We start from the raw sequence: 57671 nt of genomic DNA on the forward strand, positions 1-57671 counted from the left end.
TTACGACTTACGAAGCCGAACGCACCGCACCTTGCGACACATTGGTCGGTTGCAGCTTGAACATGTAGAACAACACCGTCAGCAGTACCAGGAAAGCAGGCCCGACATACAGCGCCACGCGAGTGTCCGGGAAGTACGCCATCAGGCCGACCACCAGCACCAGAAATGCCAGCGCCAGGTAAGAACTGACCGGGTACAGCCACATGCGGTATTTCAGGCCGGCACGTTCGCTGGCGCTCAGGCCTTGGCGGAACTTGAGCTGGGCCAGCAGGATCATCACCCAGGTCCAGATCGCGCCGAAGGTGGCAATCGCGGTGACCCAGACGAAGACTTTCTCTGGCACCAGATAGTTAAGTAACACGCCCAGCAGCAAGGCACCGATCGACAGCAGCAGCGCGCGACGCGGCACGCCGTTGTTCGAGGTCTTGGCGAAACCGGCCGGGGCCTGGCCGTTCTGCGCCAGGCTGTAGAGCATGCGCCCGGTGCTGAAGATGCCGCCGTTGCAGGACGACAGCGCTGCGGTGATCACCACAAAGTTGATGATGCCGGCGGCGGTCTTGATACCCAGGCGCTCGAAGGTCATCACAAACGGACTGCCCTGGGTGCCGATTTCGTTCCACGGGTAGATCGACAGGATCACGAACAAGGCGCCGACGTAGAACAGCAGAATCCGCCAGAATACCGAGCCGATCGCATTGGGAATGGTCTTCTGCGGGTTCTTGGCTTCACCGGCGGTCAGGCCGATCATCTCGACGCCGAGGTAGGCGAACATCACCATTTGCAGAGACATCAACACGCCTTGCACGCCGTTGGGCATGAAGCCGCCGTGAGCCCAGAGATTGGAAATCCCTAGCGCCACACCGTCGTTGCCGAAACCGAATGCGATCACGCCGATGCCGCCGACCACCATCGCAATGATGGTGACGATCTTGATCAGGGCGAACCAGAACTCGAACTCACCGAAGGCTTTCACCGCGATCAGGTTGATCGAGCCCATGCTGATCAACGCCGCCAGTGCCCAGATCCAGCGCGGCACGTCGGGAAACCAGACGCCCATGTACACCGCCACCGCGGTGATTTCCGCGACACAGGTTACCAGCCACAGGAACCAGTAGTTCCAGCCGGTCAGAAAACCTGCCAGCGGGCCGAGATAGTCTTGAGCGTAACGGCTGAACGAACCGGCGACCGGGTTGTGCACTGCCATCTCGCCGAGGGCACGCATAATGACCAGGATCGCCAGACCGCCGATGATGTAAGAGAGCATGATGGCCGGGCCGGCCATTTCGATGGCCTTGGCCGAACCCAGGAACAGGCCGACGCCGATACAGGCACCGAGCGCCATCAAGCGAATATGCCGTTCGCCGAGTTCGCGTTTAAGCGGACCGCCCTGAGCGGTCTCGCCGTGAGGCAGATGATTGCCAACTGGCATAGGGGTACCTCGTCTTGTTATTGGATATGACCACCGAGTGTCGAAGCACCGACCGATAAGCCAGTGCCTGTTGAAACCGGGCCTGCTTCATGGGCAGACACGTCTTGCAGGACCAAAACCTGCAAGATCAGCGGGCATGCAGTATAAAAAGCTTCCAGCAGGGTTTTTCACTCTATAAACCACAACATTCAGCCATAACTCTCGGCAAAAGCGGGGTTTTCGGAGGGGCATTACCTGGCTTATGTAGGATTATTCGCCACTGAAACGGCGCCGAGTATTGCACAGCAATGGTGCATCGTCATGCCCCTATCCAGGCAGCATTTAGCTCTTTGATGCGTCTAGCTCGGCTATTACAGACGACACAGCCCCTGTGGCAAGGGGCTGTTGTGGCGAGGGGGCTTGCCCCCGTTGGACTGCGCAGCAGTCCCAAAAACAAGCAGCACTAATTTGTATCAGACATACCGCGTGCAAAGGGTTTGCGACTGCTGCGCAGTCCAACGGGGGCAAGCCCCCTCGCCACAACAGCCCCTCGCCACAGCAAACCGCCTCGCCACAACAGCTCTCTGGGAATAGCTGCGCCCGCACCGCAGTTAATCCTTCGCAAAAATCGGAATATTCACTCAATAACTACGGCCCCGATCCAGGAAATCGGGAACTAGCCTGAGAACGTCAAGTTGACTACTTATGCAAGGAAGCAATGGATTGCCTAATCAACCAAACTCTCATCGCCTGCGCTTTGGCAGAGCCTCCGAAAATGGCCGCGCTTACCTCATCACCGCAGTTATTCACGAACGCCAACCTATATTCTCTGACTGGCAATTGGGACGTCTGCTGGTCGCAGAACTGCGCCGAGTTCACGACGCGGGGTTAGTGGATTCAATCGCTTGGGTAGTGATGCCCGATCATTTCCATTGGCTAATGCAGCTGCGGGACAACAATCTGGGCAGTGTTGTCGGCTCTACCAAGTCACGCTGCACCCAGGCGGTGAACAAAATGACCGGTCGGAGTGGTCCGCTGTGGCAAACCGGCTATCACGATCGAGCAATCCGCGATGGCGAAGAACTCCTGCCGTTCGCTCGTTACATTGTTGCCAATCCGTTGCGCGCTGGGTTGGTGGAAAAAATTGGCGATTACCCGCTCTGGGATGCCTGCTGGCTATAACGCTGAACAGCACATCTGTGAGGGAATTCTGTGGCAAGGGGGCTGTTGTGGCGAGGGGGCTTGCTGTGGCGAGGGGGCTTGCCCCCGTTGGACTGCGCAGCAGTCCCAAAAACAAGCAGCACTAATTTGTGTCAGACATACCGCGTGTAATGGATTCACGACTGCTGCGCAGCCGAACGGGGGCAAGCCCCCTCGCCACAACAGCCCCCTTGCCACAGCAAGCTCTCTCGCCACAAGGAATGGTGCGTACCCGATATTTGGTTATTCACAATTTTTTCACCAACGCCAACCACCGTCTAAGCTTCAAGCAAGTCCGATCAATCTGCGTGAATGGATCAGTCGACTATGGGCGCTTTGTGGCAAACCGATTCGAGTAAAACCGTGGTTCCGACTGAACGAGTGGATGAAGCGCCTTTACCTGAGAAACCCCGTCGCTCCCGGCACGGCTGGGGGGCTTTCTGGTTGCTGTTGCTGATTATCCTGATTGTCCTGGGCCTCGCCGCGACCAAGGAAATGCGCACCTCCAAGTTTCAGGCCCGGGAAATCAGCAAATACGCCGCCTCGCTGAAGTACGAGCTGCAACCCGGACACAGCGATGCGATTCGCTACCCTGGCGCAGGCCCGTTCGATCAGCGTTTGGGTTACAGCGCCATGGATGAGTTTCTACCGCGACTGCTCAAACGCGATTACGTAATAGCGGCACAAACCCGCTTTTCCCCAGCGCTGATGAATTACACCGACAAGGGTTTTTTTGTGCCCTATGCAGAAAAAATCCAGGCCGGGCTGTCGATCACCGATTGCCGCGCGGCCCCGCTGTACCAGTTCAAGTACCCCCAGCAACTCTATTCAAGCTTTGCCGCGATCCCGCCGCTCGTGGTCAGCAGCTTGCTGTTTATTGAAAACCGTTTTTTGCTCGATCCCCGTCAGCCTCTGGCCAACCCCGCCGTGGACTGGCCGCGGTTCGGCAGGGCAGCGTGGTCCCAAGTGGCCAAACTGTTGGGCCTGCCCGGTCAGTCGGCGGGCGGCAGTACGCTGGCCACGCAACTTGAGAAATATCGCCATTCGCCTGATGGCTTGACGGTGTCGGGCGCGGAAAAAATCCGGCAGATGATTTCCGCCAGCGTGCGCGCCTATCAGGCGGGGCCGGAAACCCTCCAGGCGCGACAAAACGTGATTCGCGACTACCTCAACAGTGTTCCGCTGTCGGCGGTACCGGGCCACGGTGAAGTGCATGGCATGGCCGAAGGTCTGCGCGTCTGGTACGGCGCCGACTTCAACCAGGCCAACGAACGGCTGGCCAGCACTGATACCGATCCGAAAAGCCTGTCGGAAAAAGGCCTGGCCCTGCGCGAAATGCTGTCACTGATGATTGCTCAGCGCCGCCCTTCCCATTACTTGACCAAGGGCCGTGATGAGTTGGCCAGCCTCACCGACAGCCATATTCGCCTGCTGTCTCAAAACGGCGTGATCGATGCGCCACTCGCCACGGCGGCATTGGCCAGTAAAGTGACTTACCGCGACTGGGCCACCCAGCCCACCATTCAGCCCATCGAAACCAATAAAGGCATCAGTGTGGCGCGCAGCCGCCTGGCCGGTTTGCTCAATCGTCCGCTGTATGACCTCGACCGCCTCGACCTGTCCGCCACCAGCACCTTGCAAGGCGAGCTGCAAACCCAGGCCACCGCATACCTCAAGCATCTGGCCGATCCAACTTATGCAGCGGAAATCGGCCTGATCGGCGAACGCCTGCTCACCCCCACCAACACTGCGCAGGTGCGCTATAGCTTCACCCTGTTCGAATTGACCCCGGACGGTTCGCGCGTGCGGGTGCAAACCGACAGCACCGACCAGCCATTCGACATCAATGAAGGCAGCAAGCTGGAATTGGGCTCCACCGCAAAAATGCGCGTGCTCACCACCTACCTGCAGATCATGGCCGAACTGCACGATCGCTACGCCAGCATGAGCGTCGCCGAACTGAAGAAAATCGAAGTCGCCGACCCGGATCGCCTGACCCGCTGGGCCGTCGATTACATGATTCAGAACACCGACCGCAGCCTGCCAAAAATGCTCGGCGCCGCGCTGGATCGCAAATATTCCGCCAGCCCTGGCGAGGCCTTTTTCACCGGCGGTGGACTGCACACATTCGTCAACTTCCGCAAGGAAGACAACGGTCGCCTGCCGACCCTGCGCGATGCTCTGCGCGAATCGATCAACCTGCCGTTCATTCGGCTGATGCGTGACCTGGTACGCTACAGCACCTACGCGGGCCCCAACAGCAGCGCCGAATTGCTCAAGGATGACCGCGACCCGCGGCGTCAGGAATACCTGGCCTCATTCGCCGACAGAGAAGGCACCTCATTCCTGCTGAAGTTCTGGAAGAAGTACCGCAACAAGAACACCCAGGCGCGGCTCGAGACCTTTCTCGACGGCATGCGCCCGACGCCGATTCGCATGTCCGCCGTGCATCGTTATCTATTCCCCCAGGCCGACCAGGAAGACTTCAATACCTTCGTACGCTCGCACCTCAAAGGCGCCAAGCTTCAAGAAAAACTGACCGATGAACGCCTCGAACGCCTCTACCTGAGTTACGGCCCTGGCAGCTACGACCTGCCGGATCAAGGCTTCATCGCCAAAGTCCACCCGCTGGATCTGTGGCTGATCGGCTACTTGCTGAATAACCCCGATGCCAAGTTCAGCCAGATCGTCAAAGCCAGCCAGTTCGAACGCCAGGAAGTCTACAGCTGGCTGTTCAAAAGCCGTCACAAGGGCGCCCGTGACAGCCGCATCCGCACCATGCTGGAGATCGAAGCGTTCCTCGACATTCACCAGCGCTGGCAGAAAGTCGGCTATCCGTTCGATCACCTGGTGCCATCGCTGGCCACCGCTATCGGCAGCTCGGGCGATCGCCCCGCTGCGTTGGCAGAGTTGATCGGCACCATTCTCAACGATGGTGTGCGGATGCCGACATTGCGTATCGACAGTCTGCACTTCGCGGCAGATACGCCCTATGAAACCCGCCTGATCAACAATCCGGTGGTCGGCAAACGAGTGATGCCTTCGGAAGTGGCCGCCGCGATGCGCGAAGCCCTCTCACAAGTGGTGGACGCCGGCACTGCCAAACGCCTGGCCGGCAGCTTTAAACTGGCCGATGGCAGCCCGTTGGCCATGGGGGGCAAGACCGGCACTGGCGACAACCGCATTGAAGCCATCGGTTCCGGCGGGCGGATTCTCAGCTCCAAATCGATCAACCGCACGGCAACTTTCGTGTTCTTTATCGGCGACAAGCATTTCGGCACCCTCACCGCCTATGTCCCCGGTCGCACGGCGGAGAATTTCAAATTCACCTCGGCGTTGCCCGCGCAAGTGCTCAAGGGCATGGCGCCGATCCTGTCGCCTTATCTGCAACCGGGTACCCACACGTTGTGCCATGCCGGGACGGGATTGCCGGTCGTCACCCAAGCTACGGCGGCACTGGGCACATCCGCACATTAAAGGGTGGTATTCCTGTATTTTTTGCTCTTTGTTTATCGTTGGATTGAGGCGTCTTTCGGGGCAATCCAACCCTGTATTTGAGCTTTTTTCGACCGCAGCACCTGCCTAACCTGAAGAGCCTGATTACAGCTTTTGACGGTTAGCACATGACGAATTTATCAAGGATTGATCAAAGACGCCGCAACACCAAAAACCAGGACGGCATTAATGACGCCTGGATCGCTCAGGCGCTGCCCGCCTGGATCACCGACATTTCCCCTGTCAACGCTCGCGCATTAAAGGCTGCCCAGCGCGACTTCGCTCCGTTCAAAACCCATGCCCGCTCAGCTCATCATCAGCTCAAAGAGGCGATATCCGAGCACTGGTCTACCCAGAACGCCGTGGACGCCCTGCTTGATAACCTGACCGATGTCTATGCGTTTGCCGAACCCCTGTTGAAAAAAACGCTCAGCGAGCACTACGGCGACATTGATGTCAGGAACACCTACCTGCGGCTTTATGCCGCCGTCGGCCTCCCATGGTGGGTGCACGATTTCAAGGGTGGCACGAAGGTCCGGACGGTCTCGTTACTGAACGCGGCCCTGCACAATTTCTCGGATGACGAAACATTCTCGGACTTTGCTTTTCTTGACGCGCCGGACCCGCGCGGACAGATGAAAACGCTGCACATCAACCACAGGATCACGGGAGCCCCGCTTACCGCCCAGGCGTTCAAGGCCATCTGCCGTGATCTGGACATCGGCGCCCGCTACCAGCAGGCACTGCGTCAGGCCCTCGGATTCGGCAGCCCCCAGGTCGCCAACAACGTGCGCACGGCGGTCATTGCCAGCCAAAAAGCCGCGTTGAAAGCAGCGGCACATTTGGCACTGCTGAACAAACACATTGATGCGCACGCCCATCGACTCATCCTCGATCTGGTCCATGGCCGACAAGATTTGAGGCTGGACGGCAAGCCCGTGAGCTACTACAACCTGGCCATGATGGAAACGGTGCTGGCGGGCATTCTGTTGATCACAACCGACCCGGGACCGGGTGGCTCTCCCGGCCGCCTGATCGCCTATGTGCCACACGACAACCAACACCCACTCAAGGAATACCCCTCGCCCGCCGAGTTAATGGCCGAACTGACTCGCCAGTTGCAGGAAGAAAAACCCGCCGACGGACAGTCATCGGGTGGGTTCGTTTATCAACAGTTCTTCAGCCAGTTCGTGCCCCACAAGGAGCGAGGGCATTTCTTCGCCAGTCTCAATCAACGCCTGAGCACAGTGAAATGGCATCAACGAGATCGGCAGGCCGGCGGCCCCGTCTGGAGGGATACGCCGGTGGACAATCCCAACCTGAGTTTCAGCGTCCAGGCGATCACCGATGACTATCAAAATCGCTCGCCCGACCCGGCCCACGACGACCTTTGGCAATACCTGCTCCGGGTCAGGCTCAACAAGATCGTCAACGATGCCCGCGACCTCGCGATCTCCACCCAGGATGCCGACCGCATGGCGCGTTGGGCCTGGTGGGATAACCTGGAGAAAATGCTCTCGGACATCTTCAATGTTGCCCTGTTCGTGGTCACGCCGTTCGTGCCGGTGCTCGGTGAGCTGATGCTGGCGTACACCGCTTACCAACTGACGGATGAGGTGTTCGAAGGCGTTGTGGACTGGGCTGAAGGACAGACCACCGAAGCGGCCGGGCATGTATTGGGCATTGTCGAAAATCTGGTTCAGTTCGGTATCTTCGGCAGCGCCGCCAAGCTGGGAAAATCCCTCTCCTCACCGTTCATCGACGCGATGAAACCGGTGCAATTGCCTGACGGCAGCCAACGCCTTTGGCATCCCGATCTCACCCCCTATCAACAGCACAACCTGTCATTGCCCGCCGATTCGACACCTGACGCCTGGGGGTTGCACCGGCATCAAGGCAAATCCATTCTGCCCCACGAGGGCAAACTGCTTGAGGTCGAGCGAGAACCCTCCGGCCGGATGCGGGTGATTCATCCCCGGCGGCCGGACGCTTATCGGCCGCAGGTGACACACAATGGTCTGGGTGCCTTCGTGCATGAAGGCGAACAGCCCAGAGCCTGGAGTGAACGCCAACTGATGCGCCGGCTCGGGCATTCGGTCGAGCGTTTTAGCGGCGGCGAACTGGAGCAGATCCGCACCATCAGCGGCACCGACCACGATGCGTTGCGACGGATGTATGTCGAATCTGAAGCGCCACCGCCGCTGCTGGCCGATGCGCTGAAACGCTTCGAGGCGTATGAAGATGTCGCCCGGCTGGAAGAACAGATTCGCGGTGGTCTGCCGCTGACGCCTGATCCGGCTTCGGCCTGGTTCGAACAAACCGTGACTGAGCTGCCCGGCTGGCCTGAGGACAAGGCCCTGCGCGTGCTTCATCAAACCAGTGCTTCGGCGCAAGACCGCTTCTATGGCAATCCCGAGGCCTTGCCATCGGACATCCTCAGCATCAGCCTGGCGGACGTCATGGCCGGGCAGTTGCCCGAACGCGTGGCGGCGTTTCTGGATGAGCCCGAACTCGCCGTCATGCTCGGCCCCGACGTGCCACCGGTGCATCGGGCACAAGCCTTGCGCGATCAACTGGCCGACTTTGTCGAAGGCGACATGGACAGGTTGGCCAAACGGACGTATCGCGCCCGGGAAAAAAATCGCGATCCGCAAGTGAGGCTGCTCAGAGACGCGTTTCCCGAACTGCCCTCAAGCATCAGCCAAACACTGCTGGCCAACGCCACGGGCGCGGAACGTTTCAAGATGCTCAGCGAAAAACGCCTTCCGTTGCGTATAAAAAATCAGGCCCGTGAACTGAATTTCGAAGTGCGCGCGGTCCGGGCAACCGAGAGCCTTTATGGGCATTCGGGATTAACAGCGGACACCGAGCGTCTGGTCCTGAATACGCTGAGACTGCACAGCGACGTATTCACCGACCTGCGTGTCGACATCCGCGACGGCTCCCCGCACGGAAGATTGCGCTGCAGCGTTGGCGCGCAATCTGCCAGCCGGGTCAGGACGCTCGTCAGCAGCGGCGGACGCAACAAATACGAAGTGTTCGACGAGGACAATCGCCTTTACGGAGCCAGCAGCCTCTATGAGTCGTTGCTGCGTGCAATGCCGCAGGATCAGCGCAACGCCTTGGGTTTCCAGCTCGGCCAGGGCAAAGCGCTCAAACACTGGTTCAAGCAAATCCTCGTCACCCCTGACGTCCGCAGAACCGCGCTCGCCGAACTACCGATTCGCTCGCAGCGTGACCGGATCACCACCCTGCTGTTACAGGGTGGGGGCCTGAGCAAGGACGGTTCAGCCTCACTGGATCGGCGGGTTCGCGACCTTTACCCGACCTTCAGCGCTGAGGAGGCGACGCGATTTGTCGAGGCCTTGACCGCGCAAGGTGACCCCCTGACCGCCCTTTCGGCGCTTGAGGATGAACTCGACGATTTGCGCGTCACCCTCAATCAGTGGCGCTATCAGCAACCCGACATCTGGGGGCCTGACCCCCAGGGTTTCCGCGACGGCGGCGGGCGCCACATCGCCGAACGGCTGATCGAGTGTTTTGAACGTCGAAGCCTGGTGTTCGACGAACGCAGCCTGCATCCCCACGGCGGTTATCGTCTCGATTTATCGGTGGAGCTGAGCAGTGTCAATCTTGAGACCTGGTGGAAACAGAAGCCCGATCTCAAGCGGTTTCTCGACAAGGTCTCGATCCTGAATCTGGACAACACGCGTTTCTCCAGCGAACCGGGCGGTCTGTTGAAGGACTTTGCGCACCTGGACGAATTAAGCGCCAGAGGCTGTCAACTGACTGAAATACCCCAGGGCATCACCGCGATGCACGTTTTGTCGACCCTGCGCCTGAACGACAACCACATCCGCCTGACACCGCAAAGCGTCGAACAACTCAGTCGCCTGACCTACCTGAAAACCCTCAGGCTGGATCACAACCCCTTGGGCGCCCTCCCGGACATCGGACGCATGCCCGGCCTGATGATCGTCAGCCTGCGTGGCACCGGCATCGACACCTGGCCCCGAGGCACCTTCGCCAAACCTCGACCGCGCGGTTTTTTCCTCGACTTGCAGGACAACCCGCTGGCGCGTATTCCCGACGTGCTCCCGGGCTCGAACGATGCCTTTGTGGTCGCGCGCACCCGGCTTGACGCGCAAGCGCTCAGCGACGTGAACCGGTTGGCCTACGAAGACCTCAGGAGGTCCGTTGGGCTCAGCCCTCGACATGCCTATCCACCTGCCACCGACAACGATCTGGTCTTCTGGCCTGTAACGGACGACAGCGAATGGTGGACGCCTTCGCCCGGGCTTGGCCGATACCGTGGCGAGGCCTGGGGTGATCTGGCCGATGAACCGGACTCGGCGGGATTCTTCACGGTGATTCGCGGCCTTACCCAGTCTGCTGATTATCGAGCGGGAGGCGAGTTTCGAACCGATCTGGCCAAGCGTGTATGGCGGATGATCGATGCCGCCGACATGGATGCCGAGCTCAGGAACAGGCTCTTCACCATGGCCAGCTCACCCGTTAACTGCGCCGATGCCGGCGCTCAATTGTTCAACAACATGGGGTTGGAAGTGCTGGCCTCGGAAGCCAGGTCATTGAGCACCTCGCCGCAGATGCTCGAACGTCAACTGGTGACCCTGGCCCGGAGTGCGGCGCGTCTGGATCATGTGAACGAGATTGCCCGGGCGGACATGCAGGAACGGATGGCCAGCGGCCTCACACCGGATGAAGTCGAGGTCTATCTCGCCTACCAGACCGGTCTGGCCCGACGGCTGGACCTACCCTGGCAATCGCGAAGCATGCTTCACCGGCCGGTTGCCGGCGTGAGTGAGAGCATGATCGATCACGCCTACGGCGCGGTGCTGTCACTGGAGTACGGTGACGGGCTGGTGAACCAGATGCTGGAGCAACGCTTCTGGGTTGAATACCTGCAAGCGACGCACCCGCGAGCATTTGAGGAAAACACCGAGCTGTACACGGTGGTCAAGGCCGGGTTACTGGCGGATTTGCGGCAGACGCAAAACGAACGGGCTCACACCCGGCACCGCACGGATGAATACAAAAACCAGCTCGAGGAAAAACTCAAAGAACTGGCCCGGCAGCTTCCTGTCCCCGAATCGGTTGTGCTCACTGGCAAGGAAATGACCGATGAGGTGTACAACCGATTGATCAACGACCTTTTCGAAGACGAAAAAGAGCTGGCGCGACGCCTGACCCGAATGGCATTGAGAATGGCAGGTCATTGATAACGCCCTGAACGTTTCGACCATTGCCAAATGCTGTACCTGGAGGCAAACAGTCAGCCGGTAAGTCAAGACGCAGAACCTGTGGGAGCGTGGCTTGCCCGCGAAGAACGATGACGCGTAGCACCTGAAAAACCGCGGTGCATTCTTCGCGGGCAAGCCACGCTCCCACAGGATTTTCGCCGCTCAAATGTCTTGACTTACCGGCATTAGCCCAAGGCCTTTCATATTTCCGAATCCCAGATCACGACGATGTTCCCGGTATAGCGGGCGGCGACGCCAGGTTGCAGCATGTAATCCATGTATTCGCTCGCGACTTCAAAGTGCAGGATGCCCGGCCGATTGTTCACATAATTCAGGGCCTGGTATTTTTGCTCCTCCTCCTGACCCACACGTACCAGACGACGGCGCTTGACCGGTACGCCAGCGAGATCGGTCAAGCCATCGGGCAGGGTGACGCTGAGTTCCACCAGGACGGCACGCTGCGAAACGGGGTCGCGAATCATGCAGTCGTACAGTCCGGGGATTTCGCAGTCGATTTGCATCTTGAACCGTGATGACGCCGAGATATTGAAGACCTGGTCGCGGAACAGGCGTACCGGTTTTCGTCCGTGTTGCAGCCAGTGTTGCCACCCGCCGGCCGGCTCCAGCACGACTTTGTTACCGCCCGGTGGGATATCGACCTTGAGCGTATGTTCAACGTTGAGGGTAAAACTCAATGTCAGGGTAGAGTCGCTGGGGTGCATGATATCGCCCATGTCGAAGTCCATGCCGGGGCCGACGCTGTAGGTCAAATCGCCGATAAAAATTCCGGAAGACATATGCAGCGGATCGGGTGTTCTCAATTCATAACCGATTTGCATCTGGTCATACCTGAACGTCTCGATTCGATATCCCGCAATTGCAGCACACTCGCCCGATGTGGGCGTCAGCCAGAAAAAAGTGCGCCAGGTTGGCTGCACGTACATGCCGCCACCAGAGCCCATGCAGGGCGCAGGTGGTGCCCATGTCCAGTCAGTCCCTCCCCATAAACGGCGGTGCCAGACCGAATTATCATTGGATGGTGAGCCTTCACCGACCAGGTTTTGCGCCGTATCGGGAAGAATGTAACGGCCACCGATAGAAACAATACGAACTTCGACCTCCGATGTCTCTGGCTGACCGTCGGCCTTTCTGATCGTGAGCCGTCGCCAATCGGCCGGCACTTTGAACATCGCCCCTTTGCGGCGATCGGCATGCCCGGCCAGGATGGGAGCGATGGACTGAAACTCGATGGGGACAAGCAATGAGAACAACCCCTGCTCCTTGCAGAATTCAGGTTGATGTGCGCAATGTCCGCTCACCGGGGTGTCATTGGTGAACTTGTTTTCATGGGGTTTGGACGGATCCGGCCTGAACGAAGCGCTGATGTCCATGGTCGCGCCGATCACCGATTCAACGGTTAATGCACACAACATCACCCACCCCGCGCTGCCCTGGAGGAGGGTTTTACAAACCTTCACTGATTTCATCTTCGCTCATGACTCCCTGTCATGGGATGGAGGACGTTTTTTTAACGGGCTCAGGGCGCCACGGCACTGAACACCAACAGCACGTTGCCGTAGTAACTGCCCGGTTTATAACCTCCAGTGGGGATTGTCGGCTCGATGTCCAACCGCACCCGACTGCCTGCCATGGCCTCCTGTGCCGAGACCACTTGCCGGGGCTGAGCGTCGTGACTCAGCGCCTGACCGTTGAAGCTGACGCGCAGGTATATATTCTCGGCATCGTTGCCGTTGGAGATATAAGGTTCGGTCTCCAGCCGCGCTTCAATCGCGCTGGTGTCGTGCTTGACGTCGAAATACTTGCGCAAACCGCCCAAGGTTGACGTATGAGGATTCCACGGCAATCTCTGCTCGCGATGAATCCAGTCCGTTTCCGCCGGTATCACGTAAAACGCCAAGGTGGGGATGTTCACCGAAATTTCGAACTCATGTTCTTCCCGCGCCGCGAACACCTGGGAGCTCATCAGCGTCGCGGCACTCAACGATGCCGCGAAGGCCCATTGCTTGATCATGTCTGGTACCTGTTCATCAAAGAAAACCGCAGCAACACGGGTCGGTGCTACCGGCTGGCAATGCGCATGGTCTTTTTGGCCTGGCCTTCAATCAGCTGGAAACGGTACTCACGACCGGGTTTTTTCTCGAACTGAAAACTCTTTCCCGCGAGGATGTGGTGCTTGGTGGTCGGCTCGCATTCGGTCTCGACCTTCAGCGAGCAGTTCTTGAACTCATCGACCACCACCACGGTGTTGCCGTTGTTGCGAATGCTGTAAGTGCCCGGACCATCATCGATCACGCTGTCATAACGGGTGTTTTTCGGCCGCACGAAGAACACCGTGCCAAAACCGGCCATCACGTTGACCCCCGCCGACAGGTTCTTTTTGTAGGTGTCGCGTTCTTCCTCGGAAACGGCGAATTCGTCTTCCTTTTCCGGCACCACGGGCACGAAGCGCACGCGGAAATAGCGTTCGGTGTCACGTTCGCCCATGTACAACAGACGCGAACCTTGCATGCCATTGGCCGGTACGATCAGCCGCGCGGGGCTGGCCATCAATCCGTCGCGGGCGCTGGCGTCGGCCTTGCTCTTGACCGGCACTTCACGGGGCGTGCCATCGGCGTCGTAGATGATTTCCAGAATGTTGACCTTGACGAAAGCCGTGCTGTCGCCGCCATTGAACACCCGTTTCAGGTAGGTACTTTTATCGCCATCCAGATAGTCGTAAACCGTCCCGACATTGATATTGGGTCCCGCCTGAACGGCCAGGGAAAACCCGCCCAGACTTACCAGTGCAAACAGACGCTTCATAACCTTGAACCTCATGACATTGAATACAACGCTGGCTCGATAACTCGATAAACAGCCCATCAGACTTCCGAATCCCAGATCACCGTGACCGTCCCGGAATAGGTGGCCGCACGGCCGCTTTGCAGCATTGAGTTCACGTAAAAGGAATCGATTTCGAAGTGCAAAACGCCGGGAGCCCGATCGACATAGAAGGCAGGTTGAAACTGTTGGGCCCTATGCGAGCCAGGATAAAAACGCCTGCGCTTGACCGGTTCCCCCACAAGGTCCGTCAGACCATTGGGCAAGCTGATTGATATCTGCACCTCCGCGGTACGCCCTGAAACCAGGTCGACAATCATGCAATTGTTAGTTCCGGTGATGAAGCAACTCAGCTCCATCTTGAACCGCGACGACGCGGAGATATTGAAGGTCTGGTCCCGGAACAGCCGCACCGGTTTGCGCCCGTTTTGCAGCCAGTTTTGCCAGCCGCCTTCCGGTACCAGTTCGACCTTGTTGCCGCCGGGAGGAATGTCGACTTTGAGGGTGTGCTGTACGTCGAGATTGAAGTTCAAGGTCAATGTCGAGTCGTCGGGCTGCATGACATCGCCCATGTCGAAATCCTGACCTGGCCCGACGCTGAAGGTGATCGAACCGGTGTATTGACCGCTCTGCATGCTTAACGGATTAGGGGTTATCAGCTGGTAACCGAACACGAAGTACAGGTAGCGAAAGGACAAAGGGATTTCGAGTAGGGCCTGTTTGGCGCAGACGCCCGCGCCCCGGGGGACTTTCCAGAAGCTGTTGTAACCACGAGTCCCGGCGGTGGCCCAACCGACACCCTGACAAGGGGACGGCGCATAAATCCATCCGCCTCCCTGCCACAGACTGTCCCAACCGCGCAACCCATCCTGCCCCGTCAACTCAGAGATCGGCACCGGTATTGCCGATTCGTGACCGATGCCAGCAATCCGGATCTTGACAATATGGGTCTCACCGGACGAATGGGTGACCTGCACGTCCCGCCACTCCGACGGTACTTTGGCCATTCCTCCCTGACGTGGATCCGCATGGTTGGCGCGGATCGGTGCATTGGCCGTAAAGGTAATCGGCGCGATCAGACTGAACAGACCTTCCGGCTCACATGCCTGAGGGACTTGGGTGCAGAAACCTTGAGACGGGGTTTGATTCTTGAATTCATTCCTATGGGGGGCAGCCGAATCCGGGGCGAACGACGCATTGATGTTCAACACCGCCGCACCCGCCGGTAACGAACACAACCCATACAGCACCGTCAGCAATGCCCCGCTACGCAGTTTTTTTTCAAGCCTGTTGAAGACACTCATGTCGATCATCCCGCCTTCTCAGTCATGTGGGTGGCGTCCGCCAAGGTGTCCGGGCTGCAGCGCAGGTCACCGATCATCAGCACGTCGTTTTCACTGCGGTACTTGCCGGTATCGAGTCGGAACTGGCACAGCAACTGATCGGCGTAACGCACTTGCAGGGTCGGCGAGCCGGCGTTCATTTCCATGGAGAAGAACCCGTCCACTTCACTCACCCCGCGGCTGGCGTGGTTGATCACGTGATGGCCCTTGAGGGGACGGCCTTGTGGGTCGAGCAAACGACCGAGCACGGTCAGGGTTTTCATCACGCGCACCTTGCGGTACTCCACCCCGCCCTTGTTCAGGTGATAACGGGTGCGCGCCGGCTCGATGGTCGCCGCCGGTACGTGATTGCCTTCGAAATCGAAACTCACCGAACTGTTTTTGTAGGCGGTGATGGGGATGAAATTGCGCCCCGGTCGCAAGGCGGCGCTGCCGCCGCTGAGGTCGTCGGCGCGTAAGGCGATGCCGTCGATATCGGACTCGACATCGACAATCATCCCGGCGCCCCGCCCCTGAGGCTGGCTGGTCATCACCATCTGCTGGGCGCCGATGGCAACCGTGCTGTCCAGGTTCAGGCCACCGGTAAAGTTGCCGTTGTAGGACGAGCGCTGCACAAACCCGTCGCCCCGGATCGTGTCGGTACTGAAGTTCGCCAGGCTCGACACGCCGACGCCATAGGTGTCGGTGAGTGCCGTCACCGAAACGCTCTGCAATATGTGGTCCTGCAGGTCTTTGCGGTAACCCAGGGAGGCGTTGTTGTCACGGCTGCCGTCGCGCGCGGTGCGCGAACCGATGCTGCCGGATATTTGTTGCCCCGGTGCCCCCAGCGCGACGTTGACGCTCAGGTCGACGCCGCGATTACGATCATTGCCGCTGCTGTAGCTACCCGGACGATCGAACAGCGACAGGCGCCAACTGGCATCGCTGCCAAACAGCTCGCCGCGCTGCGTCCATCCCAGGTCTACGCCAACGCCTTCGACATTGCCTTCGCTGTGGGACACCCGCGCGTTGACCGAGCTTTTACGGCTGATGCGGTGGTTCAGCGCCAGGGAGGAATTGCTGGTCTCGCCGGTGAACACGTTGCGTTGGCGCACTCGGGTGCCGTCGGGCAACGTTTCGTAAATGTTGGTGGTATCGAGCCAGCTGCGATTGTGACTGACCACCACGCTGCCGGAGCCATAGTTGTACAGGCCTTGCAGGTCGAGCCCGGTGCCATGGTCTTCAGTCTGATAAATATTGGCGTATACGCTGGTGCTGTTAGCCAGCGTCCAATCGATGGAACTGCCGTATTGCAGCTTCTCGCGTACCTGGCGCAACGACAGCCCGAGAATGGCCCTGGGGTGCAGCAGGTAGTTGATCGACGCGCCCGCCGTCGCGTCCCCACTGGCCTGTTGATCCCAGTTGCTGAACAGTTTGCGTTCCTGCCCGGCAAACAGGTTGTAGCGCCAACGCTCATCGACGTTGCGCCAGTTGTTCGGCTTGTACACCAGCTCCTGGGTCGTCGAGGTGATTTGACCGTCTTCGATCAGGCGTACTTCCACTTCGTAAATGCCACCGGGCAGCGGCCGGGTGTCGAGGGTTTGCAAGCCGGCCGGCACCGATTGGGTATTGATCAGCAAACCGTCGCGGAAAATTTCCACCGAGGCCTGCCGGTTGGCAGTGACATAGATCGGATAGACGCTCGGTTTCGGGGTGTCGATCGCCAGGCTGTCGGAACTGCCGAACATCATGCCCATCGCAGTATCGGGACTGGTGCCGAAAGTGCGCGGCTGGCGGGTCAGGCCTTCGGAATTGGGGGTAAAGAAGCCCAGGCGAAAAAAGCTGCCTTGCAATTCACGCTGGGTATGGAGTTCATGTATGGCGTGATAAAGCTTGTCATCGGGCCCACCGAGACGGGCCAGCTGCATGTTGAATGTCTGGCTCCAATTGCCCAGGCTGCCACTGGCCTCCAGGCCAAAACGGCCGCCCAGATCCTGTTCCTGCCCACCATTGAGGTTGAGCTGATTGCGCACGATCAAGCCACTGCTGCCGCCCTCGGGCTGGTCGTAGTAGCGCTTGGCTTCGGTGTCGCGTTCGGCGTTTTCAGTACCGATCGACACCAATGAATTTTGCAGGTTGTAGTGGATCGCCTGCAGTTGTTCCGGACACGCACCCGTGCAGGCGCCAAGGGCCACGCCCGACTTCAGGTAAGTTGCCCAGGCATCACGTTCGACGGCACCAATGTTACTGTCACTGGTGTCGGTGAATTCAAGCAAGGTAATACGATCATCGCGAGACAATATAATCATCGCCTCGCCCAATGGCTGTTGATCAAGTTCAACCCGAACCGCTAACGGAACATCAAAGAAGTGTTCTTCGAAGTCCGCCGGCAAACCTTTGGCCTGAGACAACAAACTTCTCGGCGTATTAGAAACAGTGGCGGGCGCTGCAAATGCACTACTACAAAGCAGCAACGCAAGCGCAGCCGCGATGGGCGTCATCGGGAACATGAACACGTACTCTAATTACCAATAGATTAAAGCCCGGCCGGTAAAAAAATATTTACCGACCGGTTGCGTTACTTGGACAAGTAAGCGTTTGCTGTCACGTCAGACACTCATGGAGTGATGATCGGAAGAACGGCATCGAAACTCATGGCAACAGTGCCGGTGTAGTCCGCAGCAGGATGGTTGGTACCCACCGCGCTGATGTTGAGCGCCGCGCGATAGTTCGCATCGGACTCTTGTTCACCGACGACCAACTGCGGCGTAGTGGTGAGCGTAACGCCATTGAACGCAACGGTAAGAGGAATCGTGTTGGCGCCGCCGTAGAGCATTGGCGTACTTTCCACGCTGGCGTGAACCGAACCATTATTGTTGCGTACATCGAAGTAACCGACCAAAGGCGTCAGGGTATTGGAGCCTGTGCGCGGGCTCATGTCCTGATCCTTGTTGACCAGATCCGGATCGACAGGCGTCACGTAGAAACCGTTTTCCGGCACGGTGGCGATCAGACTGATGGAGTGTCGCGCTTCCCCGGCGGCAAAAGCCATGGAGGAACTCAGCGCCAGAATGGCCAGTGGAGCAGTCATCGCAATTTTCTTGAACATCATCTAATACCTGTCTTTTTATCTAAGGATTGGCTCATTGAAGTCCGAAAGCCTGTGATCGGTCATATAACCGTCAGAGGTTTTGTTGAACTTTCAATGCCGGAAGATCATCAAGCAATCTCTCTTGAAAGTAAGCAGGCAACTTCTGATGAGCGTGTAGCCAAATGGACATGGCGGCAGCGTGAAAAAACCCGACATATTGAAATAATCAAACAGTGACTGTAAGAGACGGACTACAAATCATGCAAAACACGACTTGCTTTACTTGTCCAACACCGTGCAACTTCCGTAAGACAAGTACCACACGCCCTGAAATTAAAGGTTAATATCCACGTATTAGAGAGTTAACACTAATTCTCTGTAATTAACAGGCGCGAGAATATGAATTCCTTTGTGTTTTTTCCTCGTCGGATTGTTTTTTTCGTCCCGAGCACAGAGGCACCGTTGGTCTGAAGCGCTTGCTTCGGCCTTAAGATATATCTTACGTTGTATCTAAACACGACGAGAGCAAGCAAAAATGAGAGACCATCATTCCCCCCACCGTGAACACGGCGAAGGCCGCGACGGCTTCGAGAAACGCCCCGGCCCCGGCCGCGAACGTGGTGGGCGCGGCCCACGGGTATTCGCCCCCGGCGACCTGAAACTGCTGCTGCTGGCCCTGATCGCCGAGCAGCCGTGCCATGGCTATGACCTTATCCGCCAGATCGAAAGCATGTTCGACGGCGCTTACAGCCCCAGCCCCGGTGTGATCTACCCGACCCTGACCTTCCTTGAAGAAAGCGAAATGATCCTGGGCGATGCCGAAGGCGGAAAAAAGCGCTACAGCATCACCGACGCCGGACGTCTGTCTTTAAGTGAACAAGCGATTGCCCTGGACGGCGTGCGCATGCGCATCGAAGTCAGCAAGCGTTCGTTGCGCGGCCATGACCGCCCCGCCGAAATTCACGAAGCGGTGCACAACCTGCGCCATGCCTTGCAAATGCACCATGGTCGCTGGAGCCCGGAAGAAATCCTGCGGGTGCGCGACCTGCTCAACAACACCGCCAAGGCCATCGTCGATGGCCCCGCTGTTCAACCTGTTCAGGAGAAAGCCGAATGACTGACGTGATCCTGCAATCCCCATCCCAATCCATTCACCGCGTCATGCATGAGCTCAAACGCCGTCGCCTGAAAGTGTTGCGAGTGGTCGACCTGACGCCGCGCATGCGCAGGATTACGCTGGGTGGCCCTGAGCTGGCAGGCTTCATCAGCCTCGGTACGGATGACCACGTCAAATTGCTGTTCCCGCAGAATGCCGAGCAAGAGGCAGCGCTGGAAAACCTGGTGCTGGGCGCCGGCAAAGACAACGGCCCGTTGCCCGAAATGCGCGACTACACCCCGCGCCGCTACGACCTCGACACCCTGGAGCTGGACATCGACTTCGTGCTGCACGGCGACGGCCCTGCCTCGACCTGGGCCGAGCAGGCCAAACCTGGCCAGTTCCTGCAAATCGGCGGGCCACGGGGTTCGATGATCGTGCCGGACATCTTCGACAGCTACCTGCTGATCGGCGACGAAACCGCCCTGCCCGCCATCGCCCGTCGCCTCGAAGGCCTGGCGGCCAACCGGCGTGCGCAGGTGATCGTGGAAGTGGAGAACGGCGCCGAACAACAACGCCTGGAAAGCGCCGCCCAGGTCGATGTGATCTGGGTGCTGCGTGAGGGAGGCAAAAACAACCTGCTGACCACCGTGCAACAGATCAAGGTGCCCGATGGCAATCTGTATGCGTGGGTGGCGACCGAGTCCAAAGTGTCGCGGCAGATCCGTCGGGTATTGCTCGATGAGCACGGGCTGGATGAGCAATTCGTCAAAGCCGTCGGATACTGGCGGCTGGATGACAGCGAAGAGGAATAACAGCAAATCCAAATGTGGCGAGGGGGCTTGCCCCCGTTCGGCTGCGTAGCAGTCGCAAAATCAGAAAACGCGGTACGCCAGAAAAAATCGGTTGCAGGTTTTTAGCACTGCTTCGCAGTGCAACGGGGGCAAGCCCCCTCGCCACAAAACTCCCTCGCCACAGTCAGTGTTCACTGCCGATCCGTGCGCCACCGATCCAGCCCAATCACCAGCAGCGCAATCACCACAAACCCCGCCAACAATCCCCCTGCATTCACAAACACCTGTGGATAACCCAGTTTGTCCACATCAATGAACGGATACGGATAAACCGCCAGCAGATGCCCGCGCCATAACGCATAGCCGAAGTACACCAGCGGATAGATCACCCACAGCGCAATGTGCCGCAGCCGCAACGTACCTTTGGGCACACAGAACCACCAATAAACCAGAAACAGCAGCGGCATGACGTCATGCATCAGCTCATCGGCCAGCCATTGCCAGCCTTCTGGATGCCATAAATGGCGCAACAACAGGCTGTACGCCACACCCACCACGGCGATGCTCACCGCAATCCCACTGCTCACCCATGGCTGCAAAAACCAGCGCCGCGCCGCCGATTCTCGGGACGTCAGTTCACAGGTCAGCACCACCGCCACCAGCGTGTTTGTCAGCACGGTGAAGAAACTGAAAAAACTCACCAGCCCACCCAGCAGACTGGCCGCAACACTCCAGCGTAAGTAAAAAATCAGGTACAGCTGAATGCTCAAACCCGCCCAGCCCAGAATCGCCGCCACGGCAACACAACGACGCCTCGCGGTCGAGGGTATGACCATGCTCAGACCGGGCGCTTGGTGCGCATCAGCTTCACGTACAGGCGTTCGACCTTCTCCCGCGCCCACGGGGTTTTGCGCAGGAATGTCAGGCTCGACTTGATGCTCGGGTCGCTCTTGAAGCAGCGGATATCGATACGCTCGGCCAGCCCTGACCATTCGTAGTGTTCAACCAGGGCGTTGAGGATCTGTTCCAGCGTCACGCCGTGCAGGGGGTTGGTGTTCTGTTCGGTCATGCCGGGCCTTCGAGCGAAGTGGGAATTGGAAGCCGCGCACCTTAGCCGAGGGCTTCGTTGGGGGGAAGCTATCTGTTTGCTCTCTGTTAAATGTAGGTGACCTTGGAAAGATCGCAGCCTTCGGCAGCGCCCACAGGCGCGTAGGAGCTGCCGAAGGCTGCGATCTTTTGATTTTGCTTTGTTCAATGGACTATTACCAAATCCGAAATGATCCATGTCAGTAAAAGCCCTTTCTCAATGTGTTTCAGAACATTATCCTTACGCCCGTCCAGCTGAAACGCTTCTCCCCCTGCTGCATTCCCGCTGCGTTCAGTTCACCCCTTTAGAAAAAAACCAAGAATTTCTTCTCTATGCCTGATTTTAAAACTCCGCGAGACAGCGCTGTCTTACTCCCTATGGCCAGTCGAAAAACCCTGAGCCTGCTCGGTGGATTCACCGCATTGAGCCTCGCCACTTGCACCCAGGCCGCGCCAGCCTTCGATAGCGACTCGCCGTGGATGCTCGGTGACTGGAACGGCACGCGCACCGAACTTTCGGAAAAGGGCTACGACTTCAAAGTCGATTACACCGGTGAAATGGGCAGCAACCTGCACGGCGGCTACGACCACGATCGCACCGCTCGCTACAGCGACCAGTTCGGCTTTGGCAGTCATCTGGACTTGCAGAAAATTTTGGGCTGGGACGACGCTGAATTTCAGCTGACCATCACCGAGCGCAACGGCAACAACATCAGCAACGACCGGATCAACGATCCGCGGGTTGGCGGTTTCACTTCGGCTCAGGAAGTCTGGGGTCGCGGCCAGACCTGGCGCCTGACGCAGATGTGGTATCAGCAGAAATTCTTCGATCAGAAGCTCGACATCAAAGTCGGCCGCTTCGGCGAGGGCGAAGACTTCAACAGCTTCCCCTGCGACTTCCAGAACCTGGCGTTCTGCGGTTCCCAGGTCGGCAACTGGGTGGGCGACATCTGGTACAACTGGCCGGTCAGCCAGTGGGCGATGCGCGTCAAATATCACCTGACGCCGCAGTTGTACGCGCAGGTCGGGGCTTACGAGCAAAACCCGTCCAACCTGGATCGCGACAACGGCTTCAAACTCAGCGGCAGCGGTACTCAGGGCGCGATCCTGCCGGTGGAACTGGTCTGGACCCCGAAATTCAATGGCCTGCCGGGTGAATACCGTGCCGGTTATTACTACAGCAATGCCAAGGCCACCGATGTCTACAAGGACAGCAACGGCCAGCCAGCAGCCCTCAGCGGCGAGGCTTATCGCAGCGCATCGAGCAAGCATGGCGTGTGGCTGGGCGTGCAGCAGCAGCTGACCAGCCGCGCCAGTGACCACTCTCGGGGCCTGAGCGTGTTTGCCAACGGCACGATGCACGACAAGAAAACCAACGCCATCGATAACTACGTCCAGGCCGGCGTCGTCTACAAAGGCTTGTTCGATGCCCGCGCCAGGGACGACATCGGTTTTGCCCTGGCCCGTGTCCACGTCAACCCGGCTTATCGCAAGAACGCCGAGGCCACCAATCAGGCCCGCGCCGTCTTCGACTTCGACGACCCGTCGTTCCTGCCGCCGCAAGACACCGAATACAGCAGCGAGCTCTATTACGGCGTGCACGTCACGAACTGGCTGACCGTGCGCCCGAACCTGCAATACATCCGCCACCCCGGTGGCGTGGACAAGGTCGATGACGCGCTGATTGGCGGGATCAAGATCCAGTCATCGTTCTAATTAAAACCACAAGACCTGTGGGAGCTGGCTTGCCTGCGATAGCGGTGGGTCAGCCGACACTTTTGCCAACTGACACACCGCTATCGCAGGCAAGCCAGCTCCCACAGGGATTGAATCAACCGCACACCTTTCTTAACTGAACCCTGCCCGCGCCAGATCGTCATCTACAGTGAACTTGCGCGGGCTTACTTAAAACGTCACGGAGAACCACACTATGAGCGCTGATGGTGCTTTCAGTCGAAGCCGTCTGCTGCCGAGCCTGCTCGGTATCGTGCTTCTACTAATGGGCCTGGCCTTGCTGGCCGGGGGGATCAAGCTGAGCATGCTCGGCGGCTCGCTGTACTACCTGCTGGCCGGTATCGGCCTGATGCTGACCGGGGGGCTGCTGCTTGCCGACCGTTATGCAGCGCTGAGCCTGTACGCGGTGGTGCTGTTCGCCAGTACGGTCTGGGCACTGTGGGAAGTCGGCCTGGACTGGTGGCAACTGGTGCCACGTCTGGCGCTGCTCTTTGCCCTCGGTATCGTCATGCTGCTGCCATGGTTCCGTCGTCCGTTGCGTACCGGCGAGTTCAACCCGGTCGGCACCGGCGTGCTGAGCGCTGCCGTGGTCATCGCCGGTATCGCCGCGCTGGCCAGCCTGTTCACCAACCCCGGTGAAATCAAAGGCGAACTGGATCGTGACGCCGTGCCTGGCATGAGCAACACCGCCCCGGCCATGCCCGATGGCGACTGGAACTCCTACGGCCGCAGCGCCCATGGCGATCGCTACTCGCCACTGGCGCAGATCACGCCGCAGAACGTCAACAAACTGGTTCCCGCCTGGACCTACCGCACCGGCGACCTGCCTGGCCCCAACGACCCGGGCGAAACCACCGCCGAGAACACCCCGCTCAAAGCCAACGGCATGCTCTATGTCTGCACGCCGCACAGCCAGGTGATCGCGCTGGACCCGGACACCGGCAAGGAACTCTGGCGTTTCGATCCGAAGCTCTCCACGCAGAACGCGGCGAACTTCAAGGGTTGGGCGCACATGACCTGCCGTGGCGTGACTTATCACGATGACGCCGCCTACGCGTCCGAGCAGAGCCCTACCGGCACTGCCAACGCGCCTGTCGCCAGCGTCTGCCCGCGCCGGATCTTCCTGCCGACCGCCGACACCCGCCTGATCGCCCTGAACGCCGACACCGGCAAAATGTGCGAAGACTTCGGCAACGGTGGCCAGGTTGACCTGACGACCAACATCGGTGAATTCACCGCCGGCGGTTATTACTCCACATCTCCACCGGCGGTCACCAAAGACCTGGTGGTGATTGGCGGCCACGTGACCGATAACGTTTCCATCGACGAGCCAAGCGGCGTGATCCGCGCGTTCGACGTGCACACCGGCAAACTGGTATGGAACTGGGACAGCGGCAACCCGGACGACACCACGCCGATTGCCGAAGGCAAGGTCTACACCCGCAACTCGCCGAACATGTGGTCCATCTTCAGCGTCGACGAAAAACTCGGCATGATCTACCTGCCGATGGGCAACCAGACCCCGGATCAGTTCGGTGGCGCACGCACCCCTGAATCGGAACTGCACGCCGCCGGCCTGACCGCGCTGGACATCGCCACCGGCAAGGTGCGCTGGCACTTCCAGTTCACCCACCATGACCTGTGGGACATGGACGTCGGCGGCCAGCCAACCCTGATGGACCTGAAAACCGCAGACGGTGTGAAACCGGCGGTGCTCGCGTCCACCAAGCAAGGCAGCATCTACGTGCTGGACCGCAGCAATGGTCAGCCGATCGTGCCGATCAAGGAAATCCCGGTGCCGCAAGGCGCAGTGGAAGGTGACCATACTTCACCGACCCAACCGATGTCCGACCTGAACTTCGTGCCGCCGACCCTCAAGGAACGCGACATGTGGGGCGTGACCCCGTTCGATCAGATGCTGTGCCGGATCGACTTCAAATCCCTGCGCTACGACGGCATGTTCACTCCGCCGTCGCTGCAAGGCTCGATCGTTTATCCCGGTAACTTCGGCGTGTTCGACTGGGGCGGCATCTCGGTTGACCCGGTGCGTCAGATTGCTTTCGTGAACCCGAGCTACATGGCGTTCAAATCGAAACTGATCCCGGCCGCCGAAATCGCCAAACAAGGCCCTCGCGTCAGCGAAACCGAAGGCGTGCAGCCCAACAAAGGCGCGCCTTACGGCGTGATCCTCGAAGCCCTGCTGTCGCCAATGGGCCTGCCGTGCCAGGCACCGGCATGGGGTTACGTGGCGGCGGTCGATTTGACCACCAACAAAACCATCTGGATGCACAAGAACGGCACCGTGCGCGACAGCTCGCCGGTTCCAATTCCTCTGAGCATGGGCGTACCGAGCCTGGGCGGGGCCTTCACCACTGCCAGTGGCGTGGCCTTCCTGAGCGGCACCCTCGACCAGTACCTGCGCGCCTACGACGTGAAAAACGGCAAGCAACTGTGGGAAGGCCGCCTGCCAGCAGGCGCGCAAACCACACCGATGACCTACACCGGCAAAGACGGCAAGCAATACGTGCTCGTTGTTGCGGGCGGTCACGGATCGCTGGGCACCAAACAGGGTGACTATGTGATTGCGTACAAACTGTCGGAATAAGCGGTAGCGGCAGTTAAAGCAAAGGCGACTCCTGAGAGGGGGTCGCCTTTTTTGTGCTCGATTGTTTCAGGTCACCCATCCCCCTGTAGGAGCTGCCGAAGGCTGCGATCTTTTGATCTTGATTTTCAGCAGTCAGGAAAGACGCGCCTGAGGGCGCTGTCAAAACCCTGAACACACACGCTGAAATATCCAGACCCATTGAAACCACCCCCCACCTGCCCCATCTAAGACCCATACCCTATTGCGCAGGTGCCCCATGACCGACCAGCAAGAATTCCCCGAAGACACGAGCGAATACGCCGAAACAGACAACGTCGAACACCACTCCACCGGCAAAGGCCTCGCCCTGCCTGGCCAGAACCTGCCGGACAAGGTCTACATCATCCCGATCCACAACCGGCCTTTCTTCCCGGCGCAAGTATTGCCGGTGATCGTCAACGAAGAGCCGTGGGCCGAAACCCTCGAACTGGTCAGCCAATCCGACCACCACTCCCTGGCCCTGTTCTTCATGGACACTCCCCAGGAAGACCCGCGCCACTTCGACACCAAAGCCCTGCCGGAATACGGCACTCTGGTCAAAGTCCACCACGCCAGTCGCGAAAACGGCAAACTGCAATTCGTCGCCCAGGGTCTGAGCCGCGTACGCATCAAAACCTGGCTCAAACACCATCGCCCGCCGTACCTGGTGGAAGTCGAATACCCGCATCAGCCCACCGAGCCGACCGATGAGGTCAAGGCCTACGGCATGGCACTGATCAACGCGATCAAGGAACTGCTGCCGCTCAACCCGCTGTACAGCGAAGAGCTGAAAAACTACCTCAACCGCTTCAGCCCCAACGACCCGTCACCGCTGACCGACTTCGCCGCCGCCCTGACCTCGGCCACTGGCAGCGAGCTGCAAGAAGTGCTCGACTGCGTGCCGATGCTCAAGCGCATGGAAAAAGTCCTGCCGATGCTGCGCAAGGAAGTCGAAGTCGCGCGCCTGCAGAAAGAAATCTCTGCCGAAGTGAACCGCAAGATCGGCGAGCACCAGCGCGAGTTCTTCCTCAAGGAACAACTCAAGGTCATCCAGCAAGAGCTGGGGCTGACCAAGGATGATCGCAGCGCCGACATCGAGCAGTTCGAGCAACGTCTGACGGGCAAGGTGTTGCCGCCTCAGGCGCAGAAACGCATCGAAGAGGAAATGAACAAGCTGGCGGTCCTCGAGACCGGTTCGCCGGAATACGCGGTGACCCGCAACTACCTCGACTGGGCAACCTCAGTGCCCTGGGGCGTGTACGGAGAAGACAATCTCAATCTCAAACACGCGCGCAAGGTGCTGGACAAACACCACGCAGGCCTCGACGACATCAAGGACCGCATTCTCGAATTCCTCGCGGTCGGTGCCTATAAGGGCGAGATCAGCGGCTCCATCGTGTTGCTGGTGGGCCCGCCGGGCGTGGGCAAGACCAGCGTCGGCAAATCCATCGCCGAATCCCTCGGCCGGCCGTTCTACCGCTTCAGCGTCGGCGGCATGCGTGACGAAGCCGAGATCAAGGGCCACCGCCGCACCTACATCGGCGCGCAGCCGGGCAAACTCGTCCACGCGCTGAAAGACGTCGAAGTGATGAACCCGGTGATCATGCTCGACGAGATCGACAAAATGGGCCAGAGCTACCAGGGCGATCCGGCCTCGGCGCTGCTGGAAACCCTCGATCCGGAGCAGAACGTCGAATTCCTCGACCACTACCTGGATTTGCGCCTGGACCTGTCGAAAGTGCTGTTCGTCTGCACCGCCAACACCCTGGATTCGATTCCCGGCCCGTTGCTGGACCGGATGGAAGTGATTCGCCTGTCGGGCTATATCACCGAAGAGAAAGTCGCGATCGCCAAGCGTCACCTGTGGCCGAAACAACTTGAAAAAGCCGGCGTGTCCAAGGGTAGCCTGAGCATCAGCGACAACGCATTGAAAGCCTTGATCGACGGCTACGCCCGTGAAGCCGGGGTGCGGCAGCTGGAAAAAAACCTCGGCAAACTGGTGCGCAAGGCTGTGATGAAGTTGCTCGACGAACCGAAAGCGGTGATCAAGCTCGGGCCGAAAGACCTGGAAGCCTCACTCGGCCGACCGGTGTTCCGCAACGAACAAGTGCTGTCCGGCATCGGCGTGATCACCGGGCTGGCCTGGACCAGCATGGGCGGCGCGACCCTGCCGATCGAAGCCACGCGCATTCACACCCTCAACCGTGGCTTCAAACTCACCGGGCAACTGGGGGAAGTGATGAAAGAGTCGGCAGAAATTGCCTACAGCTACGTCAGCTCCCATCTGAAGCAATTTGGCGGTGATCCGACGTTCTTCGACGAAGCCTTCGTTCACCTCCACGTACCGGAAGGCGCCACGCCGAAAGACGGCCCGAGCGCCGGCGTGACCATGGCCAGCGCCCTGCTGTCCCTGGCCCGCAACCAGCCACCGAAAAAAGGCGTGGCCATGACCGGCGAACTGACGCTGACCGGGCATGTCCTGCCGATTGGCGGTGTGCGCGAGAAGGTGATTGCAGCGCGGCGGCAGAAGATTTTCGAGTTGATCCTGCCCGAGCCTAATCGTGGAAGCTTTGAAGAACTGCCGGATTATCTGAAGGAAGGGATTACCGTGCACTTTGCCAAACGCTTTGCGGATGTGGCGAAAATTCTGTTCTAACCCCCGTAACTGATCGTTCCCACGCTCTGCGTGGGAATGCCGCCCGGGACGCTCCGCGTCCCTTCACCAGCGTGACGCAGAGCTTCACAGGATGCATTCCCACGCAGAGCGTGGGAACGATCATCTCCCGCAACGCTGTCACACTTTGTCTCATCTTCAGTTATGCTCGCCGTTCGTCGTGAATGCCGGAGCCGCTGACTAATGTCCCCCACCCGCCTGTTTATCCCCCTCGCCCTCGCCCTGCTGAGCGCTTGCGCCACGCAACCGAAACACAACGTGACCGTGGAAAAACAAAGCGAATGCCCGGTGCAACTGAACAACGGGCAAAACCTGATCCTGACCCTGCCCAGCAACCCGACCACGGGTTACCGCTGGGCGATCCAGGATTCGGCCGGTGGCGTGTTGCGCGCGCTCAGCCCCGAGGTTTACAGCAACCCGGAAGATGCCGGGATCGTCGGCAGCGCGGGCATTTCCACCTGGCGCTTTCAGGCCTTTGCCACCGGCACTGGTCGGTTGCGGCTGACGTATTCACAGCCGTGGGCACCCGAAGTACCGGCGGTGAAAACCTTCGACTGCGCCATCGCGGTTAACTAATCGTGGGCTGGCTGATTCTGGCGCTGATGGGCGCGGTGACGTTTCTCTATGGGGTGAGCACCCATGCGGCGCTGCTGTGCCTGTTGGTCAAACCGTCGCCGGTGCTGGCGCTGCTCGGCTGGTTGCATGATGCGCCGCCCAGCGACTATCGACGCTGGATCAGCCTGGGGCTGATTTTCTCCTTGCTCGGTGACGTGTTGCTGGCATGGCCGGGGGATTTGTTCGTGTTTGGCCTTGGGGCGTTTTTGGTCGCGCATCTGGCGTATCTGAAGGCTTATTTGAGCGATTGCCGGCGTCTGGCGCTGTTGCCGTTGATCCTCGCGTTGAGCGTGGGCGCTGTGCTGCTGGGGATTCTGATTTCCAATGGCTTGGGTCCGTTACTGGTCCCGGTAATCGTTTATGGCCTGGCCATCAGCGCGATGCTCTGGCGCGCCCTGGCCCGACTCGGCACTGACGTGCCCAAACGCTCGGCGCTGCTGGCGGCGGCGGGCGCGGTGGCGTTTGTGTTTTCTGACAGCGTGATTGGCATTAACCGGTTTGTATCACCGTTCAACGCAGCACCTTATGTGATCATCCTCAGCTACTGGCTGGGGCAATGGGGGATTGCGGCGTCGGCGTTCACCCAGAAACCGCACTGAACTCTGTGGCGAGGGGGCTTGCCCCCGTTGGGTTGCGAAGCAGCCCCAAATCCCGACCAACGCATTCTTTCAGGTCGATTGCATCTAACGTTCTACGACGGCTACGCCGCCGAACGGGGGCAAGCCCCCTCGCCACAACAGCCCTCTCACCATTCAAAGCGCATCAGTCCAGCCGCTTTATCCGACAACCCGCGCATCCCCCCGTCAATTTGGCTAAAATGCCAGCCTTTTCCACCTACGCCGCTGGAACCGCCGTGAGCAAAGAATCCGATCGCCTTTTCGCCCAGCCTTTGACCCAGGTGCCTGACTTCGCCTTTAACGAGGACGTGGTGCGGGTGTTCCCGGACATGATCAAGCGCTCGGTGCCGGGTTATCCGACCATCGTGGAAAACCTCGGCGTGCTTGCCGCGCAGTTCGCCCAGCCCAACAGCGTGCTCTACGACCTGGGCTCGTCGTTGGGCGCCGTAACCCAGGCCCTGCGCCGTCACGTGCGCACCGACGGCTGCCGCGTCATCGCTGTGGATAACTCCGCAGCCATGGTCGAGCGTTGCCGTGAGTACCTCAACGGCCAGGACTCGATGTTCCAGGAGTTGCTGCCGGTGGAAGTGATCGAGGGCGATATCCTTGCCCTGGAATTCCAGCCAGCCTCGGTAGTGGCGCTGAACTTCACCCTGCAATTCATTGCCCCGGACCAGCGCACCGCGTTGCTCGCGCGCATCCGCCAGTCGTTGTTGCCCGGTGGCGCGCTGATCCTCTCGGAGAAGCTGCGCTTCAACGACCCCGAAGAACACGCGCTGCTCACCGACCTGCATGTAGCCTTCAAACGCGCCAACGGCTACAGCGAACTGGAAATTGCCCAGAAGCGCAGTGCCATCGAAAACGTCATGAAGCCCGACAGCCTCGAAGAACACCGCGAACGCCTGCTGGCCGCCGGGTTCTCGAAAGTCGTGCCGTGGTTCCAGTGTCTTAACTTTGCCTCGTTGATTGCCTTGCCATGATTGATCTGTCCCCCCTCGCCCGCCGCCTGGCCGGTACTCCGCTGGCCGAATGGGCCAACACCCTGCAAGCGCAACTCGACAAGAAAATGGAAAAAGGTCACGGCGACCTGGAACGCTGGCAGAGCGCGCTGGATGCGTTGCCGAAGATTCAGCCAAGCGAAGTCGACTTGTTGAATGGCTTGAAACTGGACACCGATTGCGACGTTGAGACCCGCGCACAAATGCGCACCGCACTGATGGGTTTATCGCCCTGGCGCAAAGGCCCGTTCGACCTGTTCGGTGTCCATGTCGACACCGAATGGCGCTCGGACTGGAAATGGTCGCGAGTCGCGCCACATCTGGATTTGAAAGGCAAACGCATCCTCGATGTCGGCTGTGGCAACGGCTACTACATGTGGCGCATGCTCGGCGCCGGGGCCGACAGCGTGATCGGCGTAGACCCCAACTGGCTGTTCTTCTGCCAGTTCCAGGCCGTGCAGCGTTACCTGTCCGAGCCCAATGCCTGGCACCTGCCGTTTCCCTTTGAGGATCTTCCTCCCAATCTGGAAGGCTTCGACACCGTGTTTTCCATGGGCGTGTTCTATCATCGCCGCTCGCCGATCGAGCATTTGCTGGCGCTGAAGGATTGCCTGGTCAAGGGCGGTGAACTGGTGCTGGAGACGCTGGTGATTGAAGGCGATCAGCAGCAGGTGTTGGTGCCCGAAGACCGTTATGCGCAGATGCGTAACGTGTGGTTCCTGCCATCGGTGCCGGCGCTGGAACTGTGGCTGCGCCGCGCCGGCTTCAGCGATGTGCGTTGCGTGGATGTGAGCGTGACCACGGTCGAGGAACAACGCGGGACGGAGTGGATGAAGTATCAGTCGTTGAGCGACTTCCTTGATCCGCAGGATCACAGCAAGACAATTGAAGGGCTGCCGGCGCCGATGCGCGCCGTCATCGTCGCCCGCAAGTAAAACCCCGATCTCCCAAACAATGGAGATCACTTGTGGGAGCGAGCCTGCTCGCGATGAGGACCTTTCAGCCAACGAAAATGTTGGATGTTAGTCCGCTATCGCGAGCAGGCTCGCTCCCACAATGGTTCGGTGTTTACTCTGAAGGTTTGGCTCTACGGGCCTTGAAAAACTCGCTCAACACCGCGCCACACTCCTCCGCCAACACCCCGCCCTCGTACAACACCCGATGATTCAAAAAGCCCTGGGTAAAGAACTGCCCCTGGCTCTGCACAATCCCGGCCTTGGGTTCCAGCGCGCCATACACCACCCGCGCAATCCGCGAATGCACGATCAGCCCGGCGCACATGCTGCACGGCTCCAGCGTCACGTAGAGCGTGCTGCCCGGCAGGCGATAGTTGCTGGCGGCTTGGGCCGCGGCGCGGATCGCGACCATCTCGGCGTGGGCGCTGGGGTCGTTGCCGCTGATCGGGCAATTGAAACCCCGCCCGATGATTTCACCGTCCTGCACCAGCACCGCGCCCACCGGCACTTCACCCAGCGCCGCACCTTCGGCGGCCAGGGCCAGGGCTTCGCGCATGAAATCACGATCACGGCTGCGGTCGATAATCGCTGCGGGGCGAATCTGACGCATCACGCCACCTCGATGGCGGCCATCAGGCCGGTTTCCATGTGGTCGACCACATGGCAGTGGAACATCCAGACCCCGGGGTTATCCGCCACCAGCGCCACTTGCGCACGCTCGTTCTTGCCCAACAGGTAGGTGTCGGTGAAGTACGGGATGACCTTGTGCCGGTTCGAGGCAATGACCTTGAAGCTCATGCCATGCAGGTGGATCGGATGTTGATACTGAGTCATGTTCTTCAATTCGAAAATATAGCTTTTGCCCTTTTCGAGCTTGGCAATCGGCCGATCGGCGCAGGTCTTGTCGGTGATGTCCCAAGCCTTGCCGTTGATCTGCCACAGGCTTGGCGGCTTGCCGTTTTCGACATTGACCGACACCGAACCCACCCATTCAAAATTGAAGTTGAGTTTCTCGGCATTGGCCAGGTCCGGCTCGGCCACCGGGTTGGCGGGCAGCGCCGGCGGCCACGCGGTCGGCGCGTCGGTATTGGCCACTGAGCGAAAGGTGCCCAGGCGTACCGGGCCGTTGCGCAGGGACAATTCTTCACCGGCCGGCGGTGCCTTGATCGCCAGGCAAATGCGCATGCCAGGACCCAGCCAGTATTCCTTGCCCAGTGGGCGCGGTTCAATCGGATTGCCGTCCAGCGCGTAGATCTGCGCTTCGACGCCGGGGATGTTGAGGCGGTACGTCAGCGTATTGTCGAGGTTGAGCAACCGTACGCGAGTGATCTGCCCGGCAGGCAAGTCGATCACCGCTTGTGAGACGCCGTTGATGGTCGACAAGCCCCCCGCCGTGCCGCCACGGGCCGCTTCACGAGGAATGCTGAACGCGACGAAAGCCCCCTCTTCATCGACGTGCCAGCTCTTGAGGCTCAAGGTTTTTTCGTACTTGAAACCGGTGGGCTCGCGCTCTTCGATAATCAGCGGGCCGACCAATCCGCGACCGAGCTCTTCGCTGCTGTTCACGTGCGGGTGATACCAGTAGCTGCCAGCGTCGGGTACGCGGAATTTGTAGTCGAAGTACTCCCCCGGCAACACCGGCAATTGCGAGACATACGGCACGCCATCCATCTCCAGCGGCAGGCGGATGCCGTGCCAGTGAATGGTGGTCGCCACCGGCAGGTGATTGATGAAGCGCACCCGCAGCCATTCGCCCTGACGCACGCGCAACTCGGTGCCCGGCGCCGATGGGCCGAACGCCCAGGCCGGGGTCTTGTGCCCGGCCACCAGCTCGACGTCCAGCGGTGCGGCGATCAGCTCATAGTCGTGGCCGGCGTCAGCATCGGCCATCTTGCCCAGCCAGTAACGCGACGCGCCACCGGCCCCCACGCCAACCACCACAAGACCGGCCAGACCACCGAGTATTTGTCGACGGGTAAAGGACATGAACTCAACTACCTCACGTATCAGCCACAGGCGCGGGGCCTGCAAAAGGCGAATACGATACACCTGCGGTTGAGAAACAGTAAGGGCAGCGCGGCGGATGGTCACAGTCAAAGCATGGCTGGCAATGCGCCTGGTGTGTTCAACCTCAGCTAATTGAATGAAATGAAACCCTGTGGCGAGGGGGCTTGCCCCCGTTGGGCTGCGAAGCAGTCGTAAAACCATCCAGCACGATGTATCAGATGCAATGCGATTGCAGGGTTTAGGGCCGCTTCGCTGAACATGACTTGGTCGCCGCTAATCAGCGAATCGCCCTACATCCATTTCCACCTTTCCCGACTTCTTTCCTGATCGATCCCCCGCAAAGTCCCCGCGCCTAATTTTCTGCGCCAGGTAAGGCCTGTTATCTCTGAGGCAGATAGATTTTATGACCGCTTCGCGCTCAATCGCGGGCAAGCCTCGCTCCTACAGGATTAAAGTCGTTCTCATATTTAGCGGTCTGCCTCGATTCCGTAGGAGCGAGGCTTGCCCGCGAAGGCGGTCTTACAAGACGGTGAAATTTCTGGGCAAGGTCATCGGAAGTTTCCTTCAACTCGTAGCGGTTTCCATGAACTGGTGTGAAATGCGCTCCATCGATAGTCTCTGGTGGTCACTGAAAATTCAGTGGCAGGGTGTAGGAACCCTTCAAGACTAGAGAGGACGCTTTGGCGTCGACACCTGAATTGCGGCCATCAACGTGTGTCCGTAAGATCAGTTGCGGCGGCTGTGCGCGGGCACGCTTCGGTGTGGTCGAGTTCTCTGGTCTCGATATTCCTACCCCGCGTATAGCTGCCACCCAAGCCTGTAGGAAGGCCGATGGTAGCTCCACTTCTACCAGAGGTTTAAAAATGAAAAGTCTTCATCCCGATCCACCCTACGAAAATCCAATTCCTCATCCCGACAACCGCTTCATGGCACTCACCGGCAACTGCAACGACATGCCGACCCTGTTCGTCGATACCCACGCGCCGCTCGATGTTTTGTATGACGCCGCCAACTACCGAATTCGTGCCGTCACTCAGGTGCTTGAGAACATGTCGATGCGCGGTTCAGTCGAGTGCGAATCCTTCATTCTCAGCGACTTCGCCTTTGCTCTGCGCCATTCCATTGCGCGATGGCTGTGATGTGCTGGATGTGATTGGGCGGCGGTTGCGGGCTCGGCCGTCGGAGTAGCGGCGGCCGACATTTGATCATTCCCACGCTCTGCGTGGGAATGCAGCCCGTGACGCTCTGCGTCACATCGGTGTCTGGCTCGACAGCGGCGGTGTGGCTGGAACGCGGAGCGTCCCTTGAGGCATTCCTACGCGGAGCGTGGGAACGATCACCGTGTAGAGTTGGCGACATCAGGATTGTCCGCTCAGCAGACCAGCGGGAACAAGCTCCCTCGCCACAGGCAAGCCCCCTCACCACAAAGGTCCGGTTATGGCTGAAGACCAGTGATCAGATGAACAACCCCATCCTCCAGCATCATCACCCCCGGCACCCCCGCCGCAGCCAAAACCTGTCGATCCATCCGCGCCACATCCCGCAATTCCACCCGCACCCGGGTCAGCGCCACTGGCTGTTGCGACTTGAGGTTATCCATTCCGCCAAGCGCAGCGACGATATTTGCGGCCAAACCGCCAATCGGCTGAGCCTCCATTTTCGGCTCGTCCACCACTAGGTCCGGGGTCAACGCTTTCCAGAACGCCCGCTGCATTTTCTCGAACATGCTCAGTTCTCCAGAACCAGTGAAGTATCGACCGTCGCCTCGTGGTGCAGCCGCAATGCCTCGCGTACCTGCTCGGCACTTTCCAGCCCCAGCACTTGCTGGGCAATGGCTTGGCAGTCCAGCAAATCCACTTCGCGAACCGCCGCTTTGATCGCTGGAATCAACGGCACGCTCACCGACAGTTCATCCACGCCAAGCCCCAGCAACAGCGGCACCGCCAGTTTTTCCGAAGCCAGGGCACCGCATACCCCGACCCATTTGCCATGGGCATGGGCGGCTTTCACGGTGGTGGCGATCAAGCGCAATACCGAAGGATGAAAACTGTCGGCCTGACTGGCCAGCCGTGGGTGATCGCGGTCCATGGCCAGGGTGTACTGGGTCAGGTCGTTGGTGCCGATGGAGAAGAAATCCACTTCGGGTGCAAACAGGTCAGCCATCAGCGCCGCAGCCGGTACTTCGATCATGATCCCCAGCTTCGGCAGTTCAGTCAGGCCCAATGCCAGCGCTTCTTCTTCCAGCAGTTGGCGAGCCAGCCGCAGTTCCGACAATTGCGTGACCATCGGCAGCATGATGTGCAGGCGAGCCATCCCGGCGCTGCTCAGGATCGCCTTGAACTGATCGCGCAACAGTTGCGGACGCTCCAGGCACAAACGAATGCCGCGCATGCCCAGGAACGGGTTGGTTTCGCGCTCCATCGGCACATAGGCCAAGGGTTTGTCACCGCCGACATCCAGGGTGCGCACCACTAGATTGCGCGCCGGCCCAAGGGCGCGGGCAATGGCGCTGTAGGTGGAGGCCTGTTCGTGATGGCTGGGCGCGTGGTTGCGATCCAGATAAAGAAACTCCGAACGCAACAGACCAACGCCCTCGCCGCCCAGCGCCATGGCCTGTTCGGCTTCGGCCAAGGACGCGATATTGGCGGTGATTTCAAAGTGATGCCCATCGCGGGTACAGGCGGCCAGTCCTGCATTTTCCAGCTCGTATTGCTGGCGTTTCTTTTGCAGCTGACGATTGGCTTGCAACTGCTCAATGGCAGCCAGCTCGGGATCCAGCTGCAGTTCGCCCTTGTCGGCATCGAGCAACACCCGGGTGCCATTGATCAGTGTCAGCACCTGAACCGGCAAGCCGCAGATCGCCGGCAAACCGAAGGCCCGCGCGAGAATCGCCACGTGGCTGGTGGCACCACCACCGACCGTCGCGAACCCGAGTACTTTGCGCGTATCCAGACCGGCCGTTTGGGAGGGCGTCAGTTGCTCGGCAATCAGAATCGCCCCGTCCGGCAACTCCATTGCACGATCCTCTACGCCGAGAATCAGCTTGAGTACCCGTTGACCGACGTCAGCCAAATCCGCGGCCCGTTCGGCCAGCAAGGCATTGCCCAGTTTTTTGAACAAGGTGGCCGTCGACTCGGTGGCCGCACGCCAGGCGAAACCGGCGCTTTTGCCTGCATCGATCAGTGCCAGTGCCTGATCCAGCAGGCCAGGGTCTTCGAGCAGTTCCTGATGAGCCTTGAAGATGTCTGCCTGGGCGTCACCCGTGGCCTTGTCTCGCAATTGCTGCAAGGCCAGAACCGCCTTGGCCAGCGCTCGGGACAGGTGCTCACGCTCAACCTGAGGACTGACCCCTGATTCACTGACCTCAAGGCTCTGCTCGGCAATCTGCACCACCTGGCCAAACGCCGACCCCGGCGATGCACAGACGCCGCGCAGCACCGTTAGCGATGAGGCCTGCGCGGCAACTGCCTCAACCTCTGCCATCACCGTTACGGCTTCTCCACAACCGGCGGCCAACAACTCGGCCAGCGTCTTGATTGCCACTTCGGCATCCGCGCCCGCCGCGCTGACCTGCAGGACGTCACCATGGGCGGTCTGCAAAGCCATGATCGCCACCAGGGATTTGGCGTTTGCGCTGTCCTGCTGTTTATGCAGGCAAATGCTCGCCGCAAAGCCTTTCGCTGCCTGGGCAAACACTGCTGCGGGGCGAGCATGCAAACCGTTGGTGTTGGGCAGCGTCACCGGTTTGGAAAACAGCGCTTCGCCCTCCTGCGCAATCCCCTCATCGGCCGCCCCTTCGGATGGATTCAGACTCAGCAGCGGCTGGCCACTTTCCACCACACCCGTTTCGGGCGCCAGCCAGGTGAACGGCTCACCGCTGACCACCAGCATCAAGGTCAACAAACTGCGTGCGTGCAAGGCAATGTAATCGGCATCGAACTCGATCAGTGCCTGCCCCACCTCAACCCGCTGACCTTCCTCCACCAATCGGGTGAAACCCTTTCCAGCCAGGTTCACGGTATCGAGGCCGATGTGCATCAGCACCTGCACGCCATTGTCGTCGGTGATGCTGACGGCATGCCCACTGACCTGCACATTGCTGATCACGCCGGCCAGCGGTGCGCACAAGGTTTGCGAAGTCGGATCGATACACAGACCGTCGCCGATCACGCGACTGGAAAACACCTGATCGGGCACCTGATCCAGCGGCATCAGCACGCCGGACAAGGGTGCCAGCAGTTGCAATTGTTGGGGTGTGGCCATGACGTCACCTGCTGTTTTGTTCTTTAAAAGACGCTTGTGATCTCGCGGTACCTGGTAGGAGCTGCCGAAGGCTGCGATCTTTTGATCTTGATCTTTTAAAGGCAAAAGATCGCAGCCTTCGGCAGCTCCTACGGGGTCATGCGGCGTTTACTTCCACCAATACTCGACCTGCAATCCGACGTTCGAACCGTGTCGCGCCGTGCCGAAGGCGCCGGTGTCGGACAACGCCGAACCCGCCGCCAGTTCATTGGCCGCCCGTTTGGCCGCCTCGTTCCAGCTGGCATAGGTGTAATACAGACGCACCTCGGGGCGCGCCCAGAAATCCGGGCCCTTGGGCGACCACGTCGGGGCGAAGGTGAACTTGCTCAGCTTGCGCGTCCCGCCCGTGGCTTCAACCTGATCGTGGCCCAACTCGGTCACCAGTTTGAACTGCTCGGTGATCGCATAGGCCGGGCGAATCCCGAGGGAAATCCAGTTCTGGTCGGCGCCGTCCGGGCGAATGTCTTTCTGGTAGACCGCTTCAACTTGCCCGCCGAAACGCGGCGTCACTTGCCAGTCGAAGAACTCCACCACGCGATAGCTTTTACTGCTGTCGTCCAGCCTCACGTTACCGGTATAGCCCAACCCGGTGCCGGGGCCTTCGCCGTACTGAAAGGCCAGTTTATTCTTGCCACCCAGAAAGTCTTTCTGCACATGCTGGGTGGTAATCGCCCAACCGTGGTGAGCGTCGCGGCTGTCGGGTTTGTCGATGTAGCTCAAGCCGAACTCCAGCTCACCGCCAGGGTTGGTGTTGAAGCCGGCGACGTTGAAATCGTGACGGTTGATGTAGTCCTTCTGGTACAGGTTGTCCTTGCGCGAGAAGGCGTAGCTGTACTTCAGATCACCGATCAGCACATCTTCGATACCGCCGCCGGTGGCGCTCTGGTTCCAGTAGTAGAAGTCGGAAATGTGGATATCGTTACGCTTGTAGTAACGCCGACCGGCCCACAGTGAACCGCCGTTTAGGCTGGGCATGTTCGACCATTGCGCATACAACTGCGGCATGCGCACCGAGCCGTTGTCGCCGTTGAACGTCAGGCTGCGGTCGTACTGGTTATACAGCGAAGCCATGCCATCGACACTGAGCACCGAACCGTCGTCCAGGGTGAACAGATCCTGACGCAATTCCAGCTCCGCATACTGTTCGCATTCGTTGCCGAGGCGGTATTTCGACTGCGCACCCGGCAATTGAAAACATGACTGCGAACTGCTGTTGACCGAGGTGCCGACACCGCTACGCACATAGCCGGCGAACTCCAGCGCATGGGCCGATAACGGTAACGCCAGGTACACGCCCGCCGCTACAAGGCTGCGATTTATTGTTGTTTTCAAGAACCACCTCATTATTTTTATTGTGTGATGCAGCAAAATCGGCGCGCAAAACTCCCCCGCGCAGCGTTCTGCGTGTTTTTTGAATTAGTGTTTTTTAGTGGTCAGTCAGGCGCAGAACGAACGACTCATAGGGCCGTAGAAACACCTGCCGATTGCGCGGCGGGCAGTCCGGGTAGTTGCTGATGACCAGAGATTGCACCATCGATTCGTTGATCACTTCTGGCGGCAGCTCGATTTCGCACGGCGTGCCGTAGAAGTTGTTCAGCACCAGCAAACGCTCGCCATGGCCTTCACGCACGTACGCCCAGACTTGTGTGTGCTCAGGCATTAACTGCCGGTACACGCCGTCGGACATCAACGTTTCACTGCGGCGCAGCGCAATCAACTGTCGATAGTGATGCAGCACCGAATCCGGGTCGTCGAGTTGGTGAGCGACGTTGATCTGCGCCGCGTTGGCCGGCACGCCGATCCAGGGTTCGACCGCGCTGAAGCCAGCGTTCGACTCGGCGTTCCAGTGCATCGGCGTGCGACCGTTGTCCCGGGACTTCTGCATGATCGCCGCCATGTTGTCGGCGTCGCTGCTACCGGCTTCGCGCTTGAGCCGGAAGATGTTCAGGGTTTCGACGTCGCGGTACTGATCGATGTGATCGAACCCCGGATTGGTCATGCCCAGTTCTTCGCCTTGATACACGAACGGCGTGCCCTGCAGGAAATGCAGCGCCGTGCCGAGCATCTTCGCCGACACCACCCGGTGTTCGCCGTCGTGACCAAAACGCGAGACCACCCGCGGCTGGTCGTGGTTACACCAGAACAGCGCGTTCCAGCCGCCGCCAGCCTGCATGCCGGTCTGCCAGTCGGAGAGGATGCGCTTGAGTGCGAGGAAATCGAAATCGGCGCGAACCCACTTCTGCAGGTTCGGGTAATCAACTTTCAAGTGATGGAAATTGAAAGTCATCGACAGCTCTTTCGACTCCGGCCGCGAATAGCGAATGCAGTGTTCCAGACTGGTGGACGACATCTCGCCGACGTTGATCAGGTCATGGCCTTCGAACACTTCACGGTGCATTTGCTGCAGGTATTCATGAACGTTCGGGCCGTCGGTGTAGAAGCGCCGACCGTCGCTGTTGTCCTCGGGGAAATCCGCCGGTTTGGAAATCAGGTTGATCACGTCCAGACGGAAACCGCCCACACCTTTGTCGCGCCAGAAACGCATCATCTTGAACACTTCGGCTCGCACCTGGGGGTTGTCCCAGTTCAGGTCGGCCTGCGTGTGGTCGAACAGGTGCAGGTAATACTGACCGGTCTGGGCCTCGTACTCCCAGGCCGAACCGCCGAACTTGGATTCCCAGTTGTTCGGCTGGTCGCGCCAGATGTAGAAATCGCGGTAAGGGTTGTCGAGGCTGCTGCGGGCCTGCTGGAACCAGGTGTGTTCGATCGAGGTGTGGTTGACCACGATGTCGAGCATCAATTTGATCCCGCGCTTGCCGGCCTCGGCGATCAGCAACTCGCAGTCGGCCATGGTCCCGTAGCTTGGATCGATGGCGTAGTAATCGCTGATGTCGTAACCGTTGTCGCGCTGGGGCGAACGCAGGAACGGCGTGATCCACAGGCAATCGACACCCAGCCAGTGCAGGTAATCGAGCTTGGCCACGACGCCGAGCAAATCACCCGTGGGGTTGCCGGCGTGGCTATGAAAACTCTTCGGGTAGATCTGGTAGATCACCGAACGTTGCCAGTCTTGCATGGCGGGATTCCTTCAGTAAGTTTTGTACTGGCCTTGGGGGCCTCTTCGCGGGCAAGCCCGCTCCCACATTGGAATGCGGTCAACTGTGGGAGCGGGCTTGCTCGCGAATGCGATCTGTCAGGCAACCCGATACCCGGGCCGGACAATCCTCATGCTCAACCCGCAGGTCAGAACAAACGGCACGACCATGGCAATCACCATCCCGACCACGAACATCGGAATGAACTGGGGGATGATCGAGATGAAACCGGGCAACCCGCCAACGCCGATCGCCGAAGCCTGGACCTTGTTCATCGACAGGAAAATGCTGCCCAGCGCCGAGCCGATCAGGGCCGCATAGAACGGAAATTTGTAGCGCAGGTTGACCCCGAACATGGCCGGTTCGGTGATGCCGAAGTAGGCAGAAATCGCCGAAGTCGAGGCCATGCTTTTGTCCCGCACACTGCGGGTCATGTAGAACACCGCCAGTGCCGCGCTGCCCTGGGCGACGTTGGACATGACGATCATCGGCCAGATGAAGGTGCCGCCCTGGGTCGAGATCAGTTGCAAATCGACCGCGAGAAACATGTGGTGCATGCCGGTGATTACCAGCGGTGCGTAGAGCAGGCCGAAAATCGCGCCGCCGACCATGGGCGCCAGGTCGAACAGAGTGACCACGCCTTCGGTGATGAGAATCCCCAGATGGCGGGTCACCGGGCCAATCACCGCCAGCGCCAGCACGCCGGTGACGACGATGGTGGTGATCGGCACTACCAGCAATTGCACCGCGTTAGGCACTCGCGCCCGCAACCACTTTTCGATGACGCTCATCACATAGGCCGCCATTAGGATCGGCAGGATTTGCCCCTGGTAACCGACCTTCTCGATCTGAAACAGGCCGAGGATGTCGAAGTACGGCAGGCTCTGCCCCTCAAGCCCAGCCACCGCTTTGCCGTAGTTCCAGGCATTGAGCAGATCCGGGTGCACCAGCATCAGGCCGAGCACGATGCCAAGGATTTCGCTGCCGCCAAAGCGCTTGGCCGCCGACCAGCCCACCAACGCAGGGAGAAACACGAACGAGGTGTTGGCCATCAGGTTGATCAGGCTCCAGAGCCCGTCAAGCTTGGGGTAGGCGTCCAGCAGAGTCTTACCCTCGATGAACATGCCCTTGGCGCCGATCAGGTTGTTGATGCCCATCAGCAGGCCGGCAATGATCAGCGCCGGAAGGATCGGCATGAACACGTCGGAAAACACCCGCACCAATCGCTGCATGGGGTGGATTTTGTCGGCGCTTTTCTGTTTGACGTCGGCGATGGTCGAGGCGGCGAGACCGGTTTGCCGGCGCAGCTCGGCGTAGACCTTTTCCACTTCGCCAGGGCCGATCACCACCTGGAACAGGCCACCGGTAAAGAACGAACCTTTGACCAGATCGATCTGGTTCAGCGTGGCGCTGTTAACCAGGCTCGGGTCCTTGAGGGCCAGGCGCAGCCGTGTGACGCAATGCGCGGCCTGCTCGAGGTTATCGCTGCCACCGAGGCTGTGAAGCAGCTCAGTGACGATATTCGGATAGTCGTGGCTCATGATTGTCCTTGCGCTGTAGTTTTTTGTTATTGGCAGCACGCCGAAGCGAAAAGTACTCGTCTGTACGAGTTATTGCAACAACTCGTACAGACGAGTTTGGTTTTGTTTATCCTGAACCCGACAAGCGGCGATATTTCCTACCTCAAAAGTCAAAGAAACCTAAACCCGCATGGACAAACCCCTACCCTGCCCTTAAGGTTCAAAACCTTGAGCACAGCGCGGCACAGAGCCATCCCCATGAGTAAATACAACCAGATCTACAGCGATCTGCTTGCCAGCATCACGACCGAACGTCTGGAACGCGGCGCCCGATTGCCGTCCGAAACCGAACTGATGGACAGCTATCAGGCCAGCCGCGGCACCGTGCGCAAGGCCATCGAACAATTGCAGGAGCGTGGCTTCGCCCAGAAAGTCCACGGCAAAGGCACCTTCGTGCTGTCGACCAACCCGATTGAGTTTCAACTCGGCGGCATCGTCAGCTTCCAGGAAACCTACCCGCGACTGGGCAACGACGTCAGCACCGAGGTGGTCGAATTCACCCAGATCCCCCTCGAAGGCCCACTGCTCGAACACATCAAGGCCGAAGAAGGCAGCCTGATCACGCGGATCAAACGCGTGCGGCGGATTGATGGCAAACGGGTGATCCTCGACATCAACCATTTCGTCAGCGACGTGATTCCCGGTCTGTCCCGCGACATCGCCGAGCAATCGATCTACGCCTTCATCGAGCAGACCCTGCAACTGCAAATCGCCTATGCCCAGCGCACCATCGAAGCGGTGCCCCGCAGCAAGGACGACCAGCAACACCTGGATCTCGACGGCCAGAGCCATGTGATTGTGGTCAGTAACCAGACGTTTTTGCAGGATGGCCGGCAGTTCGAGTACACCGAGTCGCGGCATACCCTGGATAAGTTCTACTTTTCGGATGTGGCGCGGCGCTGAAACGCAAAAGGCCCCGTGAACTCGCGTTCACGGGGCCTTTTTTCTCGCGATCAAACCATCAAGGCTTGCGCGGGATCACTCCCACTCAATCGTCGCCGGCGGCTTGCTCGACACGTCGTAGGTGACGCGGGAGATGCCTTCGATTTCATTGATGATGCGACCGGAAACAGTTTCCAGCAGCTCGTAAGGCAGGTGTGCCCAACGCGCGGTCATGAAGTCGATGGTTTCCACGGCACGCAGGGCAACGACCCAGGCGTAACGACGGCCATCGCCGACAACGCCAACCGATTTCACCGGCTGGAACACCACGAATGCCTGACTGACCTTGTGGTACCAGTCGGCTTTGCGCAGTTCTTCGATGAAGATGTGGTCGGCGCGACGCAGCAGGTCGGCGTATTCCTTCTTCACTTCACCGAGGATCCGCACGCCCAGGCCCGGGCCCGGGAACGGGTGACGGTAGACCATGTCGTACGGCAGGCCGAGCTCCAGACCCAGACGACGGACTTCGTCCTTGAACAGTTCGCGCAGGGGTTCAACCAGCTTGAGGTTCATTTCTTCCGGCAGGCCGCCCACGTTGTGGTGCGACTTGATCACGTGGGCCTTGCCGCTTTTGGCGCCAGCCGACTCGATGACGTCCGGGTAAATGGTGCCTTGGGCCAGGTACTTGATGTTGTCCAGTTTGTTGGACTGGGCATCAAACACGTCGATGAAGGTACGGCCGATGATCTTGCGCTTCTTCTCTGGGTCGCTTTCGCCTGCCAGATTGTCGAGGAACTGGTCCTCGGCGTTGGCGCGAATCACCTTGACGCCCATGTTCTCGGCGAACATGGCCATCACTTGCTCGCCTTCGTGCAGGCGCAGCAGGCCGTTGTCGACGAAGACGCAGGTCAACTGGTCGCCGATAGCCTTGTGCAGCAGCGCGGCAACCACCGAGGAGTCAACGCCGCCGGACAGGCCGAGCAACACGTTGTCGGTGCCAACCTGGGCGCGGACCTGGGCGATGGCGTCTTCAGCAATCTTCGAAGGTGTCCACAGGGCTTCGCAGCCGCAGATGTCGAGGATGAAGCGCGAGAGGATGCGACCGCCCTGCTTGGTGTGGGTCACTTCCGGGTGGAACTGCACGCCGTAGTAGCCGCGCGCATCGTTGAACATGCCGGCAATCGGGCAGCTTGGGGTGCTGGCCAGGATGTGGAAGTCTTCCGGCATCTTGGTGACCTTGTCACCGTGGCTCATCCACACGTCGAGGCCGAACAGGCCATCGGCGTCGATATGGTCTTCGATGCCATCGAGCAGACGGCTCTTGCCGACCACGTCAACGCGGGCATAACCGAACTCACGCAGCTCGGAACCTTCGACCTTGCCACCCAGCTGTTCAGCCATGGTCTGCATGCCGTAGCAGATACCGAAGACCGGTACGCCCAGGTCAAACACCGCTTGCGGGCAGCGCGGGCTGTCGGCTACGTGCACGGATTCGGGGCCGCCGGCGAGAATGACGCCTTTTGGAGCGAATTCGCGAATCGCTTCGTCGTCCATGTCGAACGGATGCAGTTCGCAGTACACGCCGATTTCACGCACGCGGCGGGCGATCAGCTGGGTGTACTGGGAACCGAAGTCGAGGATCAGGATGCGGTGGGCGTGAATGTCGAGGGCCATGATTCAGTCTCGTCTAGATAATTCAGAAACAGTCGTGATTCAGAAACAACTCGGGGCTGAATAGAACAGCCCCGGTTGCTTAACGATTTGCTTGAAGCCTCAACCTACGCGGTAGTTTGGCGCTTCTTTGGTGATTTGCACGTCGTGAACGTGGGACTCGGCCATGCCAGCGCCGGTGATCCGCACGAATTCAGGCTTGGTGCGCATTTCTTCGATATCGGCGCTACCGGTGTAGCCCATGGAAGAACGCAGGCCGCCCATCAGTTGATGGATGATGGCGCTCAGGGTGCCCTTATACGGAACACGCCCTTCGATGCCTTCCGGAACCAGTTTCTCGGCACCTGCCGAGGAGTCCTGGAAGTAACGGTCGGAGGAACCTTGAGCCTGGGACATGGCGCCCAGCGAACCCATGCCGCGGTAAGCCTTGTACGAACGGCCCTGGAACAGTTCGATCTCGCCTGGCGCTTCTTCAGTACCGGCGAACATCGAGCCCATCATCACGCAGGAAGCACCGGCAACGATGGCCTTGGACAGGTCACCGGAGAACCGGATGCCGCCGTCGGCGATCAACGGAACACCAGTGCCTTCGAGGGCAGCGGCGACGTTGGCGATGGCACTGATTTGCGGGACGCCGACACCGGCGACAATACGGGTGGTGCAAATCGAGCCAGGACCGATACCGACCTTGACTGCGTCAGCGCCGGCTTCGGCCAGGGCCTTGGCGGCAGCGCCGGTGGCGATGTTGCCGCCGATGACCTGCACTTCAGGGAAGTTCTGCTTGACCCAGCGAACGCGGTCGATCACGCCCTTGGAGTGACCGTGAGCAGTGTCGACCACTACCACGTCAACGCCAGCGTGAACCAGGGCAGCTACGCGGTCACCAGTGTCTTTACCGGTACCGACTGCAGCGCCAACGCGCAGACGACCTTGATCGTCCTTGCTTGCCAGCGGGTAAGCCTTGGCTTTTTCGATGTCGTTGACGGTCATCATGCCTTTAAGGGCGAATTTGTCGTCGACGATCAGTACGCGTTCAATGCGGTGCTTGTGCAACAACTCACGGACGTCGTTCTTGTCGGCGCCTTCCTTGACCGTGACCAGACGCTCTTTAGGCGTCATCACTTCACGGACACTGACATCCAGACGGTTTTCGAAACGCACGTCACGGGAAGTGACGATGCCGACCAGGTCGCCATCGTGCAGTACCGGTACGCCGGAGATGTTGTGCAGGCGGGTGAGTTCGAACAGTTCACGAACCGTGGCGTCAGCCTCGATGGTGATCGGGTCCTTGACCACGCCGGCCTCGTACCGCTTGACCTTACGCACTTCGGCAGCTTGCTGCTCGATGGTCATGTTCTTGTGGATGATGCCGATGCCACCTTCCTGAGCCATGGCAATTGCCAAGCGGGCTTCAGTAACGGTGTCCATGGCAGCAGAAACCAGTGGAATATTCAGCTCGATGCCACGGGTAAGGCGGGTCTTGAGACTGACTTCGTTAGGAAGAACCTCGGAATAACCGGGCACTAAAAGAATGTCGTCGAAGGTCAGAGCTTCTTGGCTGATACGCAGCATCGCGGGGGCTCCCGAGCGGGAAAATGGAAGCGCGCCATTATAGTCAGACACCCCCTCGGGTTCAATGTAAAACTCTGTCTATTATTGGCATTACTGACATACGGAGAAACAAAGCCTCTGTAGGACCTGCCGAAGGCTGCGATCTTTTGACTTTGATATTCAAAAACAAGATCAAAAGATCGCAGCCTTCGGCAGCTCCTACAAAGGCGCCCGCGTTCAGAGTTCGACTTTGACCCAGCTCACGGGTTGATCCAGCCAATCGGCAAATTCGTCGATGAAGCTCTGCTTGAACCCGGCCTCGAGCCAGTTGTTGAAGATGAAACCCAGGTTGGAAAAGCCGCATTCCTGCAAGAACAGAAACCCGTTGATGTCGTCTTCATGCCCGCACTCAGGGCACGTGAAGTTATCGGTGCGCCCCGGCATCCACTCTTCCAGGCTTTCGAACAGCGCTTCGCCGATCTCCTTGCGGCACTCGGCGCAGCCGGCTTCTTCGAGAAACCCTTTGGCCGGTGTGTAGATGCAGCGTTTGGTGATGATTTCCAAGCCATTGACCGGCTCGCCGAACGGCAGCGCGTCAGGGTGCAGGACCACGGCGCGGGCTCCGTCGGCGATGGCGTGGGCCATGCGATTGCCGGTGCGGCCACAGGTGGTCAATTCTTCTTTGATGATGTTCTTGCGCACCAGCCAACGCACGACCGCCCTGGCCCGGGGTTCGTGTACCGGCAGGGTGGAGATTTTCGGGACGATGATGCTTTGGGAATTCATGGTGCAAGCCTACAAATGCTGAATGATCCACCCTTGTGGGAGCGAGCCTGCTCGCGATGAGGCCATTGCAGCCAACATTGTTGTTGCCTGACCCACCGCCATCGCGAGCAGGCTCGCTCCCACAGGATTTGCGGCCGGCAGCTTAATCCCTGACGAAATCCGGTCAAGTACTCAAATAACGCCCGATCAAGGCAATCCCGCTGGCCAGCACCAGCCAGGTCACCAGCCGCACGAATGCCTCGCGGGACAATTTCATGGTCAACCGCCGACCGATCCACAACCCCAACGCCATCGCCGGCAACAAACACAGCGCCAACACCAACAAGGGTAGCTCGGCATACACACCGGCGATGGCAAACAGGCTCAAACGCACCACAGTGCTGCAACTGATCAGGGCACTCTGGGTCGCCCGGGCCGCGTCCTTGGGCAGCCGACTGTTCAAATAGATCGCATATAAAAAGCCGCCACTGCCAAACAGCGCCCCGAACATCCCGCCCACGGTGCCCATCGGCACCGCCCACCCGGCGGACAGTTGCGTGGGGCGGGTTTTAATCCACAGGCTGTAAACCGCATAGGCGCTGATAAACAGCCCCATCAACAGCAGCAAAACATCGGATTTCAGGTTCAGCAGAAAGATCACCCCCAACGTGCAGCCCACCGCCATGCACGGCAGCAGTCGAAGCAATTCTGGCCTCGCCACATCCCGTCGCGAGGGCAGCAGATTGCCGAACGCCGCGACGAAATCCAGCAGCACCAACAGCGGCACGATTTTCGACAGTGGCATGAACAGGATCAGAATCGGCCCCGCCACCAAGGCGGTACCAAAACCAGCGATGCCGAACACTATGTAGGCCAAGGCAACGCCCAACCCGATCACCAGCCAATCCACCGAACCCCACGGCCATTGGTTCAATAACTCCAGCACATTCATCGATACGGCTTCCTTTTATTCCTGCGATGACTTTAGCCAGCGCCAAGCGTTGCGACTAATATCTTCAACGTCGACTACCCATCTCGAAAAGGCATACCTCGTGCTTTCAACCCGCCAATTGCGTTACTTCGTGGAAATCGCCGAGAGCGGCAGCTTCAGCGCTGCGGCCGAACGACTGTTTATTGCTCAATCCGCCCTGAGCCGGCAGATCAAGGACATGGAAACCCGGCTGCAAACGCCGCTGTTCGAACGCACCGCGCGCCAGCCCCGTTTGACGGCGGCAGGTGAAGCTTTTTTGCCTCGGGCGAGAAACCTGCTGAACGAACTGACCAAGGCCAGCGAGATGGCCACCCAAGTGGGCAGCGGTCAACTGGGCGTGTTGCGCCTGAGTCATTCCAGTACCGTGCCCATGAGCGGTCGACTGCTGCGAGGCATCAGTGTCTATCTGGATCGGCATGCAGGAGTGTCGATGGACATCGTCAAGCTGTCCTCCGAGGCGCAACTGGAAGAATTGGCCGAAGGTCGTCTCGATGTGGGGTTGTTGCGCCTGCCGGTGCTGCGTCAGCGTGAAGGGGTGCAGATTGTTCCGCTGTACAGCGAGCGTCTGTTGCTGGCGGTGCCGCCGAATCATCGGCTGGCTGTGGATAAGTCCGCGCAAGGCATCGATCTGGCGCAGTTGAAGAATGAAGCGTTTATTTCCATCCCTCATCCACAGCGTGGCGGCCTGAGCTATCTGTCCGCCGAGTTGTGCATGCGCCAGGGGTTCTTTCCCCTGACGGCTCGGGTGGTGTCGCGTAAAACCACGCAACTGCAATTGATCCAGGCCGGGTTCGGCATCGCGCTGTTACCGGAATCGATGCAGGACATCGCGCCGCCGGATATCCACTTTCTGCCCTTGGCCGACCCGGATTGCCACAGCACCGTCGCCCTCGCCTTTCGGCAGCCCCCCACGGCATTGGTCCAGCAATTTGTCGAACACTTCACCCGATCGGCGTAGGAGCTGCCGAAGGCTGCGATCTTTTGATCTTCAGCAATTTCAGCCTCGCCGAAAATCAAGATCAAAAGATCGCAGCCTGCGGCAGCTCCTACAGGGGGATCGTGCATTGCGCAGGAGATTGCCTTTATCATGCGCCCCATGATTAAAGATCCCTTTGCAAGACTCGGCCTGGACCGGGAAGTCCTGACTGTCAGCCAGCTCAACGGCCGCGCGCGGGTGTTGCTCGAAGACGTGTTCAGCAACATCTGGGTCGAAGGTGAAATCTCCAACCTCGCCCGCCCGGCGTCCGGCCATGTGTATTTCACCCTCAAGGACAGCGGCGCCCAGGTGCGTTGCGCGCTGTTCCGGCAGAACGCCGCTCGGGTTCGGCAGGCGTTGAAGGACGGCTTGGCGGTCAAGGTTCGCGGCAAGGTTTCGCTATTTGAAGGCCGTGGTGACTACCAACTGATCCTCGACACCGTGGAGCCGGCCGGTGATGGCGCCCTGCGCCTGGCCTTCGATGCCTTGAAGGAAAAGCTCAGCGCCGAAGGCCTGTTCAGCGCCGAGCGCAAAGTGCCGCTGCCGGCGCACCCGCAACGCATCGGCATCATCAGCTCGCCCACCGGCGCGGTGATCCGCGACATCATCAGTGTGTTCCGCCGCCGCGCGCCGCAGATCCAACTGACGCTGATCCCCACCGCCGTGCAAGGCCGCGAAGCCACTGCACAGATTGTCCGCGCGCTGAAACTGGCGGACGCCCGCGGTTTCGACGCGCTGATCCTGGCCCGTGGCGGCGGTTCGCTGGAAGACCTCTGGTGTTTCAACGAGGAAGCCGTAGCCCGCGCCGTGGATGCCTGCGTAACGCCGATTGTCAGCGCCGTCGGCCACGAGACCGATGTGTCGATCAGTGACTTCGTCGCCGACGTCCGCGCCCCGACACCCTCTGCCGCCGCCGAACTGCTCGCGCCGGATTCCAGTGATCTGGTGCGACGCGTCGAAAGCCTGCACCGGCGCCTGGTGATGCGCATGCGCGACCGCCTGATGCGTGATCGGCTGCGCCTGGAAGGTATTTCACGCCGACTGCGCCATCCCGGTGAACGACTGCGTCAGCAAGCACAACGTCTGGATGATCTGGACATGCGCATGCGCCGCGCATTCGAACGCAGCCTCAATACCCGTCGCGAACGTTTGATCCGCCTGGAAACCCGCCTCGCCGGGCAACATCCCGGGCGACAACTGGCGATGCTTCGCCAGCGCCTCGACAGCCTCGCCGAACGTCTGCCCCGGGCCATGCGTGAAGGACTTAAGTCCCGTCGCCTGCAACTGCAAAGTCAAATGCAGACGCTGCATGTGGTCAGCCCGCTGGCGACCCTCGCCCGTGGCTACAGCATTCTGCTGGACGAGCGCGGCAACGCGATTCGCAGCGCCGCTCAGACCCACACCGGCCAGCGCCTGAAAGCCAAACTAGGTGAAGGCGAACTGCAAGTGCGGGTCGAAGACAATCACCTGACGCCTGTCACCCTTTCTTTACTGGATTGATCCATGCCGCGTTTTTTAGCTCCGCTGCTGTTGCTGTGCCTGACCTTTAACGCCCACGCCGACAGTTACATCACCCGCCTGTTGAACAAACCGGTGCCGGGTGGCGTGGCGGTGGTGGATTTGGGCAGCTCCGCCCAGGCACCCAAAGCCAGTTATCAAGGCAAACCGGTATTGGTGGTCAAGGAACAGAACAACTGGCTGGCCATCGTCGGCGTGCCACTGACTGTAAAACTAGGTACACAACAAATCAGCAGCGGCGGTCGTAACCTGAACTTCATCGTCGCCAGCAAGAAATACCCGGAACAGCACATCACCCTGAAGAATACCCAGCAGGTCAATCCGAACCAGGAGAATCTCAAGCGCATCGAGGGTGAGCTGGCGGAGCAGATGCAGGCCTACCGCAGCTTCAGCCCGAACACCCCGAGCAATCTGCTGCTGGACAAACCGGTCAATGGGCCGCTGTCGAGCAAGTTCGGCGTGCGCCGCTTTTTCAATGGTGAAGAACGCAATCCCCACGCGGGCCTCGACTTCGCAGTGCCCGCCGGCACGCCAATCAAGACCCCGGCCGCCGGCAAGGTGATCCTGATCGGTAACTACTTCTTCAATGGCAATACGGTGTTCGTCGACCACGGCCAGGGCTTTATCAGCATGTTTTGCCATATGTCGAAGATCGACGTGAAGGTCGGCCAGCAATTGGCGCGCGGTGGCGTGGTCGGCAAAGTCGGCGCCACAGGGCGCGCGACCGGGCCGCATATGCACTGGAACGTCAGCCTGAATGACGCCCGGGTGGACCCGGCGATTTTCATTGGCGCATTTCAGCCCTGAAGCATTGTGAGGCCACTGGCCTCATCGCCAGCAGGCTGGCTCCCACATTGGACCGTGTTCACCACACAACTCCCCTGTGGGAGCTAGCCTGCTAGCGATGACGCACTCCCAGGCACTGAAATATCTCGACCAGCGTAATTGCGCACCTATCAAACCCCGCGCAAAAATCACAACGATCGGTCGAATAAAACACAATAAAATCGCGCAAACCTCCGCTTTTCGAGTATTCCTCTCAATTTTTTTCGACTGCTTGCCATCCTTCATCCTCGCGGTTAGGGTTGAAGGCATGAAAACCTCTCACACCCTCATTCAGCTTCGCCAGCACCGCAGCCTGTGCCTTGTCAGTGCACGACTGCCAGGCTGAATCGCGGTGCCTCGTCTTACGCTTTATCCCAACTTTTGATCCACCGGCAGGCCGCCTTTTTTCGGCCCACACAATAAGGATTTCCCGATGAGCATGCTCAAAGACCCGTCTTCGAAATACCGCGCGTTCCCGACCATCGACATCCCGGACCGCACCTGGCCATCGAAGACCATTACCGCCGCGCCGATCTGGTGCAGCTCGGACCTTCGTGACGGCAACCAGTCGCTGATCGAGCCGATGGACGCGGTCAAGAAGCTGCGTTTCTGGAAAACCCTGGTGCAAGTCGGCGTGAAAGAAATCGAAGCCTCGTTCCCGGCCGCTTCGCAAACCGATTTCGACTTCGTGCGTACCCTGATCGAAGACGGCCACATCCCGGACGACACCACCATTCAGGTGCTGACCCAGGGCCGTGAAGACTTGATCGCACGTACCTTCGAATCCCTGCGCGGGGCCAAGAAAGCCATCGTTCACCTGTATAACGCGACCTCCCCTTCCTTCCGCCGCATTGTCTTCAACCAGGACAAGGACGGGATCAAGGCCATCGCCGTGAACGCCGCCAAGCTGTTCGTCAAATACGCCGCCCAGCAGCCGGACACCGAGTGGACCTTCGAGTACTCGCCAGAAACCTTCAGCGCTACCGAACTCGAGTTCGCCAAGGAAGTCTGCGACGCGGTGATCGAAGTGTGGAACCCGACGCCTGAGCACAAGGTAATCCTCAACCTGCCTGCCACCGTTGAATGCGCCACCCCGAACATCTATGCCGACCAGATCGAATGGTTCGGCCGCCACATCAACCGTCGTGACAGCGTGATCATCAGCCTGCACACCCACAACGACCGTGGCACTGGCGTGGCCGCCACCGAGCTGGGCCTGATGGCCGGTGCCGACCGTGTCGAAGGTTGCCTGTTCGGCAACGGCGAGCGGACCGGTAACGTCGATCTGGTGACCGTGGCATTGAACCTCTACACCCAGGGCGTCGACCCTGAGCTGGACTTCTCCGACATCGATGGCGTGCGCAAAGTCGTCGAAGAGTGCAACCAGATTCCTGTGCACCCACGTCACCCGTATGTCGGCGATCTGGTTCACACCGCGTTCTCCGGCTCGCACCAGGATGCGATCCGCAAGGGCTTCGCCCAGCAGCAACCGGACGCCCTGTGGGAAGTTCCGTACCTGCCGATCGACCCGGCCGACATCGGCCGCAGCTACGAGGCGGTGATTCGCGTCAACAGCCAGTCGGGCAAAGGCGGTATCGCTTACCTGCTGGAACAGGAATACGGCATCAACTTGCCGCGCCGCATGCAGATCGAGTTCAGCCAGGTCGTGCAGCGTGAAACCGATCGTCTGGGCCTTGAGATGACAGCCCAGCAGATCCACGCGTTGCTGCACAGCGAGTACTTGCAGGCCAACACCCCGTACGCGCTGGTCAGCCATCGCTTGCAGGAAGAAAACGGTCACAGCGCCGTGGAAGTGGAAGTCTCCAGCAAAGGTCAGGGCGAAACCAACCTGCACTGGCGTGGCAAGGGCAACGGCGCTCTGGAAGCGCTGGTGGCCGGTCTGCCGATTCCGGTGGAAATCATGGACTACAACGAACACGCCATCGGCGCGGGCACCAATGCCAAGGCTGCGGCCTACATTGAACTGCGCGTAAATGGTGAGCGTGCGGTGCACGGCGTCGGCATCGATGAAAACATCACCACCGCCAGCTTCAAGGCCCTGTTCAGCGCGCTGAACCGCTCCCTGAGCCAGCCGGAAGCGAAAGCGGCGTAAGTTAGCGCTGCAATGCAAAAGGCCCCGGGGTGAGAACCTCGGGGCCTTTTTGTTGATCGTTCCCACGCTCCGCGTGGGAACGCCTCAAGGGACGCTCCGCGTCCAGTGACGCGGAGCGTCACGGGCTGCATTCCCACGCAGAGCGTGGGAACGATCGGTTACGTGAACTCGAAGGTATCCGCGTCCAGATTCGCCGGAAACCGCGCGCGATAAGCCGCCAGCTCCGCCGCATCCAGAACGACCTTGAAGACACCATCAGCATCGCCCGCGCCAAGCAATGTCTCACCCTGAAAATCCAGCACCTGACTGTCACCGGTATACGCAAAGCCTTTGCCATCGGTACCGATGCGGTTCACCGCCGCCACATAGCAGAGGTTTTCAATCGCCCGTGCCGGTAGCAAACGGTTCCAGTGCTGGCGCCGGGCGCCCGGCCAATTGGCGGTGTACAGCAACAAGTCGGTGTCTTGAGGGTCGCGGCTCCAGACCGGGAAACGCAGGTCGTAGCAAATCAGCGGCCGCACTCGCCAGCCCTTCAATTCGAACTGCACCTGACGCTCGCCCGGGGTGAAATGGTTGTGCTCGCCCGCCATACGGAACAGGTGACGCTTGTCGTAATGCCACACCTCCCCATCCGGCCGCGCCCACAACAGACGATTGCGATGACTGCCGTCAGCCACCTGAACGATGATGCTGCCGGTGATCACCGCATCCAGTTTCGCCGCCTGAACCCGCAGCCATTTACTGGTGGGGCCATTTTCCGGCTCGGCGAGGGTTTCCGACTCCATGGAGAAACCGGTGGTGAACATCTCCGGCAGGATGATCAGGTCCGCGCCGCGAGCCTGTTCCAGCAAGGGCTCGAAATGCTGAAGATTGGCCTGACGATCATGCCAGGCCAGGGTGGTCTGGATCAGCGCAACATTCAGATTGGGCAGAGCACTCAGATCACGCATAGTTTTGCCGCTGCTGCACGCAGGGTCTCCTCGCGCTTGGCAAAGCACAGACGCACCAGGCGCTGGCCTTCGGGTGGCGTCTGGTAGAACACCGAGATCGGGATGCTCGCGACGCCATGTTCGCGGGTCATCCACAGCGCCATCTCTACATCATTGAGGTCCGGGCGAATCTGCGAGTAATCGACCAGCTGGAAGTAAGTACCGGCCACGCGGGTGAAACTGAAGCGCGACGGCGACAGCAGATCGCAGAACAGATCGCGCTTGGCCTGATAGAAGCCCGGCAACTCTTCGACGTGTTCCGGATGCTCGGCCATGTAATCGGCCAACGCGTATTGCAGTGGCGTCACGCCGCAGAAACTGACGTATTGGTGAACCTTGCGCAGCTCCGCGGTGAGGGCCGGAGGTGCCACGACATAACCGGTTTTCCAGCCGGTGACGTGGTAGGTCTTGCCGAACGAACTGACCACGAATGCGCGCTGATAGAGCTCTTCGTGGGCCAATACGCTGACGTGAGATACGCCATCGAATACCAGGTGTTCGTAGACCTCGTCGCTGATCACATAGATATCGCGGTCGCGAATCAACGCCGCCAACTGATCGAGCTCGGCACGACTGATCAGCGCGCCGCTGGGGTTGTGCGGGGTATTGAGGATAATCATCCGCGTGCGCGGCGTAATGGCTTCAGCGAGCTTCTGGAAGTCGATGGCGAAGTCATTCAGGCCCAACTGCACATGGACGCAGCGACCACCGGCCAGCTCAACCGAGGGTTCATAACTGTCGTAGGCAGGATCAAACACGATGACTTCGTCACCGCTGTGGATCACCGCCTGAATGGCGCAGAAAATCGCCTGAGTCGCGCCGGGAGTGACCGTCACTTCGCTGTCGGCATCGACATGGGCGCCGTAGCTGCGAGCGATCTTCGCCGCAATCTGCTGACGCAACACCGGCAAGCCAGTCATCGGCGAATACTGGTTGTGGCCACTGGCGATGTGCCGACCGACTGCATCACGCAGGGCCTGCGGGCCGTCGAAATCGGGAAACCCCTGAGATAGATTGATCGCCCCGGTTTGCGCCGCAAGCTGGGACATCTGCGTGAAGATAGTGATGCCGACTTTCGGCAGCTTACTGGTGATCATCGGTGATTCCCTGGCTCTACACCCGGCTCTACGACGGCACGGGAGAGCTCGAGAATAGCCCAAACGGCGCCCATAAAAAAAGGGCGCCAACCGGCGCCCTTCTTCTAAAACATTCACCACATAACCCTGTGGCGAGGGGGCTTGCCCCCGTTCGGCTGCGAAGCAGTCGTAAAACCTGCACCGCGGTTTATCTGACAGACCACGGTGGATGGTTTTGGGGCGGCTACGCCACCCAACGGGGGCAAGCCCCCTCGCCACAACAAGCCCCCACACAAAATGGGGCGAGCCGTGAATCAGCGCTTGTCGCGGCGCTTTTTGTCGGCTTTCTTGTGGTGCGACATCATCCGACGCTTCTTGTTGACCTGGCGGTCGGTGAGCGAGTTCTTGTTACCTTCGTACGGGTTCTCGCCGCCCTTGAACTCGATACGGATCGGCGTACCGACCAGCTTCAAGACACGGCGATAAGTGTTTTCCAGGTAACGCACGTAAGACTTCGGCACCTTCTCGATCTGGTTACCGTGAATCACGATGATCGGCGGGTTGGCACCACCCAAGTGGGCGTAACGCAGCTTGATCCGGCGGTTGTTGACCATCGGTGGCGCGTGCTCGCCGACCGCATCTTCCAGAATCTGGGTCAGGCGGTTGGTCGGCCAGCGGGTGACCGCGGACTTGAACGAGTTCTGTACCGACGCGTAGAGGTTGCCTACGCCAGTGCCGTGCAGGGCCGAGATGAAGTGGATGTCGGCGAAGTCGACGAAGAACAGTCGACGTTGCAGCTCGACCTTGACGAAGTCGCGCTCGCTCGGCGTCATGCCGTCCCACTTGTTGATCGCAATAACCAGCGCACGACCGGCTTCAAGGGCAAAGCCCAGCAGGTTGAGGTCGTGGTCCACCACGCCTTCGCGGGCGTCCATCACGAAGATCACCACGTTGGCGTCTTTGATCGCTTGCAGGGTTTTGACCACGGAGAACTTTTCGACTTCTTCGTGGATCTTGCCGCGCTTGCGCACACCAGCGGTGTCGATCAGCGTGTACTTCTCGTCGTTACGTTCAAACGGGATGTAGATACTGTCGCGGGTGGTGCCGGGCTGGTCATAAACGATAACCCGGTCTTCACCGAGCATGCGGTTGACCAGGGTCGACTTGCCGACGTTCGGACGACCGATGATGGCGATCTTGATACCGTCTTTTTCGCTTGGGCCAGGAATGCGCTTGGCTTCCTCACCTTCGGCAACGATCTCTTCTTCGCCTTCTTCCGGCTCTTCGTCATCTTTCGGGAAGTCGCTCAGGGCGATTTCCAGCATCTGGGTGATGCCACGACCATGAGCACCGGCGATCGGGATCGCGTGGCCCATGCCCAACGGGGCGAATTCGGCGCGGGCCATTTCAGGGTCGATGTTGTCGACCTTGTTGGCAACCACGTAAGAACGCTTGTTACGCTTGCGCAAGTGCTCGGCGATCATCTGGTCGGCCGCGGTGAAACCGGCCTTGGCATCTA

The 57671-nt window shown here is 59.5% G+C and carries 40 protein-coding genes and 1 pseudogene (1 of these 41 only partly in view); 18 read left to right on the forward strand and 23 right to left on the reverse strand.

Going from position 1 to position 57671, the window contains the following annotated elements; translation table 11 throughout:
* Positions 1-7 precede the first annotated feature (7 nt).
* Complete coding sequence (locus ACQKPC_RS02505; protein ID WP_123500624.1) at positions 8-1429, reverse strand: amino acid permease; 1422 nt, start codon at positions 1427-1429, stop codon at positions 8-10.
* A gap of 702 nt (positions 1430-2131) precedes the next feature.
* Here ACQKPC_RS02505 and ACQKPC_RS02510 point away from each other — a divergent pair.
* The 3 genes from ACQKPC_RS02510 (at position 2132) to ACQKPC_RS02520 (ending at position 11343) form a co-directional block, all read left to right on the forward strand.
* Positions 2132-2590: an REP-associated tyrosine transposase gene (locus tag ACQKPC_RS02510; RefSeq protein WP_427622994.1), complete on the forward strand. Its 459-nt coding sequence runs from the start codon at positions 2132-2134 to the stop codon at positions 2588-2590.
* A 345-nt stretch (positions 2591-2935) separates the two neighbouring features.
* On the forward strand, positions 2936-6085 hold the full coding sequence (locus ACQKPC_RS02515; RefSeq protein WP_427622995.1) for a transglycosylase domain-containing protein: 3150 nt from the start codon (positions 2936-2938) through the stop codon (positions 6083-6085).
* 146 nt (positions 6086-6231) lie between these two features.
* Positions 6232-11343, forward strand: coding sequence for an NEL-type E3 ubiquitin ligase domain-containing protein (locus ACQKPC_RS02520; RefSeq protein WP_427622996.1), 5112 nt, complete (start codon positions 6232-6234; stop codon positions 11341-11343).
* Between the two features lie 221 nt (positions 11344-11564).
* Here the strand turns inward: ACQKPC_RS02520 and ACQKPC_RS02525 are convergent, their stop codons facing one another.
* The 6 genes from ACQKPC_RS02525 to ACQKPC_RS02550 all read right to left on the reverse strand — a co-directional run bounded on the left by ACQKPC_RS02525 (position 11565) and on the right by ACQKPC_RS02550 (position 18639).
* A complete protein-coding gene (locus ACQKPC_RS02525) occupies positions 11565-12851 on the reverse strand; it encodes a hypothetical protein (protein ID WP_427622997.1) in 1287 nt (428 codons plus the stop codon).
* 50 nt (positions 12852-12901) lie between these two features.
* Positions 12902-13396, reverse strand: coding sequence for a CS1 type fimbrial major subunit (locus ACQKPC_RS02530; protein ID WP_427622998.1), 495 nt, complete (start codon positions 13394-13396; stop codon positions 12902-12904).
* Between the two features lie 47 nt (positions 13397-13443).
* Positions 13444-14187: a molecular chaperone gene (locus ACQKPC_RS02535; protein WP_218398987.1), complete on the reverse strand. Its 744-nt coding sequence runs from the start codon at positions 14185-14187 to the stop codon at positions 13444-13446.
* Between the two features lie 59 nt (positions 14188-14246).
* Positions 14247-15509 (reverse strand): hypothetical protein, encoded by a 1263-nt coding sequence (locus tag ACQKPC_RS02540; RefSeq protein ID WP_218398986.1) that lies wholly within the window; start codon positions 15507-15509, stop codon positions 14247-14249.
* 5 nt (positions 15510-15514) lie between these two features.
* Positions 15515-18037, reverse strand: a complete 2523-nt coding sequence (locus tag ACQKPC_RS02545; RefSeq protein WP_427622999.1) for a CS1-pili formation C-terminal domain-containing protein — start codon at positions 18035-18037, stop codon at positions 15515-15517.
* A 107-nt stretch (positions 18038-18144) separates the two neighbouring features.
* A complete protein-coding gene (locus ACQKPC_RS02550) occupies positions 18145-18639 on the reverse strand; it encodes a CS1 type fimbrial major subunit (protein ID WP_008072293.1) in 495 nt (164 codons plus the stop codon).
* Between the two features lie 514 nt (positions 18640-19153).
* Between ACQKPC_RS02550 and ACQKPC_RS02555 the strand changes: the two genes are divergently transcribed.
* Complete coding sequence (locus ACQKPC_RS02555; protein ID WP_008072292.1) at positions 19154-19735, forward strand: PadR family transcriptional regulator; 582 nt, start codon at positions 19154-19156, stop codon at positions 19733-19735.
* Positions 19732-20529 carry a siderophore-interacting protein gene (locus ACQKPC_RS02560; protein ID WP_427623000.1) on the forward strand — a complete coding sequence of 266 codons (798 nt, stop codon included), beginning with the start codon at positions 19732-19734 and terminating at the stop codon, positions 20527-20529. Before ACQKPC_RS02555 ends, ACQKPC_RS02560 begins: the two co-directional genes overlap by 4 nt.
* 170 nt (positions 20530-20699) lie before the next feature.
* Here ACQKPC_RS02560 and ACQKPC_RS02565 read toward each other — a convergent pair whose 3' ends face one another.
* Positions 20700-21344 carry a Pr6Pr family membrane protein gene (locus ACQKPC_RS02565; RefSeq protein ID WP_427623001.1) on the reverse strand — a complete coding sequence of 215 codons (645 nt, stop codon included), beginning with the start codon at positions 21342-21344 and terminating at the stop codon, positions 20700-20702.
* A gap of 2 nt (positions 21345-21346) precedes the next feature.
* Positions 21347-21577: a VF530 family DNA-binding protein gene (locus ACQKPC_RS02570; RefSeq protein ID WP_007941719.1), complete on the reverse strand. Its 231-nt coding sequence runs from the start codon at positions 21575-21577 to the stop codon at positions 21347-21349.
* A gap of 350 nt (positions 21578-21927) precedes the next feature.
* On the opposite strand from ACQKPC_RS02570, the gene ACQKPC_RS02575 reads away from it, so the two are divergent.
* From ACQKPC_RS02575 to cmoB, 7 genes are all read left to right on the forward strand, one after another.
* Positions 21928-23310: a carbohydrate porin gene (locus ACQKPC_RS02575; RefSeq protein ID WP_427623002.1), complete on the forward strand. Its 1383-nt coding sequence runs from the start codon at positions 21928-21930 to the stop codon at positions 23308-23310.
* Positions 23311-23524: 214 nt separating this feature from the next.
* Entirely contained in the window at positions 23525-25933 is a 2409-nt protein-coding gene (locus tag ACQKPC_RS02580) for a glucose/quinate/shikimate family membrane-bound PQQ-dependent dehydrogenase (protein WP_427623003.1), read from the forward strand.
* Between the two features lie 256 nt (positions 25934-26189).
* On the forward strand, positions 26190-28607 hold the full coding sequence (gene lon / locus ACQKPC_RS02585) for an endopeptidase La (protein WP_427623004.1): 2418 nt from the start codon (positions 26190-26192) through the stop codon (positions 28605-28607).
* A gap of 201 nt (positions 28608-28808) precedes the next feature.
* Positions 28809-29201, forward strand: a complete 393-nt coding sequence (locus ACQKPC_RS02590) for a protease inhibitor I42 family protein (protein ID WP_427623005.1) — start codon at positions 28809-28811, stop codon at positions 29199-29201.
* A gap of 2 nt (positions 29202-29203) precedes the next feature.
* The gene (locus ACQKPC_RS02595; protein WP_427623006.1) at positions 29204-29839 is read left to right on the forward strand and encodes a lysoplasmalogenase; all 636 of its coding nucleotides are present in this window, start codon (positions 29204-29206) and stop codon (positions 29837-29839) included.
* Positions 29840-30057: 218 nt separating this feature from the next.
* Entirely contained in the window at positions 30058-30837 is a 780-nt protein-coding gene (gene cmoA / locus ACQKPC_RS02600; RefSeq protein WP_174160264.1) for a carboxy-S-adenosyl-L-methionine synthase CmoA, read from the forward strand.
* Entirely contained in the window at positions 30834-31790 is a 957-nt protein-coding gene (gene cmoB, locus ACQKPC_RS02605; protein WP_123500586.1) for a tRNA 5-methoxyuridine(34)/uridine 5-oxyacetic acid(34) synthase CmoB, read from the forward strand. Before cmoA ends, cmoB begins: the two co-directional genes overlap by 4 nt.
* Before the next feature lie 133 nt (positions 31791-31923).
* Here the strand turns inward: cmoB and tadA are convergent, their stop codons facing one another.
* Together tadA and ACQKPC_RS02615 are read right to left on the reverse strand one after the other, a co-directional pair.
* The gene (tadA, locus tag ACQKPC_RS02610) at positions 31924-32421 is read right to left on the reverse strand and encodes a tRNA adenosine(34) deaminase TadA (RefSeq protein WP_007903651.1); all 498 of its coding nucleotides are present in this window, start codon (positions 32419-32421) and stop codon (positions 31924-31926) included.
* Positions 32421-33797, reverse strand: a complete 1377-nt coding sequence (locus tag ACQKPC_RS02615; RefSeq protein WP_063341436.1) for a multicopper oxidase family protein — start codon at positions 33795-33797, stop codon at positions 32421-32423. The genes tadA and ACQKPC_RS02615 overlap by 1 nt, the downstream gene beginning before the upstream one ends.
* Before the next feature lie 884 nt (positions 33798-34681).
* Here ACQKPC_RS02615 and ACQKPC_RS02620 point away from each other — a divergent pair.
* Positions 34682-35006: pseudogene (locus ACQKPC_RS02620) on the forward strand (hypothetical protein).
* Positions 35007-35253: 247 nt separating this feature from the next.
* Here ACQKPC_RS02620 and ACQKPC_RS02625 read toward each other — a convergent pair.
* The 5 genes from ACQKPC_RS02625 to treP form a co-directional block, all read right to left on the reverse strand.
* Positions 35254-35544, reverse strand: coding sequence for a PTS transporter subunit EIIB (locus ACQKPC_RS02625; RefSeq protein WP_427623007.1), 291 nt, complete (start codon positions 35542-35544; stop codon positions 35254-35256).
* A gap of 2 nt (positions 35545-35546) precedes the next feature.
* Positions 35547-38081, reverse strand: a complete 2535-nt coding sequence (ptsP, locus tag ACQKPC_RS02630; RefSeq protein WP_427623008.1) for a phosphoenolpyruvate--protein phosphotransferase — start codon at positions 38079-38081, stop codon at positions 35547-35549.
* A 147-nt stretch (positions 38082-38228) separates the two neighbouring features.
* Positions 38229-39452 carry a maltoporin gene (locus ACQKPC_RS02635; RefSeq protein ID WP_427623009.1) on the reverse strand — a complete coding sequence of 408 codons (1224 nt, stop codon included), beginning with the start codon at positions 39450-39452 and terminating at the stop codon, positions 38229-38231.
* A 94-nt stretch (positions 39453-39546) separates the two neighbouring features.
* A complete protein-coding gene (gene treC / locus ACQKPC_RS02640; protein WP_427623010.1) occupies positions 39547-41196 on the reverse strand; it encodes an alpha,alpha-phosphotrehalase in 1650 nt (549 codons plus the stop codon).
* A gap of 117 nt (positions 41197-41313) precedes the next feature.
* On the reverse strand, positions 41314-42756 hold the full coding sequence (treP, locus tag ACQKPC_RS02645; protein WP_427623011.1) for a PTS system trehalose-specific EIIBC component: 1443 nt from the start codon (positions 42754-42756) through the stop codon (positions 41314-41316).
* Between the two features lie 237 nt (positions 42757-42993).
* Here treP and treR point away from each other — a divergent pair, with 237 nt between their 5' ends.
* Positions 42994-43698, forward strand: a complete 705-nt coding sequence (gene treR / locus ACQKPC_RS02650) for a trehalose operon repressor (RefSeq protein WP_192345555.1) — start codon at positions 42994-42996, stop codon at positions 43696-43698.
* A gap of 75 nt (positions 43699-43773) precedes the next feature.
* Here treR and guaA read toward each other — a convergent pair whose 3' ends face one another.
* The 4 genes from guaA to ACQKPC_RS02670 form a co-directional block, all read right to left on the reverse strand.
* Positions 43774-45351, reverse strand: a complete 1578-nt coding sequence (gene guaA, locus ACQKPC_RS02655; protein ID WP_007903619.1) for a glutamine-hydrolyzing GMP synthase — start codon at positions 45349-45351, stop codon at positions 43774-43776.
* Positions 45352-45450: 99 nt separating this feature from the next.
* A complete protein-coding gene (gene guaB / locus ACQKPC_RS02660) occupies positions 45451-46920 on the reverse strand; it encodes an IMP dehydrogenase (protein WP_007903618.1) in 1470 nt (489 codons plus the stop codon).
* A 216-nt stretch (positions 46921-47136) separates the two neighbouring features.
* Entirely contained in the window at positions 47137-47685 is a 549-nt protein-coding gene (locus tag ACQKPC_RS02665; protein WP_123358101.1) for a sugar ABC transporter ATPase, read from the reverse strand.
* A gap of 163 nt (positions 47686-47848) precedes the next feature.
* Positions 47849-48616, reverse strand: coding sequence for a sulfite exporter TauE/SafE family protein (locus ACQKPC_RS02670; protein WP_427623012.1), 768 nt, complete (start codon positions 48614-48616; stop codon positions 47849-47851).
* A gap of 100 nt (positions 48617-48716) precedes the next feature.
* Here ACQKPC_RS02670 and ACQKPC_RS02675 point away from each other — a divergent pair, with 100 nt between their 5' ends.
* The 4 genes from ACQKPC_RS02675 (at position 48717) to leuA (ending at position 54087) form a co-directional block, all read left to right on the forward strand.
* On the forward strand, positions 48717-49613 hold the full coding sequence (locus ACQKPC_RS02675; protein ID WP_427623013.1) for a LysR family transcriptional regulator: 897 nt from the start codon (positions 48717-48719) through the stop codon (positions 49611-49613).
* Positions 49614-49751: 138 nt separating this feature from the next.
* Positions 49752-51131, forward strand: coding sequence for an exodeoxyribonuclease VII large subunit (xseA, locus tag ACQKPC_RS02680; RefSeq protein WP_063341447.1), 1380 nt, complete (start codon positions 49752-49754; stop codon positions 51129-51131).
* 3 nt (positions 51132-51134) lie between these two features.
* The gene (locus tag ACQKPC_RS02685) at positions 51135-51956 is read left to right on the forward strand and encodes a peptidoglycan DD-metalloendopeptidase family protein (RefSeq protein ID WP_427623014.1); all 822 of its coding nucleotides are present in this window, start codon (positions 51135-51137) and stop codon (positions 51954-51956) included.
* A 451-nt stretch (positions 51957-52407) separates the two neighbouring features.
* Positions 52408-54087, forward strand: a complete 1680-nt coding sequence (gene leuA / locus ACQKPC_RS02690; protein WP_007903610.1) for a 2-isopropylmalate synthase — start codon at positions 52408-52410, stop codon at positions 54085-54087.
* A gap of 158 nt (positions 54088-54245) precedes the next feature.
* Here the strand turns inward: leuA and ACQKPC_RS02695 are convergent, their stop codons facing one another.
* The 3 genes from ACQKPC_RS02695 to der form a co-directional block, all read right to left on the reverse strand.
* Positions 54246-55037, reverse strand: a complete 792-nt coding sequence (locus ACQKPC_RS02695) for an amidohydrolase (RefSeq protein ID WP_427623015.1) — start codon at positions 55035-55037, stop codon at positions 54246-54248.
* A complete protein-coding gene (locus ACQKPC_RS02700) occupies positions 55025-56173 on the reverse strand; it encodes a pyridoxal phosphate-dependent aminotransferase (RefSeq protein WP_427623016.1) in 1149 nt (382 codons plus the stop codon). Before ACQKPC_RS02700 ends, ACQKPC_RS02695 begins: the two co-directional genes overlap by 13 nt.
* A gap of 293 nt (positions 56174-56466) precedes the next feature.
* Positions 56467-57671, reverse strand: partial view of a ribosome biogenesis GTPase Der gene (gene der, locus ACQKPC_RS02705; RefSeq protein ID WP_008070964.1) — the 3' portion only. It continues 265 nt past the right edge of the window; the window shows 1205 of its 1470 coding nt (coding positions 266-1470); the start codon falls outside the window, past its right edge; it ends in the stop codon at positions 56467-56469.

The sequence above is a fragment of the Pseudomonas sp. NPDC089918 genome (assembly GCF_050280605.1).
In the GTDB taxonomy this organism is placed as follows: domain Bacteria; phylum Pseudomonadota; class Gammaproteobacteria; order Pseudomonadales; family Pseudomonadaceae; genus Aquipseudomonas.

Coding starts and splice junctions, on each gene's coding strand:
- ACQKPC_RS02565 (WP_427623001.1), bottom strand. CDS start 21,344: ATGGTCATACCCTCGACCGCGAGGCGTCGTTGTGTTGCCGTGGCGGCG.
- ACQKPC_RS02575 (WP_427623002.1), top strand. CDS start 21,928: ATGCCTGATTTTAAAACTCCGCGAGACAGCGCTGTCTTACTCCCTATG.
- ACQKPC_RS02560 (WP_427623000.1), top strand. CDS start 19,732: ATGACTGACGTGATCCTGCAATCCCCATCCCAATCCATTCACCGCGTC.
- ACQKPC_RS02525 (WP_427622997.1), bottom strand. CDS start 12,851: ATGAAATCAGTGAAGGTTTGTAAAACCCTCCTCCAGGGCAGCGCGGGG.
- ACQKPC_RS02545 (WP_427622999.1), bottom strand. CDS start 18,037: ATGTTCCCGATGACGCCCATCGCGGCTGCGCTTGCGTTGCTGCTTTGT.
- ACQKPC_RS02515 (WP_427622995.1), top strand. CDS start 2,936: ATGGGCGCTTTGTGGCAAACCGATTCGAGTAAAACCGTGGTTCCGACT.
- ACQKPC_RS02570 (WP_007941719.1), bottom strand. CDS start 21,577: ATGACCGAACAGAACACCAACCCCCTGCACGGCGTGACGCTGGAACAG.
- cmoB (WP_123500586.1), top strand. CDS start 30,834: ATGATTGATCTGTCCCCCCTCGCCCGCCGCCTGGCCGGTACTCCGCTG.
- ACQKPC_RS02550 (WP_008072293.1), bottom strand. CDS start 18,639: ATGATGTTCAAGAAAATTGCGATGACTGCTCCACTGGCCATTCTGGCG.
- ACQKPC_RS02665 (WP_123358101.1), bottom strand. CDS start 47,685: ATGAATTCCCAAAGCATCATCGTCCCGAAAATCTCCACCCTGCCGGTA.
- xseA (WP_063341447.1), top strand. CDS start 49,752: ATGATTAAAGATCCCTTTGCAAGACTCGGCCTGGACCGGGAAGTCCTG.
- ACQKPC_RS02700 (WP_427623016.1), bottom strand. CDS start 56,173: ATGATCACCAGTAAGCTGCCGAAAGTCGGCATCACTATCTTCACGCAG.
- tadA (WP_007903651.1), bottom strand. CDS start 32,421: ATGCGTCAGATTCGCCCCGCAGCGATTATCGACCGCAGCCGTGATCGT.
- ACQKPC_RS02615 (WP_063341436.1), bottom strand. CDS start 33,797: ATGTCCTTTACCCGTCGACAAATACTCGGTGGTCTGGCCGGTCTTGTG.
- leuA (WP_007903610.1), top strand. CDS start 52,408: ATGAGCATGCTCAAAGACCCGTCTTCGAAATACCGCGCGTTCCCGACC.
- ACQKPC_RS02520 (WP_427622996.1), top strand. CDS start 6,232: ATGACGAATTTATCAAGGATTGATCAAAGACGCCGCAACACCAAAAAC.
- guaB (WP_007903618.1), bottom strand. CDS start 46,920: ATGCTGCGTATCAGCCAAGAAGCTCTGACCTTCGACGACATTCTTTTA.
- ACQKPC_RS02505 (WP_123500624.1), bottom strand. CDS start 1,429: ATGCCAGTTGGCAATCATCTGCCTCACGGCGAGACCGCTCAGGGCGGT.
- ACQKPC_RS02540 (WP_218398986.1), bottom strand. CDS start 15,509: ATGAGTGTCTTCAACAGGCTTGAAAAAAAACTGCGTAGCGGGGCATTG.
- guaA (WP_007903619.1), bottom strand. CDS start 45,351: ATGGCCCTCGACATTCACGCCCACCGCATCCTGATCCTCGACTTCGGT.
- ACQKPC_RS02580 (WP_427623003.1), top strand. CDS start 23,525: ATGAGCGCTGATGGTGCTTTCAGTCGAAGCCGTCTGCTGCCGAGCCTG.
- ACQKPC_RS02625 (WP_427623007.1), bottom strand. CDS start 35,544: ATGTTCGAGAAAATGCAGCGGGCGTTCTGGAAAGCGTTGACCCCGGAC.
- ptsP (WP_427623008.1), bottom strand. CDS start 38,081: ATGGCCACACCCCAACAATTGCAACTGCTGGCACCCTTGTCCGGCGTG.
- ACQKPC_RS02685 (WP_427623014.1), top strand. CDS start 51,135: ATGCCGCGTTTTTTAGCTCCGCTGCTGTTGCTGTGCCTGACCTTTAAC.
- ACQKPC_RS02590 (WP_427623005.1), top strand. CDS start 28,809: ATGTCCCCCACCCGCCTGTTTATCCCCCTCGCCCTCGCCCTGCTGAGC.
- ACQKPC_RS02670 (WP_427623012.1), bottom strand. CDS start 48,616: ATGAATGTGCTGGAGTTATTGAACCAATGGCCGTGGGGTTCGGTGGAT.
- ACQKPC_RS02695 (WP_427623015.1), bottom strand. CDS start 55,037: ATGCGTGATCTGAGTGCTCTGCCCAATCTGAATGTTGCGCTGATCCAG.
- ACQKPC_RS02555 (WP_008072292.1), top strand. CDS start 19,154: ATGAGAGACCATCATTCCCCCCACCGTGAACACGGCGAAGGCCGCGAC.
- lon (WP_427623004.1), top strand. CDS start 26,190: ATGACCGACCAGCAAGAATTCCCCGAAGACACGAGCGAATACGCCGAA.
- cmoA (WP_174160264.1), top strand. CDS start 30,058: ATGCCAGCCTTTTCCACCTACGCCGCTGGAACCGCCGTGAGCAAAGAA.
- ACQKPC_RS02535 (WP_218398987.1), bottom strand. CDS start 14,187: ATGAAGCGTCTGTTTGCACTGGTAAGTCTGGGCGGGTTTTCCCTGGCC.
- treR (WP_192345555.1), top strand. CDS start 42,994: ATGAGTAAATACAACCAGATCTACAGCGATCTGCTTGCCAGCATCACG.
- treC (WP_427623010.1), bottom strand. CDS start 41,196: ATGCAAGACTGGCAACGTTCGGTGATCTACCAGATCTACCCGAAGAGT.
- ACQKPC_RS02530 (WP_427622998.1), bottom strand. CDS start 13,396: ATGATCAAGCAATGGGCCTTCGCGGCATCGTTGAGTGCCGCGACGCTG.
- treP (WP_427623011.1), bottom strand. CDS start 42,756: ATGAGCCACGACTATCCGAATATCGTCACTGAGCTGCTTCACAGCCTC.